Below are 57,671 nucleotides of genomic sequence, written 5' to 3'. Positions count from 1 at the left end.
CAGAGGAAAGCAGTATGAGTACGCCGAGCACGGACAGGCAGCTCGATCTGGCAAGGGCGCTTTTGCGGGAGCTGCGGGATATGGGGGCGTCAAATGCCCGCATGGATGAATACGGCTATGTCTACGCCGCGATCCCCGCGAACCGCCCTGAGCTTGAAAAAGCGCCGGCCCTGGGCTTTATAGCCCACATGGACACAGCGCCCGCCATGTCGGGCAGGCATGTGAAGCCGCGCATCGTAGAAGCGTATGACGGCGGGGACATTGTCCTCAACAGGGAGCTGGGCATCACGATGCGGCGGGCTGATTTCCCCTGTCTCGGGGAATGCGTGGGCCAGGATCTGATCGTGACAGACGGAACCACCCTTTTGGGGGCGGACGACAAGGCGGGGATTGCGGAGATCATGGCCATGGCGGCCCGTCTGCTCTCGAATCCCGGGATCCCGCGCGGGCCGGTCTGCATCGCCTTCACCCCGGATGAGGAGATCGGAAGGGGCGCGGATCACTTTGACGTCACGGGCTTTGGCGCGGCGGCGGCCTATACGGTGGACGGCGGCCCGATTGGCGAACTGGAATATGAAAATTTCAACGCCGCTTCAGGCGCCGTGTCCATAAAAGGCGTCTCTATCCACCCGGGAGATGCAAAAGGGCGGATGAAAAACGCCATTTTGCTGGGAATGGAATTCCAGAGCCTGCTCCCGGCCGCGGAAGCGCCCATGTATACAGAAGGATATGAGGGTTTCTTTCACCTTGATCATTTCACAGGGGACGTGGAAAACGCCAGGATGGAGTATATCATCCGGGATCATGATCGGGAGCGGTTCGAGGGCCGCAAGCGCCTCTTTCAGGCCGCCGCATCGTATCTGAACACGAAATACGGCGGGGGGACGTTAGAGGCGTCGGTAAAGGATTCCTATTATAATATGAAGGAACAGATAAAGCCCCACATGTATCTGATTGAGATGGCCAGCGAGGCCATGAAAGATGCGGGGATCGAGCCGCGGGTCGTGCCGATCCGCGGCGGCACTGACGGGGCCAGGCTTTCTTATATGGGCCTCCCATGCCCCAATCTCTCCACCGGAGGCTATCATTACCACGGGAAATTTGAATACATCCCGGCGCAGTCCATGGAAAAGATGACCGATGTGCTTGTGGGGATTGTAAAACGGGCGGCGGCCGTTCAGGCTGTCTGACCTATGTACTCCCGGAATCTCAAAAGATCAGGTATGGCGGGGCTCCGGGAGTACATACATAAATTTGGAGGTAAAAAGTATGAAAAAAGGCATCGCGATCGTGACATGCGCTGTGAGTATGGCTCTTTACTGCGGCGGGATCGCCTCTGCCGGACCGGCGGCAGAGATAGAAAGCAGGGAAGAGCAAGGCGGGGAGATGTCCGACGGGGCGCAGACAGGGGAAGCGGTTCCGGCAGAGGACGAGATCCTCATCCGCATGGTGGGGGATGATCTCATCCATCAGCCGATCTTCAGCCAGAGCCTCCTTGGAGACGGCGGCTACGATTTTGATCGGATTTTCGAGCCGATGAAGGAGGACTTTGCGTCAGCGGATGTGGCCATCCTCAATCAGGAGACGATTCTCATAAAGGATTACAGCCAAGTGAGCTCCTATCCCATGTTCGGGAGCCCCGACGCGCTGGGGCATGCCATCGCAAAGGCCGGCTTTGACGTGGTGGCCCATGCGACGAACCACACCATGGATAAAGGCGTGACAGGCATTCTCGATACCATCGGCTTCTGGGAGACGAATTATCCGGAGATGGTGTATCTCGGGATCCACAAGGACGCCGCTGATTCCGATATCCGCTATATGGACGTAAAGGGCGTCCGGCTTGGCTTTGTCAATTATACCTACGGCCTAAACGGCCTGGAGGGCCGCCGCCGCGGCAGGGAGTACCTGGTGGATCTGCTGGGCGACGGCGGGATCGAGGGAACGCTTCATGAGGCGAGGGACAACAGTGATTTCCTGATTGCCATCCTGCACGCGGGAAATGAGTACGTCCACACGCCCACCGCGTACCAGAGAAAGCAGATCCAGCGCTTCATCGACAACGGGGCGGACATTGTATTCTGCGCCCACCCGCATGTGCTGGAGCCGTACCAGATGCTGACCACCCCTTCCGGACATACGGGGCTGGTGTATTACAGCCTGGGAAATTATGTGTCTGCGCAGAACGAGTTGGCCTGCGTCCTGGGCGGGATGGCCGAGGTGCGGCTGAAACGCGGAGAGGACGGGACTGTGGCTGTCTCGGATTACGACTTAATTCCACTGGTGACCCATCAGGAATTTAGAAATTTTACGACCTATAAGCTGGCTGATTACCCGGCTGAGCTGGAGGCGCGCCATGAGCTGCGCGGCAAGGGCTTCAGCGCCGGGGCGATGTGGGAGCTGTTCGGGAGGGCGGCGCCGCGGTGGTAAGATCGGAATGCATAGTGAGTAATCTCATGACGTCGGGGTCAAAAGGTCTTTTGACCCCTGATGCCTTCTGTGCTAGAGCGTGTTTGAAAAATGCTTTCTGCCAGATGTGCGTTCCGCTTTGTGGGAGATTTGGGCCAAATGAACGCGGCGCAGCGGGCTGCGTTAAGTGAATTTGGCCCAAATATACCGCGAAGTGGCGCGTGCAGATGCCAGGAATGAATTTTCAAACACGCTCTAGCGCACGCTGCGCCGATCCCCCTGATTCATGTAATACTGCCTCTTATCCTCATACATCCGTTTTTCCGCTGCTTTTACGATATCCGTAACCAGGGCCTTTTTTCCGCCGGACGCCGTTCCCACTGAGACATGGTATCCGGCTGTGGCCGCCTTCTCCTTTGCCTGGCTGGCTTTTTCTCCTGCCGTGCGTTCATCTGCTTCGGAAAAGGCCAGAAATTCATCGCCGCCGATACGGTAGACCGACCCGTCGCCAAAGGCTTCGACCATGGCGTCTGCCACGAACTGCAGCATTTTGTCCCCGGCATGATGGCCCTGGCTGTTGTTCAGCTCGTGAAGGCCGTTCGCATCGGCGTAAACACAGGAGAGGCATTCCGGCCGGTTGCCTGAATACAATTCCAGGGCCTGCTCATAGGCGTTCCTGTTTTTCAGATTCGTAAGCATATCCGTGCTCGCTATATTTTTGATGGCCCGCAGCTCCTTCTGCGTGCGGATGACATCCCACCAGGCGTGTATAAACAGCAAGGCAGCCTCATAAATCCCCAGGCACAGCAATATTTTCCTTATGTAGATCGCCTCGCTGAGGACAATGCGCTCCGGAACCGTCAGCATAACAAACCACTTGTTAATGCCAACGGGTTCATAGGCCGCATACAGGTACTCGCCGGTGCTTTCAGATAAGTAGGCGGATACCCCGCCGCTGCCTTCCGCAAAATCTTTGATGATCTGGTCTCTTTGAAAGCCTTTTTTGATCTCGCGGCCATGGAACGACTCGGAAGTTCCCCGCGTGCTGTGCAGTGTATCCATGATAAACTGTTTATTTTTTATATCGATAATAAAAAGAGAGGCATTGCTATCCAGAGCATTTACTTCAATATAATTGGGTATGTCGTTAAGCTCTGTCACCCCAAACAGGATCCCCTGAGTTTCGCCGTCGATGACAATGGGGACATTGGAAAATAAAACCGGATGCTCCGGATCCAGGTTATCCGGTTCGATATCTGTAATAAAGGCGCCTTTTTCAGCCAGCGCGTCAAAGGTAATCCCATTTACGGGATCGGCCAGGGTTCCGTCCTGCTGGATAATCTGGTTGTCTGGCAAAATGATGCCCAGCCTGGAAATCATATCAATGTTTTCATGGGGCGCCAGGATATTCATCAGATGCGCCGAATCCTCCAGGCCCTCCTGTGCAATGATATCCGCCAGTATCTCCAGATGATCCCGGAGGGAAGAAAACTGCCGGTACACGTTTTTGCCTGACTCCTCGGCTTCCTGCCTCAGTGTCCTCAGACAGCTCTCCACAGAGTGGGAGCGCAGTAATCCGAAGACGACAAAAAAGCCGATTGCGACAAGCAGCTTAAGGGCGGCGGATGCCAGGAGATTTTTTGTGCCCTGACGGGTAAGTTTTTCCATTATATTTTGTGATCTCATCTTAAAGCTCATCTTTTGCTTCCTCACTTTATAAATCCCCGCGCGGGGAAGAATTCCAATATGCTACTCTTAACAATAATCTCCAATCCTATCGTACCATATATTTTAAAGGCTTTCAAGTTGCAGCGGCAATTTGCATGTGTTATAATGCCAAAAGGTTATAACAGATCAGACCGTTATGAGAGGAGGCTGAAATGACAGGGAGGATGAACCAGCCGGAAAAGGCGGCCCGGTTATTTGGCGGATGGCAGGAAACCATGATATGGTCCTGCCTCCAGAGCGTGATGGGGGCGATCTTTGCAAATTCTGAAAAAGAGCCGGATTCCGCTATGGCGCTGTTGGGAGATCGGATGGTGCAGGGACTGGGCCGCGCAGTATGAAGATTTTGCCGCATATCAGAAATACGGTCTGGGAGCGGTTATCTTAAAAGACGGGGAGCCTGTTTCCGGGGCGTCGTCATATTCTGGTTATATCAGGGGCATAGAGGTAGAGATTGACACAAGAGAGGATTACCGGAGACAGGGCCTGGCCCTCGTGTGCGGGGCAAAGCTGATTCTGGAATGCATAAAGCGGGGCTGGTATCCGAGCTGGGACGCGCAGAACCCGTGGTCGGCGGCTCTGGCGGAAAAGCTGGGCTACCATCTGGATCATGCGTATGAGGCATATGAGATCACAAAAGGCGCTGTCTGAAGCACTATAAGGAGGAATAATGATGAGAAGACACAGGCGGTGTGGGGTAAAAAAGAACAGATGGTTTGTTTTAGCGCTTTTTTTAGCAGGCATGATGACCGCGTGCAAAAAGGAGCTGCCCGCGCAGCTTCTGGAAGCGGGGGCGGCCGGTAGTTCGGCAAATGAGGAGGAAACACTGTCCTTAAAAGGGGCGGGTGGGGAGGAAGAGCCGGTCAGCGATCCGGAGGCTCTGCTGCCCGCGGACGAAGCGGCGGCGCAGCCGGGAAACGGGGGCGAAAAGGCGGCCCAGATAACAGGCGCTCCGGCAACCGGGGCGCGGGAGCCGGACGCGGCGCAGGATGAAAGAGCGGACAGCCTGAAAAAACGGTTTGGAGAAAGCTGCATTGCAGAGCAGACATTCGAGACAGAGCTCAGCGAGTATGACGGCCCGGTCTTTTTTGTCCCGCTCGCGCCCTCGGATGAGAATCCGGAGTTCACGGTCCGGCTGATGCAGGGGGAAGAGATCCTGGCCGAGATACCGCCCTTTGTCCCGGACAGCCTTTCCGGGCAGGCATTTAAAAGCCTTGACGCCGTTTCCTTTTATGATGTAAATTATGACGGCAATACAGATGTGGTGTGGATTGCGACCTATGGAACGGCAGGCGCCGCGTCCGTTTACTACGGCTATGGCCGGGATACAGAGGATTCTGCCCCGTATTTCGTAGCCCAGGAGGCGCTGTCGGCTCAGATTTCGTCCCAGGTAACGCCTCTGACAGTCCCGGAGATCCGGAGATCCCTCTCAGGCGGAAAGAAAAACGGCCAGTTTGCCAGCTACCAGGAGGCATACAGGGCGGTGAGCCGGCTCTGCGATCTGGAGGACACAGAAGGGATGATAATGTATGATCTGATCGATTTTGACGGGGACGATATACCAGAGCTGGTCGCCGGAGTCAACGGTTTTTATACAAGCCTGTACACCTACAGCGGCGGAACGGTTTATACTGTGATGGACGGCTGGCGGTACGGCGTGATGGGAAATGCGGGATATGAATACCAGCCGGGAAAAAACCGTCTGAGAAATTATAACAATGATTATGCGGGGGCCATTGTGTACGCCACATACATGGAAATGGACGATTCGCATACAATGAAGACCGTGGCAGAGATAAAAACCGTCAATTTCGACGACGCCAACCAGAACGGCATGCCGGATGAGGATGAGATGAATTCTATTGGCTGTTACGGGATAAGCTATATTAACGGCAGGGAAGCCGCACCGGAAGAATGCGCGGCCCTTGACGCGGGCGAATACGTCTTTATTCAGGGAACCAAACGCTTTGAGGAGCTTAAAGACGCGCTGCGCTGAGGGCTGCCCCGGCGTAAACAGCGCCCGCGATTGAATGTGAGACGGAAACATAAAGAAAGATTATGGAAAGAAGATGTGACAATGAAAAAGACAGATAAGACGGGACTGGTATTAGAAGGCGGCGGGATGCGCGGGATTTATACAGCCGGCGTCCTGGATGTTTTTCTGGAGCATGAAATAGAGTTTGACGGCGTGATCGGCGTATCGGCCGGAGCAATCCACGGCTGTTCCTTTGTCTCCGGGCAAAAGGGGCGCAGCATCCGCTATTATAAAAAATACTGCAACGACAAGCGCTTCGTAAGCTTCCGGAACCTGATCCTCACAGGCGATATCGCAGGCGAGCAGTTCTGCTACCATGAGATTCCGGAGCGCCTTGATCCATACGATTTTGAAGCGTTCAACGCCTCAAAAACAGAATTCTACGTAACCTGCAGCAACGTGGAGACAGGAAAAGCAGAGCATCTCCCGATCACGGACATGAGAGCCCAGGTAGATCTGATGCGCGCCTCCGCCTCCCTTCCGTACGCCTCCCGCATCGTGCGGGCAGAGGGGATGAAGCTTTTGGACGGCGCCTGCACAGACAGCATACCTGTAGGCGCGTTTCACAGGCTGGGCTTTAGGCGGCTCGTCGTCATCATGACGCGCCCCAGGGGCTATGTAAAAAAGCCGGAGCGCAGATGGCTGCCCGGAATCTATTATCGGCGCTACCCGGCCTTTGCGAGAGCCCTGCGCCGCCGTCACGAGAACTATAACCGCACAGTGCGCCAGATCGAACGCCTGGAAGCCGCCGGAAAGCTCTTCGTCATCCGCCCCAGCATGGCGCTGGAGCTGAAACGGACGGAGCATGATGTGAAGAAGCTTGATGCGGCGTATGAGCTCGGGAGGGCGGATGCGCTGCAGAGGATGGAAGGGATTAAGAAGTGGCTTGGGATTTAACCGAAGGTATTGATTTATACCCTGATCTTTAGTATATTATTTTATAGATTTTGGCGGATCGCTTTTACGCGACGCGTCCGCCCCCGGAAGGGGGATATCACAGCAAAGGAGAGTGGTTTCATGATTCAGGTAGCGGTAGATGCGATGGGAGGAGATCATGCGCCGGGCGAGATTGTGGCCGGGGCGGTTATGGCTGTGAATGCCAGGCAGGATATCCGGGTAATGCTTGTCGGAAAGCAGGACGCCGTATCGGCGGCGCTTTCAGGGCATACATATAACAGGGAGCAGATAGAGGTGGTCCACGCGTCGGAGGTGATCGAGACGGAGGAGCCGCCGGTGAACGCCATCCGCAAAAAGAAGGACTCCTCGATTGTCGTGGGTATGAACCTGGTGAAAAAGGGCGGGGCGGACGCCTTTGTGTCAGCCGGAAGCTCCGGGGCGATACTGGTCGGGGGGCAGGTGCTGGTCGGACGCTTAAAGGGCGTGGAGCGTCCGCCTCTGGCCCCGCTGATTCCGACTGAGACAGGCGTTTCCCTTCTGATTGACTGCGGGGCGAATGTGGACGCGAGGCCGTCCCACCTTGTCCAGTTTGCGAGGATGGGATCCATCTATATGGAGCACGTGATGGGCGTCAAAAGACCCAGGGTGGCGATCGTCAATATCGGCGCGGAGGAGGAGAAGGGGAATGCCCTGGTAAAGGAGACGTTCCCGCTTTTAAAGGCATGTGAGGACATCAACTTTACAGGGAGCATTGAGGCGCGGGAGATCCCGCACGGCGGAGCGGATGTGGTGGTGTCCGAGGCGTTTGTGGGGAATGTGATTCTGAAACTGTACGAGGGAGTAGGCGCCACGCTGATCAGTAAGGTGAAGCAGGGCATGATGACCGATCTCCGCTCCAAGCTCGGCGCGCTTCTGGTAAAGCCGGCTTTGAAGGAGACGCTTAAGAGCTTTGATGCCAGCCGCTACGGCGGAGCGCCGCTTCTGGGCCTTAACGGGCTGGTGGTCAAGACTCACGGGAATTCCAAACGCGCGGAGGTGTGCAACTCCATCATCCAGTGCGTCACATTTAAAGAGCAGGAGATTAATGAGAAGATAAAGAAAAGCCTGTTTCCGCAGGAATAGGAGGGCAGAGAGGAAGAAAGGTATGGAATTTGAAAAATTACAGGGTATTATTGCGGAAGTTCTCAACGTAGAGACGGATGAGATTTCAATGAACACCACGTTTGTGGATGATCTGGGGGCGGATTCGCTGGACATTTTCCAGATTATCATGGGAATTGAGGAGGAATTCGACATTGAGATTCCGACCGAGGCGGCGGAGAAGATCGTGACGGTCGGGGACGCGGTAGAGCAGATTAAGGGCGCGTTAAACTGACGCGTGTGAATGGGGGCGACGGTTCAGTCTGGCTGAGCGGTTCGGATGGGAGCAGTTCCGGAGACGGGGCTGCTTTCGCAATCATTACTATTCACGGAACGGATACAAAACAGCCGTTCCGTGAACCGTAACACGCTTCGCGATGCATACAAACCGCAAAAAAACGCGGTTTGGCGCGGCTGCCCGCATTCAGAAAGGACAGGCATGGAAAAGCATTTTAGAGAGCTTGAGAAAAGCGCGGGATATGAGTTTCGCAACAGGAGGCTTCTTGGCCAGGCGCTGACGCACAGCTCGTATCCGAACGAGCATTTTGGGGATAAATCAGAGTGCAATGAGAGGCTGGAATTCCTGGGAGACGCGGTTTTGGAGCTGGTTTCCAGCGAGTTTCTCTTTCGTAAATATCCGGATATGCCGGAGGGGGAGCTGACAAGGACAAGGGCCAGCCTGGTCTGCGAGCCGACGCTTGCCTACTGCGCGGGGGAGCTTGATTTGGGGAGCTATCTGCGGCTCGGGAGGGGCGAGGACGCCACGGGCGGGCGGCTGCGCCACTCCGTTGTCTCGGACGCCATGGAGGCGCTGATCGGGGCCATTTATTTAGACGGCGGTTTTGCCAGCGCGAAAGAGTTTATCCACCGCTTCATCTTGAATGACATGGAGCACAAAAAGCTTTTTTATGACAGCAAGACAATCCTGCAGGAGATCGTGCAGGGAAGCGAGGACAGTGAAGAGCTGAATTACGTGCTTCTGCACGAATCCGGGCCGGATCACAACAAGCGCTTTGAGGTGGCCGCCCGCCTGGGGGACGAGGAGATCGGCCGGGGGATCGGAAGGACGAAAAAGGCGGCGGAGCAGCTTGCCGCGTACCGCGGTATTTTAAAGCTCAGGAAGGACGGCGTTTAACCTTTAGGAAAACGGCGCTTTAAGGCAGCGTCACGGCTGCCCGGGATTTGCGCCAGACGCTCTGCGCACAGACAGGGACAGGTGGGATATGTATTTAAAAAGCATTGAGATACAGGGCTTCAAGTCCTTTGCCAACCGGCTGCTGTTTGAATTCCACAACGGGATTACAGGGATTGTGGGTCCAAACGGGAGCGGAAAGAGTAATGTGGCCGACGCGGTGCGCTGGGTGCTGGGAGAGCAGCGTATCAAGCAGCTCCGCGGCGGCAGCATGCAGGACGTCATATTTTCGGGAACCGAGATGCGCAAGCCCCAGGGCTTTGCCTATGTGGCCATCACGCTGGACAATTCGGATCACAAGCTCCCGATCAGCTATGACGAGGTGACGATTTCCAGGCGGCTTTACCGCTCCGGGGAGAGCGAATACAAGATCAACGGCAGCTCCTGCCGCTTAAAGGATATCAACGAGCTCTTTTATGACACCGGGATCGGCAAGGAAGGCTATTCCATCATCGGCCAGGGCCAGATCGACAAGATTTTAAGCGGAAAGCCGGAGGAACGCCGGGAGCTGTTCGACGAGGCGGCCGGCATCGTCAAATTTAAGCGGCGCAAGGCCGTTGCCCAGAAAAAGCTGGAGGATGAGCAGCAGAACCTCGTGCGCGTGCGCGACATCCTGTCTGAGCTTGAAAAGCAGGCGGGCCCTCTTGAGCGGCAGTCCGCGGCGGCAAAGGAGTATTTAAGGCTGCGGGACAGCCTAAAACGATATGACGCGAACCTGTTCCTGGCCGAGATGGAGGCCATCCGCTCGCAGCGGGAAGAGCTTAAGGAGCGCGAGGCCGTAACGGCAGGCGATCTGGAGGATGTAAAGGAAAAAGCGGCCGGGATCAAGGGGGAGTACGAGGCGCTTATCGCCTCGCTCTCCGCCCTGGAGGAGCAGATAGCCGCGGATCGCGGGGAAGCCGGGCGGCTTGACCTTTTAAAGGAGAGCCTGGAGGGCCGCATCGGGGTCTTAAGGGAACAGATTAACACAGAGCGGATGAATGAGGAGCACATCAAAAGCCGCATGTCCTCCATCGACGGCGAGAAGGCCGCAAAGGACAGCCAGAAGGCCGCCTATACGCTTGAAAAGGAAGCGCTTTCCCGCGAGCTTGACAAAACCGATCAGAAGCTTAGGGAGCTTTCGGCCGCGGCCGAGGCCCTGGATCAGGCGATTGCAGGGGCGCAGGGGCGGATGGAGGAGGCCAAGGCCGCTATCATCGCCGCGCTGAATGACAAGGCGGAGCTGGCGGCCAAAAAGCAGCGCTGTGAGACCATGCTGGAGCAGGCGGATCTGCGCCGGGCGCAGGCGAGCCAGAAGCTCTTAAAATTCAGGAGCGACGAATCGGTTGAGGAGGAGCGGATCCGGGAGGAGAGGGCTGTCCTTGACGGCATCCTTGCGCAGCTTACTTCCCTGACGGAGCGGGAGAAGGGGCTGTCTGAACAGGAAAAGGCGGCGCAAAATGAGGAAAAACGCTTAAACCAGCGGCTGAATTACATGCAGCAGGAGTACCACACCAGCGCCACGCGGCTGGAATCCCTGAGGAACCTTGCGGAGCGCTACGACGGCTACGGGGGCAGCATCCGCCGCGTCATGGAGGTGCGGGACCGGATCTTCGGCATCCACGGCGTGGTGGCGGACATCATTTCCACTACAAAAGAATATGAGACGGCGATCGAGACGGCGCTGGGAGGCAGCATCCAGAATATCGTGACCGATTCAGAGCAGACGGCAAAGCGCCTGATTGAATATTTAAAGAAAAACCGCTATGGGCGGGCGACCTTCCTGCCGCTTAACAGCATGGCGGAGCGCGCCCCGTTCCGGGAGACGGCCGCGCTTAAAGAACCCGGCGTCCTGGGCTTAGCAAGCGCGCTGGTGACGGCAGACGCGCAGTATGGGGCGCTGATCGCATATCTGTTAGGGCGCGTGGTCGTCGTGGATCAGATCGACCACGCCATCGCCCTGGCGAAAAAGTACCGCTATGCGCTTCGGATTGTGACACTCGACGGGGAGCTTTTAAGCCCCGGCGGCTCGATGACCGGCGGCGCGTTTAAAAACAGCAGCAATCTTCTGGGACGCAAGCGGGAGATCGAGGAGCTGCAGGAAAAATGCAAAAAAGCCCTCATATCCGTAGAGCAGGTGCAAACGGAGCTGGCGGCCAATGAGACGCTTCTTGAGGAGACGAAGAAGGCGCTGGCCGGCGTGCGGGAGGAAGAGCAGAAGGCGCGCCTTACACAGAATACGTGCGAGCTGAATATCCGCCGCCTGGAGGGAAAAAAGCAGGAGATCCGGGAGGCTTCGGCGGATCTGGCTGCTGAAAACGAAACGCTGAACGCCCAGGTGCATGAGCTCAAAGAACACACCGCGCGGCTGAGCGAAGAGGAAGCGCGCTTAGAGGAGCTGAGCGGGGACAAGGATCGCCTGGCCAGGGAGGAGAGCGCCCGTCTGGAGAGCCTTACAGAAAAGCGCGGGCAGGCGGCGGGAGCGCTTTCCGGGGCGCGCTTAGAGGTCTCGGGCGTGCGCCAGAAGGCGGAATTTATCGAGGAAAACATCCGGCGCGTGGAGGAGGAGGCGCTAAAGCTTCTTCAGGAAAAAGAAACGCTTGCCCGGGGACAGGATACAAGCGGCCAGGCCATTGCCGGGAAAGAGGCGGAGATCGCCTCCTTAAAGGAGCAGATTGAGGAGGCGGCCGCGGCGGCCCGGGCGCTTTCCGGCTCGTTAGAGGCCAGGGAGCAGGAGAGAGAAGAAAAGACAAGGCGCCAGAAGACCTTTTTCGATCAGCAGGAGGAACTGACCGGGCGGCAGAACCTTCTGGACCGCGATCTGTTCCGCATACAGGGCCAGAAGGAGAAGCTGGACGAGCGCATGGAGCGCGAGGTCAGCTATATGTGGAGCGAATACGAGCTGTCCTACACCGGCGCGGAGGAGCTGAGGGACGGGGAGCTGACTTCGGTCCCGGAGATGAGAAAGGCGGCCCAGGGCTTTAAGGAGGCGATCCGCGCCCTTGGAAATGTCAATGTCAACGCCATCGAGGATTATAAGGAGGTTTCCGGGCGGTATGAATTCATGAAAGGCCAGCACGACGATCTGGTCGCGTCCGAGGCGGCGATTGAGCGGATCATCGGGGAGCTGGACAGCGGGATGCGCCGTCAGTTTGACGAGAAATTCCGCGAGATCAGCCGCGAATTTGACAAGGTCTTTAAGGAACTGTTCGGGGGCGGCCACGGAGTGCTCGAACTTTTGGAGGATGAGGACATCCTGGAAGCAGGCGTGCAGATCATTTCCCAGCCTCCGGGCAAAAAGCTCCAGAACATGATGCAGCTCTCGGGAGGGGAAAAGGCGCTGACCGCGATCGCGATTCTCTTCGCGATCCAGAACCTAAAGCCGTCCCCGTTCTGCCTTCTGGACGAGATCGAGGCGGCGCTGGATGATTCCAATGTAGACCGTTTTGCCGGATACCTGCACAAGCTGACCAGGTACACGCAGTTTATTGTGATCACGCACCGGAGAGGGACCATGGTCTCCTCGGATCGCCTGTACGGTATCACGATGCAGGAAAAGGGCGTGTCCACGCTGGTGTCCGTCAACCTGATTGAAGATGAGCTGACTTAATATAGAAGGAGGAGATGCGATGAGCGAAGGGAAAAAGGGCTTTTTCAGCCGTCTGGTCGAGGGGCTGACGAAGACGAGAAATTCCATTGTGTCAGGGATTGATTCGATTTTCAGCGGCTTTTCGGCCATCGACGATGATTTTTACGAGGAGATCGAGGAAACGCTGATCATGGGGGATCTGGGGATCCGCACCACTACGGCGATCGTCGAGGATCTGCGCCGCAAGGTGAAGGAGAACCATGTAAAGGAGCCGTCGGAGTGCAAGGAGCTTCTGGTAAACAGCATCCGCGAGCAGATGGATCTGGGAGAAAACGCCTACGAGTTTGAGAACAAAAAGTCCGTTGTGCTGGTGATCGGCGTGAACGGCGTGGGAAAGACCACCTCTGTGGGCAAGCTGGCAGGCCAGCTAAAGGCCCAGGGAAAACGGGTGATTCTGGCGGCGGCCGACACCTTCCGCGCGGCGGCCATTGAGCAGCTCACCGAGTGGGCCGGGCGGGCCGGCGTGGAGCTGATAGCCCAGCAGGAGGGCTCGGATCCGGCGGCTGTGATCTACGACGCCATCGCGGCCGCGAAATCGAGAAACGCGGATGTCCTGCTCTGCGATACGGCGGGCCGCCTGCACAATAAAAAGAACCTGATGGAGGAGCTCAGGAAGATCAACCGGATCATTGACAAGGAGTATCCGGACGCGTACCGGGAGACGCTGGTGGTCCTGGACGGGACGACGGGGCAGAACGCCCTCTCTCAGGCCAGGCAGTTCATGGAGGCCGCGCAGATCACGGGGATCATATTGACAAAGCTCGACGGGACGGCCAAGGGCGGCATCGCGGTCGCCATTCAGTCCGAGCTGGGCATCCCGGTCAAATACGTCGGGATCGGCGAAACGATTGATGATCTGCAGAAATTCAACGCAGGCGATTTTGTAAACGCCTTATTTAAACGCACGGACAGCGGGGCGGAATAAGACGGGAGAGGAACGGAGGCAGAGGATATGGACATGACAGAAGAGAGCAGAGAGGAAGCGCTTGCATGCGCAGAGGCGCTTACACTGGAAAAGTTTGAGGAGGCGACCGAGGCAGTCGGCCGCGTGATCTCAGAGACAAAGCTGGTATACAGCGAGCATTTTTCCAATATAACAGGCAACCGGGTCTATTTTAAGCCCGAAAATATGCAGTATACAGGCGCTTACAAGGTGCGGGGCGCATTTTACAAGATCAGCACGCTCTCCGGGGAGGAGAGGAGCCGGGGCCTGATCACGGCCTCTGCGGGAAACCATGCGCAGGGCGTGGCGTATGCGGCCAAGCTGGCGGGCTGTAAGGCTGTGATCGTGATGCCCACCACCACGCCCCTGATGAAGGTGAACCGCACGCGCAGCTATGGGGCGGAGGTGGCGCTCTGCGGCGACGTGTTTGACGAGGCCCTGGCCCGCGCCAATGAGCTGGCGGCTGAGCACGGATATACCTTTATCCATCCCTTTAACGATCTGGATGTGGCGGCCGGGCAGGGGACCATTGCCATGGAGATCATCAAGGAACTGCCTACGGTGGACTATATCCTGGTCCCGATCGGAGGGGGCGGGCTCTGCACCGGCGTTTCCGTGCTGGCAAAGCTCTTAAACCCGAAGATCCGGGTTATCGGCGTGGAACCCGCGGGCGCGAACTGTATGCAGGAATCCCTAAGGGCCGGCAAAGTCGTGACGCTCCCGACGGTCAATACCATTGCCGACGGCACGGCGGTGAAGACCCCCGGGGATCGGCTGTTTCCCTACATTCGGGAAAATGTGGACGATATCATCACCATCGAGGACTCGGAGCTGATTGTGGCTTTCCTGGATATGGTGGAAAACCACAAGATGATCGTGGAGAATTCCGGCCTTCTGACCGTGGCCGCCCTAAAGCATCTGGACGTGCGCAAAAAGAAGATCGTTTCTATCTTAAGCGGCGGAAACATGGATGTGATTACCATGGCGTCCATCGTGCAGCACGGCCTGATTGAGCGCGACCGCGTCTTCACCGTATCCGTCCTCCTGCCGGATAAGCCGGGCGAGCTCGCGAAGGTATCCACCCTTTTGGCGCAGGAGCAGGGCAATGTCATCCGCCTGGAGCACAACCAGTTTGTCAGCATCAACCGCAACGCGGCCGTGGAGCTGCGGATCACGATCGAGGCGTTCGGAACAGATCACAAGAATACGATCATGGATGCGCTCGAACGCGCGGGATACCGGCCCAGGCTTGTAAAATCTAAGGGGATTTACGAGGTCTGAGGGAGAAAAATGTATGGAGATGTTTAACAAAGACGCGCCTCTGATGGAAAACGTCCGCTACTTTGTGAAATGGAGCCTGATTTCCTGCTGCATTGGCCTGATAACCGGGGCTCTGGGCACGGTGTTCGGCCACAGCCTGCTCCGGGCAGGCGCTTTTTTTAAGAGCCATCTGTGGATGCTGTGGCTCCTGCCCCTGGCAGGCGTCCTGATCGTGTGGATTTACCACATTTTGGGCGAGGATAAAAACCGCGGGACGAATATGGTCATTGAATCCATCCGCATGAACGGTCAGGTGAGCTTCATGACAGCGCCGGCCATATTCTGCGGAACGCTTCTGACGCAGATGACAGGCGGATCCGCCGGGAGAGAGGGAGCGGCGCTCCAGATGGGCGCGAGCATCGGGAGCCGGCTGGGGGCGGCGCTGCGCCTGAACGAAAAAGATCAGAAGATCGCGCTGATGTGCGGGATGAGCGGAACCTTTGCCGCCCTGTTTGGGACGCCGATGGCCGCCGCCGTATTCTCCATGGAAGTCGCAAGCATTGGCGTCATGTACTATGCCGCTCTCGCGCCGTGCATTTTCGCATCCTTTATCGGCGCGGCTGTCTCAAAGTATTTTCATCTGAAGCCGGAGGCTTTTGCGATCGGCGCGGTTCCGGATTTTGACTTAAAGATGGCGGCGCTGATCGTGCTTCTGGGGATATTGTGCGCGCTGGTGGCGGAGCTGTTCTGCATATGCCTGCACGGCGCGGGCCATTTCTACAAAAAATGGTTCGCCTCCCCGTACCTGCGGGTTTCGGCCGGAGCTTTGCTTGTGATCGCGCTGACCGTGTTAAGCGGCGGGACGGAGTATAACGGCAGCGGGATCTCCCTGATCGAAAAGAGCATGGAGGGAGAAGCCAGCCATACGGCGTTTCTGTGGAAGATCGTACTGACTGCCGTCACGCTGGAGGCAGGCTTTAAGGGCGGCGAGATTGTGCCGACCCTGTCGATCGGGGCTTCTTTCGGCGCGCTGTTCGGAGGTTTAACAGGACAGCCCCATGGCCTGATGGCCGCCTGCGGGATGCTGGCCCTGTTCGTGGGCGTGACGAACTGCCCGATCTCCACGCTGCTTCTGGGCTTTGAGCTGTTCGGCTATACAGCCATGCCGTATTTTGTCTTTGTGATCGGCGTCAGCTTCACGCTGTCCGGCTATTACAGCCTTTATTCCAGCCAGAAATTCGCCTACTCAAAGATACGCAACGAGTACATAAACCGCATGGCCAATGAGGCCGCCCCGACCGCGCCGTGGCAGGCGCCAAAGGGAGAAGAGACGGAGGAAACGAAATGAAACGGCTGATACAAAACGCCAGGATCCTGACCATGGATGCGCAGATGCGCGCGCTGGATCCGGGATGGATCCTTCTTGAAGATGACAGAATCCGCGATCTGGGAGAGATGCCGGGCGATCCGGCCGCTCTGCCGCCGGCGGACGAGTCGATCGACGCGGAGCGCGGGATTGTGCTGCCCGGGCTTATCAACACGCACTGCCACGTCTCCATGATGCCGTTCCGCGGACTGGGGGACGACTGCCCGGATCGGCTGCGCCGCTTCTTATTTCCCCTGGAAAATGAGGCCATGACCGAGGAGCTTGTGTACCGGGCGGCGCGCTACGGCGCGGGAGAGATGCTTCTGGCAGGGGTGACCACCTTTGTGGACATGTACTATTTTGAACATCAGGTCGCCAGGGCGTGCGATGAGATGGGCATGCGGGCAGTCCTCGGCGAAACCGTGATCGGCCAGCCTACATGCGACAGCCGGACGCCCTACGGCGGCCTGGCCCTGGCAGGGCGCTTTGTGAAAGAATGGAAAGGCCATCCCCGGATCCGCCCGGCCGTCGCGCCCCATGCCACAAACACCAGCAGCCCGGAGATGTTAAAAAAAGCAAAGCGCCTGGCGGATGAGTATGATACGCTCCTGACGCTGCATGCCAGCGAGATGGACTACGAGCTCGCGTATTTCAGGAAGAACTTTGGCAAGACGCCGGTGGAGTTCCTGAAAGCGCTGGATCTTCTCGGCCCCCGCCTGCTGGCGGCGCACTGTATCCACTTAACCGGAAACGATATCCGCCTTTTGGCCGGGAGCGGGACGGCCGTGAGCCACTGTATCGGCTCAAACACCAAAGCCGGAAAAGGCGTGGCCCCAGTTAAAGCGCTCCTTCTGGCCGGCGTAAAAACCGGGCTCGGCACCGACGGGGCTTCCTCCGGGAACACGCTGGATCTCTTTACCCAGTTCCGCCTCTTCGCGTCCTTCCACAAGACAAAGAACCGCGATCGCAGCCTCTTTCCCGCCTCAGAGATCGTGGCGCTCGGCACAAAGGGGGGCGCGCAGGCGCTTGGAATGGAGCGCGAAATCGGCTCCCTGGAGCCGGGAAAGAAGGCGGATCTGATATTGGTGGAGACAAAATCCATGAATATGTTTCCGTGCTATGATCCGTATTCGGCGCTGGTCTACTCCGCGAACGCGTCCAATGTGGAGATGACAGTGGCGGACGGGGAGATACTGGTGAGAGATAAAAAGCTGGTCCGGGCGCAGGAGGGGAAGCTGCGCGCGCAGATGGAGGAGGAGATGGGGGCGTTTGTGCGGGCGGCGGCGAAATATTGAGGCGGTCAGCGATCCCCACATAACCACCGCCAAAATCCTGATTTATACATTGCATTTTAACCAAAACCTGCTATAATGAAAAAGACAATTTAATAATGAGAGAATATTACGAATTCGAGAGGAACAAACTATGAAAAAGAAATCCCTTCTTTCAGGCGTAATCCCCCTGCTGTTATCTGTTGCACTCTGCGCGTGCGGAGGCGACAAGGGTACAGAAGGGGCCGGGACGGCACAGGAGAGCCAGGCCGGCGGAAAGACCGCGCAGGAGCCGTCCTCCGCGGAAGAAAGCAGTAATACTCTTTCAGAAGGAACACCAGTACCAGGCGGGAGCGTCATTTTCGGCATGACGCAGGATCTGGCTAGTCTTGACCCCCATGTAGAAACGGACGCAGGAACTAGAGACGTGGTATTCAATTTGTATGAAGGGCTTGTAAAGCCTGCTTCAACCGGCGATCTCGTGCCGGCAGTCGCAAGCGGTTATACGGTTTCCGATGATGCAAAGGTTTATACCTTCACATTGAGAGACGGGATCACATTCCATGACGGAACGCCTGTGACGATTGAAGACGTCAAATATTCCATTGATCGATATGCGGAGATTCAGGGCGAATCCTCCGCTTTTTCTATTGTTGCGGACGCTTCGGTGAAGGATGAAAAGACGATTGAGGTGACTCTGAAGGAGAGCTATTCGGAATTTCTGCCGATGATGACGCTGGCCATCATTCCGCAGGCCAATGAGGATCCGGTGAAAAGCCCGGTGGGGACCGGCCCCTTTAAGTTCGTCTCCTACACGCCGGGGCAGAACATTGTCATGGAGAAATACGACGGGTACTGGCAGGAAGGCGTGCCGAGCCTTGACACCGTGCAGTTTAAGTTTATCGCGGATGTGGACGCCGCGTACATGGAGCTGCAGGCCGGATCCATTGATATCCTGAAATATTTAACGACCGCTCAGGCGCAGACCATCGGGCCGGATTACAACATCGTTGAGGGCAGCATGAATCTGGTGCATGGGATGTATTTAAACAGCGGCGAGGGCCCCTTGAGCGATACAAGGGTGCGCCAGGCGCTCTGCTACGGCGTGGACCGCGATGCGATCAACGGTTTTATTTTCGGGGGAAAGAGCCATATCATCGGAAGTCATATGATCCCGAATATGAGCAAATATTATGAGCCGGAGGCGGAAACCGTATACAGCTATGACCCGGAGAAGGCGAAATCCCTTCTGGCCGAGGCCGGTTATGCGGACGGCTTTGACCTGGTGATCACCGTGCCGAGCTCCTATTCCCAGCACGTGGATACAGCCCAGATTATTGCGGATCAGCTCTCGCAGATCGGGGTCCGCACAACCTTAAACCAGGTGGACTGGAGCACCTGGCTGGAGGATGTCTATAAAGGCGGGAATTTTGAGGCCACAGTGATTGGATTTGACGGAACCATGGTTCCCAGTGATCTGATTATGAAATACGTCACCGGCAATTCCAAAAACTTCATGCATTATTCCAATGAGGAGTATGACAAGGTGTTTGAGGAGGCGTTCGCTACGATTGATGATGCCAAGAAGACAGAGCTCTATAAAGAGTGCCAGATGATCCTGGCAAGGGACGCGGCGGCTGTCTTTATCGAGGATCCGGCGAACCTGGTGGCGGTGAGAAAGAACCTGGCCGGCTATACCTTCTACCCCACGGCGGCGGAGGATATGGCGGCGCTTTACCGGGTAGCGGAATAAGCAGGCGCCGGCGGCCTTCTCACAAAAACCACAGCCCGCATACATCTTAACGAACCGGCTCGTGCGGACAGCGGCGGGCAACATACTAAAGCGGCGGACCGCAGGAGGGAAATATGAAATTTGCTGTAAAAAAACTGATGACTCTCATTATCACATTGTTGTTAATTTCCTTCCTGTCGTTTACCGCTTTTTCCGTGATCCCGGGCGACGCGGCCCTCTCGAGGCTGGGGAAAGACGCGACGGAGGAGCAGCTTGCGGCCCTGCGGGAGGAGATGGGGTTAAATGACTCCCTGCCGGAGCGCTATGCAGACTGGCTTTTGGGAGCGGTCCGGGGAGAGTTCGGCGAATCCTACCGCTATGCGGGGGTGAGCGTCGCATCGCTTCTCAAGGACCGGCTTCCCGTGACGGTTCTTCTGGCCGTGATTTCGTTTGCCATGATCCTGATCGTATCCATCCCGATCGGCATTCTGAGCGCCTGTTATCAGGGGACATGGCAGGATGCGGCGGTGAATCAGGCGTCGCAGGTCGTGATGGCTGTCCCGCCCTTTTTTCTGGGTATGATCCTGACATATGTCTTTGGGCTTGTCCTGCATGTGTTCCAGCCCGGGAAATTCACGCCGCCGTCCGAGGATCTGGCGGAGGCGGCAACGTATTTAATCTTCCCTGCCATAGCCGTGGCGCTGCCAAAGGCGGCGATGACAGTGAAATTCCTGCGGGGAGCGATTCTGTCCGAGATGAAAAAGGATTATGTGCGGACCGCGTTCAGCAAGGGAAATACGATCGACGGCGTGCTGTGCGACCATGTATTGAAAAACGCCATGATCCCGGTCATCACCTTTCTGGCCATGGCGGCGGCGGAGATCCTGGCGGGCAGTATTGTAGTAGAGCAGGTGTTCGGCGTCCCCGGGGTGGGGGGACTTCTGATCTCCTCGATCTCAAACCGCGATTATCCGGTGGTGCAGGCGATCGTTCTTTATGTGACCGCCGTTGTGGTGCTCGTGAATTTTGTGGTGGATGTCCTGTACCAGGTATTGGATCCCAGGGTAAAAACAGCGTAAACGAGAGAACTATAAGGAGAAGATGATGAAAAAGAAGAATCTGAATCTGGCCATCGGACTTGGCATAACGTCCTTTTTCCTGCTGTTTGCCCTGCTCGGACAGGTGTGGACGCCCTACAACGCGACATCCATGGATCCCATGGCCGTCAATCTGGCGCCCTGCGCCGCGCACCTGATGGGAACCGACAATTTTGGCCGGGATATTTTAAGCCGCGTGATGAACGGGAGCGGAAGCACCTTTTTTGTGGCGGTCTGCACTGTGCTGATCGGCGGCGTGTTCGGAACCATCGTGGGGGCTGTGACAGGATATTTCGGCGGATGGGCGGACAATCTCATCATGCGCTTTAATGATATCCTGCTGTCGTTTCCCAGCATCCTCTTAGCCCTGATTTTCGTAAGCCTCATGGAGCCCGGCAGCTATCACATCATCCTGGCCTTGGGGATCCTCTTTATCCCCAGCTTTGCCAGGATTGTGCGCAGCGAGGTCATCCGCTGCCGGGAGCTGGATTATGTCAAGAGCGCCCGCATCATGGGGGCCGGGAGCCTGCGGATTATCTTTCTGCATATCCTGCCAAACGCCAGGGTGAGCATGCTGACAGCCGCGGCCATAGGCTTTAACAACGCAGTGCTTGCGGAGGCCAGCATGAGCTATCTGGGCCTTGGCATCCAGCCGCCGGAGCCCAGCCTTGGCCGGATGCTCTCCGAGGCCCAGTCTTTTTTGTTTAACGCGCCGTGGTACGCGATCTTTCCGGGCGTGACGATCATATTGATTATACTGGGGTTCAGCATGGTAAGCGAGGGACTGCGCGCGCTGCAGGAATAGGAGGAAGGCCGGTATGTGGTTTTGGAAGCCGAAAAATAAAAAGAACGATCCGCTTTTGGATATCTATAGTCTGAATATCAGCGTGCCAAAGGGAAATAAAGGCTTTGCAGTGGTGTGCAACATGAGATTTAAGCTCGAGGAAGGCGAGATCCTGGGCGTTGTGGGCGAATCAGGTTCCGGTAAATCAATGATTGCCCTGGCCATTATGGGCCTTCTGCCAAAGGAGGCGAAGATCTTAAGCGGCAGGATCCGTTTCCGCGGCGAGGATCTGCTTGAAATGAGCCCGGAAAAGAGAAGAAAGTTTACAGGCAATGAGATCGCCATGGTATTCCAGGAACCGATGACCTCCTTAAATCCCGTCATGCGGATCGGAAAGCAGGTGGAAGAGAGCCTGCTCCTGCACACGGATCTGAACAGGCGGGAAATCCATGAACAGGTGATCTGGGCGCTCACGGAGGCCGAGCTTCCGGATCCGGAGGAGCTGTGTAAAAAATATCCGCATGAGCTCTCCGGCGGCATGCGCCAGCGGGTGATGCTGGCCATGGCGCTGGTCTGCGCGCCATCCCTAATCATCGCGGATGAGCCGACCACCGCGCTGGACGTCATTTTACAGGCGCAGATTATCAAGCTGTTAAAACGGATCCACAAGGAGCATAAAACCTCGATCCTCTTTATTTCCCATGACTTAAACGTAGTCCGGGAGCTGTGCAGCCGCGTGCTGGTGATCTATGAGGGCTGTCTGGTGGAAGAGGGGGATGTGACAGATGTGCTCTATCACCCCAGCCACAGCTACACGCGCCGCCTCGTGGCCTCTGTGCCGGAAGCAAAGCATTTCGAGCCGTCCGGGCGCGAGATTCTGCGCCTTGAGCATCTGGACGTCTTCTACGACGTAAACAGCGGCCTGTTCCGGCAAAAAGGAAAAAAGCATGTGATCCATGATATCAGCCTGACCGCGTATGAGGGGGAAATCCTGGGGATCGTGGGCGAGAGCGGGTGCGGGAAATCAACGCTGTGCAAGACCATACTGGGCCTGCACAGCCAGTACACGGGAACCGTGTGGATGGAAGAGGACAGCCGGCCGCAGATGGTCTTTCAGGATCCGTTCAGCTCCTTAAACCCGGCGAGGAAGATCGGCTGGATCCTGGAGGAGACGTTAAAGCTTCGGGGAATCCGGGATAAGGAAAAGAGAAAAGAGATGGCGGCGCAGATGCTCACAGATATCGGCCTTGCCCCGTCCTTTGCCGGGCGGCGCGTCCGGGAGCTGTCCGGCGGGCAGCGCCAGCGGATCAGCATCGGGGCCGCGCTTCTCATGGAACCGCGCCTTCTGATCGCAGACGAGCCGGTCTCCGCCCTGGATGTAACCGTCCAGTCGCAGATTTTAAACCTGCTGCTGGCGCTGCACGAAAAACACCGCATGACCATGCTTTTCATTTCCCATGATCTGAGCATCATCCGCCGGATCTGCCGCAGGGTGGCGGTCATCTATAAGGGAGAGATCGTGGAAGAGGGCCTTTCCGAAGATATATATAATGCGCCCGCCCATCCATATACAAAGCTGCTGCTCGACGCGATCGTGGAGACCAGGCCGGAGGCGGGAGAGAAAGGGGAAGAGGCGGGAGAAGGGAAAGAAGAGGCAAAGCGTGAACGATTGGCCGACGCCGGTGAAAGACTGCCCGCCGGCTTTTCAGGATGCCCCTTTTATCCCCGCTGTCCCAGGCGCAGCGACGCCTGTATGGCCGGGCGTCCGCAGGTCTCAGATTTCGGAAACGGGCATACGGCGAGGTGTGTGGACGCCTGCCGTTATGCGTAGGGTGGATGGTAATCTCCGCCGTACAGCGCAGATAGTGATTTGTTCCAGGAGGAATTTTTCTAAAATGAGGAAAGGTAATAGAAATATAAGAAATACGCAAATATTTGTAACGTATAACAAAATTACCGTAAGCAATCGATAGCGGAAAGAGAGGCATTTGAATGATACCATTAAAGATAGAAACTTTGCTGGAGGGACGTGTTGTTGAACATGACCGTGTAGAGTATAAAACAGGCTGGAATCCTAATGATATTATTCATTCTATTTGTGCTTTTGCAAATGACTATGATAACCTAATGGCGGATATATCGTCATAGGAGTAAAAGAGAGCGATGGTATGCCGATATTTCCGTTAGAAGGTATTCCGAAGGAAAAGTTAGATTCCATACAACAGGAAATATTTCAGTATTGTAATCAGATTATTCCAAGATACATTCCAAGGATAGAGGTGGTTGATTATAAGAGTGAGGGAACTTATTTAATATATCTGTGGTGTTCAGCAGGTGATAGCGGTCCTTACCAGGCGCCTAAATCAGTCTATGTTGAAAATGGTGAAAAAGCAGACAAAAGTTTGAAATATTGGATTAGACCGGCATCGCTTACTACAGATGCGAAACAAGATGAAATATCTGAACTGTTTGATAAATTTAATTCTGTTCCGTTTGACGACCGTGTAAACAGAAAAGCAAAAATTGATAATATCAGGAGAGGCTATCTTGAAGATTTTATCAGGAAGAGCAACAGTAGTCTGGTTATGGAGTTGAACAGCAGTTCATTAGAAGAACTGCTGCTTGCACAGGAAGTTGCAAATGAGACAGATACAGAATTAGATATCAGAAATATTGGTGTATTGATGTTTGCGGAACATCCGGAGAAGCTGATTCCGGGGGCATATATTGAGCTGATCAGATTTCATTCAAAAGAAGCTGAGGCATCTGATAATTTTACAGAAAAAACATTTACAGGACCAATATGGAAACAAGTTCAGGATGCTTTGGATTATATAAAGACAACAGTGATTGAGCAAAAAGTTGTAAAAGTGCAGGGTCGGGCTGAAGCAGAACGATATTTTAATTATCCATATAATGCATTGGAAGAAACATTGGTAAATGCAGTGTTTCATAAATCTTATCGTGAACCGGAACCGGTGGAAATTCGTATATATGTAGATAGTATTCAGATACTTAATTATCCAGGACTTGCTAAATGGATTAATCTTGAGCGCTTTGCATCAGGCAAAGTGAAAGGAAGGAAATATCGTAACAGAAGAATTGGAGAATTGTTTAAAGAGATTGATTTATCTGAAAAAAAGGGAACAGGTATTCCTAAAATATTAAGAGAACTGAAACAAAATGGTTCGCCAGCGCCTGAGTTTGATATGGATGAGGAAAGAACCTATTTGAATGCGATTATTCGCATAAGAGAAGGTTTTGAAAGAATAGAGAAAATGTCCGAATCAATGTCCGAATCAATGTCTGAATTGGAAAGAGCAAGAATGCAGGTTATTTTGATTTATTTGGAAGCAAATAAAGAAATAAATAGTTCTGTTGCAGCGAAGCTGCTGGAAGTTGAAATAAAGACGGCAAGTCGTTTGTTGTTGAAAGCGGAAAAGCTGGATATCCTTAAAGGCGCTGGAAAAACAAAAAATAAAATATATTTTAGAGAATCATGCAAATAAATGTCATAAGAATGGATAGCGAAAATATCTCCATCATGATGAAATCGGTTGAAGGTTTGTACGTACCAAATTGGAAAGTGATATGGTTATTCAAGATGGTCTTACTTCCCACAGATATTTTGCACCTTTCAGCGGGTCAAAAGTAGATGTCAGCATATAGGTGTATTCAGTCTGCAATTCCTTGATGGATTCCAGAGAAGGGGGTATATCAAAAGTAACGATGCTTGCCGCAATTATACCAAATCCGCCGCCCGTCCATATACGAAGCTGCTGCCCGACGCGGTCGCTCAGGCCGGAGGCGGCGGAGGAAGAGGAAAAGCGGGAACAGTCATATGGCGCTAAAACAGTTCCCTCGTCTACTCTCCTGTGGGGCGGGCCGCCTGCTCAAAAATGATGTTCCACCATTCTTTATACCGCTCCCTGTCATTCGGATCCTCTCGCTTTTCGTTATATAGTATATTCGATTCACTGTCGCAGGCCCGGATACCCGTTATATCCGGCGCGTAATGTTCAAGACTTACAGATCCCCTGAAAGCCAGCTCATTCCCCTCAATCCGGAAAAATCCGGACCAGCAGCCAGTAATATGTACTTCCTGCAGTTCTATAAGCTTTTGCTCAGGGTACAATTCATATTCATTTTCAATCACAACAGGTTCCTCACTGAACCGCTGTCTCTGATTGTCCCACAGGTATACGTATATCCGGCAGTGCAGACTGTGGTATTCAAATACACGGACGCCGGCGGCCCTTTCACAGTATAACTGATAAAATGCGATATTTAAGAATTAAAATATGATTTCCAATATATCAGATTGCCAAAAACGCATTCTCATGATATGATAATAAATACGATATGAACAATTATTTTAAAGGAAACAGGACTGAGGTGAAGAAATGGCAATTAGTTACAAGAAATTGTGGAAATTGTTGATTGATAAAGACATGAGGAAAAAAGATCTGCGTGCGCTGACAGGCGTCAGTACAACAACCATGTCCCGGTTATCAAAAGATGAAAACGTCAGCACAGAGATGATATCAAAGATCTGTTCCGTTTTAAACTGCGATGTCGGAGACATCATGGAGTTTGTTCCTGATAAAAAAGAGGAACCGTAAGGAGGTACGGCGGCATGGATCATTCTTATCCATATATGGCGTCACTGACCAGAGAGCCGTTCCTGTTCTATGAAATGCGCGCGACCGCAAAACGGATGTCAGAAGGCATTTCGGATGATGCGATTGTAAAAGAAATTGTGGAGCAGAATCTTTTCCAGTATCCGACGGAGAAATCCATTGCACGGATGGCAAAAGCCTGTATCAAACGGCTTCATGCCCTGGAAGATGAAACGTTAGTTTCTGCGATTGCATCCCGGCCGGCCGATGCGGCAAAACAGATTTGTCTGTATGCGATGATGAAGCAGAGCCGGCTGCTCCGGGAATTTATGGTGACAGTGATTGGCGAAAAGTACCGCTTAAGGGACGCATCTTTTGGTAAGATAGACATAAATACATTTTTTATGCGCCTGCAGGAGCAGAGTGATACCGTAGCTTCCTGGAGCGATACCACGATAACAAAGTTAAAGCAGATTATTGCCAGAGTGCTTGTCGAAACAGACTATCTCGACAACATCAAGGCAGATCATCTGAATCCGGTATGGCTGCATCCTGTTTTGGAGAATGCCATCAGAAGAAATGGAGATACGGCGGTACTGCCGGCGTTTCATTGCTTTTCGCAGGAGGCGGCCAATGAGTGACAAGGTGAATTTCGGCGCAGCCGAAAGGCAGGGGGAACCTGTTGGGACAGGAAAGCGCCCCGGGGCAGAAGGCGGCCCGGGCCGTATAAAAGAACGCCTGGACAAAGTACGGGCATTGATTCAGAAACCGGAGTTTCTGGAAGGCAGAGGACTGAGCAACGAGGTCAATATCAGAATTTTCTGTTATGAGCCGGAGAACGAAATGATGGTCCGGCATTTTGTAAATCAGTTGGAAACCGATCCGTCCCTGGACGGCCATTTAAAGATCTGTAATTTATATAAAACATTTCTCTCTGTCTGCGGTGATATGGACATCACAGATGCGATTCCCGGTATGGAGGAAGCGGACGGAAGCGCGTATCTTCTGGAACAGTTAAGCTTTGCCATCGGCAACAGAGAGTTCATTGATAAAATCCAGTACGAGCCTCATGAACCGGGCGATGTACTGATGCTGACGGGCGTGGGAGAGGTATTTCCATTTATGAGAATCCATACGTTACTGGAAGCCTTGCAGCCGTATTTTTCAGATGTCCCGATTTTGGTCATGTATCCGGGTGAGTTTGATGGACGTCATCTAAAGCTGTTCAATCGTCTGAAGCCAAATGATTACTACCGGGCATTCAGTGTTATAGAGTGAGTGTTAGCGAGAAAAATATGCTTGCATATTTGGCGAGCGGCGAACGACGATTATGGACGAAGTCCATAATATAAAGGGGGATAAAGCCATGATAATCCGAGATATGTTTGCAGATGACATCAACCGCAAAATCAACGGCGTTATTAAAGTCGATCAGGCGGCCTGTGATGTCATCGAGCAGGAGTTAAATGAATATGTCATCACCAGGGAGCTGAAAAAGCATTTTATTACATTCTTCAACTATTACGGCGATGCCTTTGAACAGCCGACCGCTGATATGGGCGTGTGGATTTCCGGTTTCTTTGGAAGCGGTAAATCGCATTTTCTGAAAATGCTTTCTTATCTTCTGGAGAATAAAGAGGTAAAAGGCATTCGCAGCGTGGAGCGTTTCCGCAAAAAGTTTGAGGACGACCCGGCGACATTTATGCGGATCGACCGCGCCGCCAAAGGGCCGACAGAGACGATTCTGTTCAATATCGACATTGAGGGATTCAGCAACAAGGACAAGACGGCGGTTCTCCGTGTATTTGCAAAAATGTTCTATAATCATCTGGGATATTACGGTGAAAATCTGAAAGTTGCCATGTTGGAGCGTTATATTGACCAGCAGGGCAAGACCGGGGAGTTTCGCAGAGCTTTTGAAGAAAAGAAAGGCAGGTCCTGGCTGGAAATGCGCCGTGCATTTGCGTTCAACGGCAAGTTTATCATCCCGGCTTTAATGGAAGTTCTGGATATGAGCGAGGACGATGCCAGGACCTGGTTTAATGACAAAACCGCAACCGAAATTTCCATCGCACAGCTTGTGGAAGATATGAAAGCCTATGTGGATACAAAGCCGGCGGATTTCCGTCTCTTATTTATGATTGACGAGGTCGGCCAGTATGTCGGCACAGATACCGATATGCTTTTGAACCTCCAGTCCCTGACAGAAAAAATCGGCAGTGAGTGCGGGGGCAGGATTTGGGTGATCTGCACCGGACAGGAAGCGATTGATGAAATCATCAAAGTCCGCGCCGATGAGTTCTCCCGCATTCAGGCGCGTTTCAAAACAAGGCTGAGCTTATCTTCTTCCTCTGTGGATGAAGTCATCCAGAAGCGTATTCTGAAAAAGAAACCGGAAGCTGCCAAAGATTTGGAAGCCGTATACGGGCAGAATGCTTCTGTTCTGCGCAACCTGTTCAGCTTCAGCGGTTCCATTCTGGATATGAAAGGTTACTCCGGCCCGGGGGAGTTCAGCGAAAATTTCCCCTTTGTGCCGTATCAGTTTATCATCATGCAGCAGGTATTTGTAAAAATCCGCAAGCACGGAAATTCCGGCAAGCATCTGTCCGGCGGCGAGCGTTCCATGCTGTCCGGCTTCCAGGAAGCCGCACAGAAGATTCAGGACAAGGACGAGTATGCGCTGGTTCCGTTCTTTAGCTTTTATGATACTGTACATACGTTCCTGGACGGATCGATCCGCCGGGTCATCGAGCGCTGCCAGAGAGCGGCGGACAATGGCGACGGCATCGAACAGCAGGATGTGGATGTGCTGAAACTGCTGTATCTCATTCGTTATATTGATGATATTCCCTCCAACCTGGACAATATCGTTATCCTCATGGCAGACGATATCCGTGCAGATAAGATTATCATGCGTGAAGCGGTCCGCGGATGCCTTGGCCGCTTGATGAGCCAGAACTACATCGGCAGAACAGGCGATACGTATAACTTCCTGACCGATGAGGAACAGGATATCCAGCGTGAGATCAGAGACACCCATGTGGATACCGCTTCAATCGTGGGGCGTATCGCGCAGATGATTTACGGCGATATATTCACGGCCAGGAAGTTCCGCTATGGAACATATGACTTCGCATTTGACCAGATGGTAGACGGCGTTACAGTCGGCATGGCGACAGGCGGTATGCGCCTGCGCTTTCTGACAGTGGCAGCGGATGCCGCCGAAAAAACAGAGTTCCGTCTGATGACAGAATCCAAAGGCAATGAAGCAATCGTCGTTCTGGCCGATACGCCTTACTATGAATCTCTGGAGTCAGCGATGAAGATTCGCAAGTATGTAAAGCAGAGAAATGTAAGCCAGCTTCCAAAGAGCGTACAGAAAATTATCAGTGACCAGCAGGATGAAGCCGGAAAATATGAGCAGAGCGCCATGGCTGAATTGCAGAAAGCCATTGAGGGGGCGCAGTTCTATGCAGACGGCGAGCATCTGGAAATCAAAGCCGGAAATGCCGGGAGCAAGATTGACCAGTCTCTTGACTATCTGGTTGCCCATGTATATAGCAAGCTCGGCCTGATCACAGAACATGCAGGCAGTGACGCGGACATTACTGCCATCCTGACAGGAACCGTGACCATGATCCCGGGCATGGAGCCGAACCGTGGCGCCGCTTCTGCGATGGAAGAATATCTGGAAATGCAGGATGCGAAGAAACTGCCGACCTCCATGGCCGACGTTCAGAGCAGGTACAGCGCCATTCCGTATGGCTGGAAAGAAATCGACATTGCCTCGGTTGCGGCACAACTGATCTACGCTCAGAAAGTAACCGTCAAGTATGCAGGCAATACCATTCAGCCGGACGACCCGAAGCTGCCGGATATGCTCCGCAAAAAGAGCGAGATCGGCAAGACTTCCATCAGCAAGCGTAAGACCATTTCCGTTTCGATGATGCGCGATGTAAAAGAAATGCTCCGTGAGTATTTTGACATCATGGATGTGCCGGATGATGAAGATGGCCTGATCCGCTTTGTGACAGAGAAATTCAGCGAACAGCGTGATTACTATGCTTCTCTCGATAAGCGTTATGAAGGGCATACATATCCGGATCGCGCGCTGGTGCAGGAAGCCATTCGCCTGATGGACGATGTCCTTTCCCAGAAAAAAGACAATATCGCCCTTATCGGGCGTATTCTTAAAAAAGAGGACGATTTGTTTGAAAACAAAGAATCTGTGAGTAACGGCATTGAGAATTTCTTCAAAACACAGGCAGCAGTATTCGACCAGGCAGTGCAGTTTGAGAAATCCCTGCAGGATGATCGGGATCGCATTGCGGAAAACGAGGAAGCGCATAAAGCCCTGAATACCATTCGTCTGATTACCATGGTTCAGACAGGAAGCAGGTTCAATTATAACCGGATTCGGGAACTGAACCCGCTGATGGATACGGTTCGCACCGCCCATGACAGGATGCTGGAAGAAAAACGCGCCGAGGTCCTGGAAACGGTCCGCCAGTGTATGGAGGCGACCCACACGGCGGCAAACGGCGATTCCAGGGCGTCTCATCTTATTGAAAAATCGGATCGATATTTCAGCCAGTGCAGGGAGAAAATCGCAGAATTAAAGAGCCTTGCCCTTTTGGATGCGATGTTCCTGCCCATGTGCCAGTACAAGGATGATACGGTCAGCAATATCGAAACCGTTCTTGCCCCTCCGGCTCCGAAGCCGCAGGTACAGCCGGCACAGCCGGGAAAAGAACCGGCTTTGGCAAAGAAAAAAGTGGTCCGCGCCTATAGCCGGCAGGTTGTATTCCAGGCAAAGACGCTGCAGTCAGAGGCGGACATAGATGCTTATGTGGAGAAGATTCGTTCTCAGTTGAAACAGTTGCTGAAGAATTGCGATGAGATCAGGCTGAATTAAGGAGTATAGAGAGACGAGAATGGATAAGAATGCGATAAAAAAATTTGCTGTCAGGGCAAGAACCGAGCTGATCGCCCGCGTTTCCCTGAAAGGTGTGGAATACGGCATCACAGAGGACGAAATGGAGGATGCCGATGCGGACAGCGTTGGCGGCAAAGTCCTTACCGTGGATGAAAAGAAACAGCGTCAGGCCCTGATTGCCAGGATTCATGATAAAGGGTATAAGGAGGTCATGGAAGAGGCTGCCTATACCTGGTTCAATCGGTTTTCTGCCCTGCGTTTTATGGAGGTCAACGGCTATCTTCCTTCCCATGTGCGTGTGTTTACGGACGAGGAAAATAACTTTAAGCCGCAGATCATAGCCGAAGCCATTCATCTGGATTTGGATGGGCTCAGTATGGAAAAGGTCTATGAGCTGAAAGAAGCAGAGAAAACCGAAGAATTGTATAAATATCTGCTGATCGTGCAGTGCAATGCATTGAATAGGATTCTGCCTGGAATGTTCCAGAAGATTGCGGATTATACCGAGCTTCTTCTGCCGGACAATCTGCTGAGAGAGGGCAGCGTGATTCAGCAGATGATTGAGCTGATACCGGAGGACGACTGGAAAGATGCGATCCAGATAATCGGCTGGCTGTATCAGTATTACAACAGCGAGAAAAAGGACAATGTTTTCGCGGCTCTGAAAAAGAATGTGAAAATCACAAAAGAAAACATTCCGGCGGCAACCCAGCTTTTTACACCGGACTGGATTGTCCGCTACATGGTAGAGAACAGCCTTGGCCGTTTGTGGCTGGAGGGACACCCGGACGCCAAAGAACAGCTCCTGCCGACGGAGGAAGAACAGTCCGCCTATGCCGCCGGTAATCGTGATCCAAAAGATACCAAATGGCACTACTATCTGGAAGAAGCCGAACAGGCGCCGGATGTGCAGGCACAGCTTGTAGAGATTCGGAAAGAATATGCCGCATTGACACCGGATCAGATAACAGTCATTGACCCATGCGCCGGTTCCGGTCATATCCTTGCCTATATGTTTGATGTGCTGATGAAGATCTATGAATCCTACGGTTATACTACCCGTGAAGCGGTGGCAAGTATTGTAGAGAACAATCTTTACGGTCTGGATATCGATGATCGCGCGGCGCAGATGGCTTATTTCGCGGTGATGATGAAAGCCCGTCAGTATGACCGCCGCTTCTTCAGCCGTGGCATTCAGCCTCATGTGTATGCCATTGCGGAGAGCAATCATGTTGATAAGCTTGCTGTGGACTATTTCTGTAACGGCGATGCGAAGCTGAAAGAAGCTATGGATACGATTATCAGTGAACTGCATGATGCAAAGGAATATGGTTCGATTCTGACTGTGACACAGCAGGACTGGGATGCATTGTATCGCCGTTTTGCGGAGATTACGGAAGATATAAATATGTTCCGTGATACGGCGCTGGGAGAGCTTTTGCCGTTGGCGCAGGCAGCGGAGGCATTGTCACAGAAGTATGATGCGGTTGTGACGAATCCGCCGTATATGGGTGCATCTAATATGAATCCGAAATTGAATGATTTTATTAAAAAGAATTATGCGGGCTACAAGAGCGATTTCTTTTCGGCATTTGTGATTCACTGTTCTGAGATGGCTAAAAAATCTGGATATTGCGGATTTTTCACACCTTATGTTTGGATGTTCATTCAGAGCTATGAGAAAATGCGTAATTATCTGTACAATCAAACAACGATTGAGACTTTGATTCAGTTTGAATATTCTGCTTTTGAGGAAGCAACAGTTCCCGTATGTACTTTTGCTTTCCAGAATCGCCATATACAGAAAAAGGGTTGCTATTTGCGTTTAGTGGATTTTCGTGGTGGTATGGAAATTCAGCGTCAGAAAACTCTGGAAGCAATTGAGAACCATGATTGTGGATTCTATTATGAGCATAGTACAGATGACTTTTCTAAAATTCCTGGAAGTCCTGTGGCTTACTGGTTGTCATCAAAGGCAGTCGCAGCTTTTGAAAAAGGAAAAGCACTTGGAAAATTAGAAAATGTATGTGGTGGGTTGACAACTGGAGATAATGATAGATTTTTACGATTATGGTTTGAGGTGAATCTGCCAATAATTTCTTTTGCTACGAATTCAATGCAAGAAACAGAAGAAATACGATATACATGGTATCCGATGACAAAAGGTGGCGATTATCGTAAATGGTATGGCAATAATGAATATGTAGTTAAATGGAGAAATAACGGAGAGGAGATTAAGTATTGGGTTACACACAATCCGAAAGATCCGAATACAAAACATTGGTCAAGGCGGTTGTTCAATACCGAAAGTTATTTTAAAAGTGTAATTACATGGTCTGGAATTTCAAGCGGAGCGCCTTCCATGCGTATTGCAAACCATTCTATTTTTGGCAGTGGTGCTAAGGCAATAGTGCCAAAGGGAAAAGGTGATTTCTATATTGCGTATCTAAATTCCATTGTAGCACTTATGTATTTAGGAGTTTTAAGTCCGACTCTGAATTATGAGTCAGGACATATAGCTTCACTGCCAGTAATTGTATCAGAAGATAGTAATATATCTGACATTGTGCAAAAAAATATAAAATTATCAAAGCAAGATTGGGATTCCTTTGAAACCTCATGGGATTTCCGGCGCCACCCACTGCTTCGCAAAATTCCTACCATTACCGAAGCCTTTGGCCAGTGGCAGACAGAATGTAACGACCGTTTTAATCAGTTAAAAGCCAACGAGGAAGAGCTGAACCGCATTTTCATCGACATTTACGGCTTGCAGGAAGAACTGACCCCGGAGGTTGAGGATAAGGATGTTACCGTCCGCAAGGCTGACCTTGGCAGAGACATTCGTTCGTTCATTTCCTATGCAGTTGGCTGTATGTTTGGCCGTTACTCTCTGGATGTGGACGGACTTGCCTATGCAGGCGGCGAATGGGACAACGGCAAGTATGTTTCTTTCCCGGCTGACAAAGATAACATTATCCCCATCTGCGATGATGAATATTTTAAGGATGATATTGTCGGTCTGTTTACAGAGTTCGTGAAAACAGTCTACGGTGCAGACACGCTTGACGAAAATCTAACATTCATTGCCGATGCACTGGGCGGCAAAGGTCAGCCGAAGGATGTAATTCGTAACTACTTCCTGAATGATTTCTACTCTGACCATTGCAGGATTTATCAGAAACGACCGATTTACTGGCTGTTTGACAGCGGCAGGAAGAACGGCTTCAAAGCCCTGATTTATATGCACCGCTATCAGCCGGACACTATCGCCCGTATCCGTACCGACTATGTTCATGAACAGCAGGCTCGTTACCGTACTGCCATTGGTGATCTGGAACAGCGTATTGCCAATGCTTCCACCAGTGAACGTGTGAAGCTGAATAAAAAGCTGACCGCCTTACAGGCACAGGATACCGAAATCAGAACCTATGAGGAAATGATTCATCACCTTGCGGATCAGATGATTTCAATTGATCTGGACGACGGCGTGAAGAAGAATTATGCAATTTTCCAGGATGTTTTGGCTAAAATAAAGTAAGAAGAATAAAATGTTATATACTGTATTTTGTGATGAAAGCTGTCACCTGCAAAATGACAGTTCTTCGGTTATGGTTCTTGGCGCTATGTACTGTCCGGATGAAAAAAGAAGCAAATTTATTCCGATATCGCGCCATTAAAGAAAAACATGAACCTTGAATTGCGTGATTATTTTTGAAAGAATGATGATTTGCATTATTGAGGACTATTTAGTTAAGTGTATGTGAGCTATGGTTCATTGTGAGGGGGCCGCCGTCGCCAGCTCCTGTATCCAACGGAACCCCGCTTCCGCTCGGAGAAAAGCGCAGCGGACGCTAAGCCCTTTAAAAACCTCGCTAAGCGCCGGCGGCCTTCTCACGACAAACTACGCCCCGTGAAGAGTAACATGTACTCCCGGAATCTCGCCGCGCCTGATTTTGTGAGACTCCGAGAGTACATAATAAAGTAAAGGAGAGTTCGCTTATGATGACGGATGAAAAAATTGAAACTTCCAGTAAGTTGGAAGTTGTCGTATTCTGTATTGAAAATGTTGCGTCAAGGCTGGGTGCAGATGCGAAACATGTCTATCAGGCATTTACCGAAAAAAGCGATATTCTGAACGGCTATATCGTACCGGAATATGAAGCGCTGCATACCCAGAGCCGGGAATATATCGTAGAGGATCTCCTTGATGTGATGGAGGAAAAGGGGGTGAAGTTACACTCTTTAAGCATAGCAAAACATTCTGATATGACAGCGAATCCGATTTTACTTCAGAAAAAATACAGTCGTGTCATAGAGTGCTTTGCAAAGCAGCAGGGAATTTCACTGGATGCGGCATTGGATTTCTTTTATCATTCCGAGGTCTATCCGTTGATCCGTGACGGCGTTTCGGATATGCACTGCATGAGTGATGCGTACTTGGCTGAAGAACTGGGACAGGAGTATGCCAACAAAGCGCCGGATAGTGCTGAGAAAGTTCCGGATACTATTGAAAAAGTGCCGGATACTATTAAAGAAACGCCGGATAATGCGGATAAAGTGCCGTATACTATGGAAAGGCTGCCGGAAAATGAGCAGGAGCAACAGGTTTATAAATATGTATTGGAAACTGGTTCGATTACAACTGCCAGGACAATGGAGCTTTTAGGCGTGAAACAACGCAGGGCAAGGACTGTTTTATCGAATATGATTGAAAGTGATTATCTGAGAAAAGAAGGCGCGGCACGAAGCACGATTTATGTAAAGAACACGGAAGGGAGGTAATTCAGCATGGATACAGACAAAGTCATACAGGACCTAAACCGCAGGTTTGCGGCGCCCCTGCCGGAGTTTTATAAACGTCGTATTATCTTCTGGCGCGATGAAGATAAGGAATTTGCGGATAAGCTTGACGAAGTAGTTCTGGAAAATGCAAAAGTCGTTGCCCTGACCGGAAACAATGCATTTTCCGTGAAAAAACTGCTCTCAGTGGAGGATCTGACCACAAACTATCTGGTTTACAGCCCTTTAACATATAACCGCCCGGATGACAACTGGCTTCTCGATATACAGCTTTACAGCGAGGAGTTCCGGGCAGATCTGATTTCTATCTGGATGGACGAGATGGGACTTGCACCGAATCCGGCCATGAGGAAGCAGGCCAAAAATTACCGCGCCTATTTCAACGCAAAAGACCGCCGCCTGAAAGTCCGCGCGCAGAATAAGGTTCCGGCAACTCCGGCGCAGCTTCACATGGCAGTCATGGCGGCAATCTGCGGACTGAAAGACGCGCAGCCGAACAGGATTCTTCTCAGTGTGTTCCGGGCAGGGCTGGATTTGCATAACAATGCGGTCTGTCAGGATTTCGTAAAATACCATGCGGACGGCGCATTCTGGGCAATGGTTCGCCAGGGATGCGGCTTTGCCGAAGAAGAACCGGATCTTGGGCGGCTGGCCATTCATGTGCTGCTGACCGCCGCCACCCGCACGATGCGGCAGGAATATCTTGCCGGGCTGGACGGATTCATTTCCATGCCGCATCAGGCATATTGCTATGATTTTATTTCTGAATGGCTTCATGGCGGGGATATAGGGCAGCTTTATGATGTGGCGCGGTATGTGGAAGATGAAGCACGCCTGCGTCAGCGTTTTGCGAAGCTCACAGTGGACGATCTGGCGGGAACTGAGTGCTTCCCGTGTATCAACGAGGTAATTCTAACAAAGCTGATGACAGAAATCAGCGACCAGATCATTGATGTGGATGCGATTACTGCGGCTGTGGAAAAACGGAGAACCTGCGCCTGGTATGAGCCGTTTGAAAATTTCTACAACGGTATTTTACAGGCGGCGAATATGCAGCGCTTCTTCAAAAAGCATTCTGCCGGATTCCATGCCGCGGAAGCAAAGGACATCTGGAACGAATACACGGAAAGCTATTATCAGATGGACACCTATTACCGTTTGTTCCACCTGAGTTTCCAAAAGAGCCTGGAGACTTCCAATGCTCTGCTGGATGATTTGTTTAAGCGCGTTGCAGATAAGGTGGAAGGGCTTTATACCCACTGGTTCCTGGGCGAGCTGGGCAGCAACTGGTCGGATGTGTGCGCAGAGGAGCTGGCGGCCTGCGGCAAGGTTCTGGGAGTTCCCCAGCAGGAAGAATTTTACCGTTCCCGCGTTAAAACATTGGATACGAAAGTATTTGTGATTATCTCGGATGCGATGCGTTATGAAGTGGCGGCCGCTATGGCAGACCAGCTTCGCAGAGAGACGCAGAGTAAGGTTTCTGTCAGCAGCATGCAGAGCATCTTTCCCTCTATCACAAAGTTCGGCATGGCGGCATTACTGCCGCATAAAGAACTGACAGCAGAACTTCGGAACAATCTGCTGACGGTTCTGGCAGATGGCCGGCCTACGGCAAGCGGCTATCGGGATAAGATCCTGAAAATGGAAGATCCGGCGAGCGCAGCCTTAAAATACAACGATATGATTGCCATGAAGCGCGCCGAGCGAAGCGCGCTGGTAAAGGGGATGAATGTGGTCTATATCTACCACGATACCATTGATGAAGCGAGCCATACGTCTGACACGGCAGTTTTCGCCGCCTGCGATAAAGCAATTTCTGAATTGAAGAACCTTGTGCGCATTATTGTAAATGAATTTGGCGGCGCCAATATTTTAATTACGGCTGACCATGGATTCCTTTATACATACAGTCCGCTGACAGAGGATGACAAGGTTGGCAGAAATGAATTTTATGATGTGGATAAGGAAAATGCCGGCGCTCTGAAAAGAGAAAGCGCCAGACGATGCGTGGAATACGGCAGACGCTACGTAATCATGCAGAAAGGCGCGCAGCCAAACTATCTATTGCCGGTAAAGTTCCTGGATGGCAAAACAGAGTTCGCCGGGTTTGCGCCGAGAGAAAGCATCCGTATCAAGATGAACGGCGGCGGCATGAACTTTGTGCATGGCGGTATCAGCCTGCAGGAAATGGTGGTTCCGGTGATTGAGTATCACTATCTCCGCAATGATTCTATGGAATATAAGCGTAACAAGCAGAAGTATGATACAAAGCCTGTGACGGTTCATCTGCTGTCAGCAAGCCGCAAGATCAGCAATATGATTTTCTCCCTGAACTTTTATCAGAAGGATGCGGTGGGAGCAAACCGTGAAGCGGCTGCCTATCAGGTTTATTTTACGGATGAAAACGGCAGGCAGATCAGTGATGTTCAGAAGATTATTGCAGATAAGACCAGCGGCAACGGCGCAGAGCGTACGTTCCGCTGCCAGTTCAATCTGAAATCGCTGAAATACAGCAATACGGCTGCGTATTATCTGGTAATTGCAGATGAACAGGGACTGCAGGCGCCGCAGCGCGAGCTGTTCCAGATAGACATCGCCTTTGCGGCGGATGAGTTTGATTTCTTTAGGTAAAAATCGAAAGGGACGGAAAAACGGAGCAATTTACAGAGGGAGAAAGCAAATCAAGGTTTCACAAATTCTTCACAAAAAAATTAGCACTCACCGCTTGACAGTGCTAATAACATGTGTTATATTACATGTATAGCAAAGGAAAAGAAATGAAACCAGGGCGATTGCATCCAGGTTTTCATGAGCCCTTTGTTTCCCACAAAAATCAAAACCATTCAAAGAAAAGGAGAGATGATATATGTTAATGCCGAGTATTTTCAGAGAAAATTTATTAGACGACTTTTTTGGTTCCCCGTTCCGCACCCACAGCTATGAGACAAGCGTGAATGAGATGATGAAAACGGATGTGAAGGAAAACGGCCAGGGATATGAGATGATCATGAACCTTCCGGGAATTAAGAAGGAGGATGTGAAGGCGGAATTAAAGGACGGCTATCTGACCATCCAGGCGTCCTCCAATTCAGAGAAGAATGAGAAGGACAGCGAGGGGCGCTATATCCGCCGGGAGCGCTACAGCGGCTCGTGCAGCAGAAGTTTTTATATAGGAGAAGCCGTCAGGCAGGAGGATATTAAGGCCAGATTTGAGGATGGGACATTGAAGCTCCTGATCCCCAAAAAGGAGGAGAGGCCCGCGGCAGAGGAGAAGCGGTATATTGCCATCGAGGGCTGAGGCAGAGGCTTGCTGCCGCCGCGTAATCGTATGGTCTGCGCATCTGTTTGCGCAGACCTGTCTGAACGGTTACTATTCCGGTAACCGTTCAGACGGGGCATCTTCTTGCCCGTCTGCGCCGGACAAGAAGCATCGGATGTCCATCCGATGTGGAATCTGACAGAAATTTGGGCTTATAAGCAAGCTTAACGCCTAAATTCCCGCCGGATTCCCCGCCGTCTAACTGTTACCCGGAATATGCAATATATCCTGATAAAATTCCGGAAACACTTGTAACCCTATATTTTTTCTAGTATAATAATTAATGTAATGTATTGGAACATAAAAATATGGGAGGGAGCGTGTATGCATGGATAGGGATATCAGCCGTTTAAAAGACATTCTGAACAGGAGCAATTATACGGTTGCAGTGTGCGGTTCAGGCATGGCGGCAGAGAGTGGTTTTCTGGGGTTTAAGATGGCGGAGCGGGCCTATGAGATAGAGAGGGCCTATGGGGCGTCGCCGGAAGAGATTTTTACGGGCGGTTATTACAACACGCGGACGGTGCAGTTCTTTAATTTTTATAAAAAGGAGATGCTTGAGAAGGTTCCGGAGCCGGGAGCCGGAAGCCGTGTTCTGGCTGCGATGGAGAAGGCGGGGCGTCTGCAGTGCATCATTACGGCAAACGTCTTTGAGCAGGAGCAGAGAGCGGGCTGTGAAAATGTGATTAACCTGCACGGCAGCGTTTTTGCCAACCGCTGCCCGCATTGCGGCGAGAATTATGCGATGGAAGAGATAAGGGACGCCAAAGGCGTGCCGCATTGCAGGAAGTGCAACAGCGTGGTGCGCCCGCTGGTTTCATTATATGGAGAGATGATCGACAGCCGCGTAATGACGAGAACCACAGAGGAGATCGGAAGGGCGGATGTGCTGCTCCTCTTAGGGACCACGATGCAGTCTGAGGTATTTTCCAATTATATCCGCTATTTTAACGGAAAAGCTCTGGTGATTATCCACAAGGAAAGCCATTTCTCTGACAAGGGTGCGGATCTGGTGATTCTGGACGAGCCGGGCCGTGTGCTGGATCAGCTTGGATATACGAATGGATAACAGAGGATAAAAGGCTTGCTGTGTTCAGGCCCGTTGGGCGGCACAGTGACGAAAAGGGGCTGAATAGCTGTGATTCAGCCTTTTTTCTATAATGTACTCTCGGAATCTCGCTGTGCCTGATTTTGTGAGATGATTTTTTGTCAGATGTGCACAAATTTATGAGGCGTACGTGGAGCGTACGTTGATTAAATTTGGGTGCATCTGGCGGAAAATCAGCCGCAAAAGCAGGCGCAGAGAGATTCCGAGAGTACATTATACATACCCGTAACGGAAAATATGCTGCGAATGCGGCGCGCGGGCCGCGCGGAGGGCAGGGAGAAACCTCCTCCCGGCCCGCTTTGCAGCGACTAATATCAAGGAGAGTCAATGGAATGAGAAAAAGAAAGAAACTGGTGTTTGCGCTGCTCTTATCCGGCGTTCTGTGCCTGGGAGGCTGCGCGGCCGCAAAGGGGGAACCGGATACCTCCGGAGAGACAGGGACAGAGACGCAGGAGAGCGCGGTAAAAGGCGCGGCGGATGAGGCGGACGAAGGGGCAAAAGCCGCGGCGGATAAGCAGGGCGGGGAGTCGGGAAGCACCGGGGACGAGCCGGAGAAAGCGCCTGAAAGCGCCGGTGGAGAGCCGGGCGCGCAGGAAGCGCGGGGGTTGTTTGAGGAGTTTGAAGCTGCCGATTTAGAGGGAAACGCAGTTACGCAGGATCTGTTTGCGGAGCATGATCTGACGATGATCAATATCTGGGCCACCTTCTGCGGGCCGTGTATTTCCGAGATGCCGGAGCTTGGAGTCCTCTCTGAGGAATATAAGGACCAGGGGGTTCAGATTGTTGGCCTGTGCATCGACGCAGCGGGGGTTGACGGAGCAGTGAATGAATCCCAGCTTGAGGAGGCAAAGCGGATCGTGGAAGAGACAGGAGCTTCCTATCTCCATATCATTCCCGGCGAAACACTGGCTACATCCCTTATGATGCAGGTTCAGGCGGTGCCCACCACCATTTTTGTGGATAAAGAGGGAAAACAGGTCGGGATGGGCGTGATGGGCGCGCGGGATAAGGACGCCTGGAGCGCGATGATACAGGAGCTATTAGATTCTGTCCGGACGGTTCAGGCGGACTGAAACGCCGCGGCCGCAAAAGGAAAACCATAAGGAGGAACTACAGATGTCCTATCACTATTTGCTGGATTTAGCTTTGATTTTATTGAGTACCAAGCTGCTGGGCATTGCCACAGGAAGATTCCAAATGCCGCGTGTAGTGGGCGCGCTGCTGGCCGGGCTGATACTGGGGCCCGCTGTACTGAACATACTTACAGAGACAGAATTCCTTTCCCGGCTGAGTGAGCTGGGTGTGATTGTAATTCTTTTCACCGCCGGAATGGGCACGGATTTAAGAGAACTGCGCAACGCCGGAAAGGCGGGCTTTTTGGTGGCCTTGTGCGGCGTGCTCGTCCCCATGCTTATGGGCGCGGGCTTTGGCTGGATGGCTGGCAGGCTGGGCTGGCTGCCGGATAATACCCTGCTGGAGAACATTTTCCTGGGTACCGTGCTTACCGCTACTTCTGTGAGCATCACGGTAGAGACACTTAAAGAACTGGGACATTTAGATACCAGCGTGGGCAGCACGATCCTGGCCGCCGCCCTCATTGACGATGTGCTGGGCCTGGTGGCCCTTACGGTGGTGGCCAGCATGGCTGGAAACGGAAGCGGCCTGGCGCTGGTACTGCTGAAAATCACTCTGTTCTTTGTCTTTGCCATTGCCGCCGCCTGCGGGGGTATCTGGCTGTTTCGCCGGATGATCGCGCATGCCCATCAGAAAAATCTCCGCCGGTATCCGGTTTTCGCTTTTGTGCTTTGCCTGCTGCTGGCCTACTGTGCGGAGGAGTTTTTCGGAGTGGCTGATATTATCGGGGCTTTTACCGCCGGGCTGGTGGTGGCCTGTACGCCAAAAGCCGATTACATCCGCTCAAAATTTGAGCCCCTGAGCTATCTGCTGCTGACGCCTGTGTTTTTTTCAGGGATCGGCATCAAGGTAGAGCTGCCCCAGATGAACGGAAGCCTGATCGCGTTTTCCCTGCTGCTTCTGGCTGTGGCAATTCTGTCGAAAGTGATTGGCTGCGGCCTGGGAGCCAGGCTGTGCGGCTTTGATGGGGCAGAATGCGTTCAGGTAGGCGCAGGAATGGCCTGCCGGGGCGAGGTGGCGCTGATCGTGGCCAACCGCGGCCTGTCTATGGGGGTGCTCAGCCAGGCCATGATGACCCCTATTGTCATTACCGTGGTGGGCTGCGCAGTGCTGACGCCAATTCTGCTGAAGCTGTGTTTCAGCGGTCAGGCCAGGAAACCGGCCGTCAGCAGTTCCCTTGCCGACCGCTATCGCAAGGCTGAGCAACTGGAGCTCATGTCTGATGAAATGCTGGGCAAAAAGCCTCAGTAATTTTTTGCCCGGGGTATATGGCATTGTTATCTGTGAGTGACGGTTCAGAGGTTGTCTGAACTGTTACATCTGTGAAGAAAGCCGGCGTAAAAATACCTTTTACGCCGGCTTTCTGCCGTTGCGATCGCCCATAAGCTGTATTTGAATTATGTTTTCAAACGGCTTCCTTATATGACGTCAGCTTTTATGCTCAGTTCCCTTTAAATTCCGGCTTGCGTTTTTCCATAAATGCGCAGACGCCTTCCTTGAAATCTTCGGAAGAGATGCAGACGCGCTGCGTGGGCGCCTCGCCCTCGGTCAGATAGCGCTCATAGTCGCGGAAATTGGCCTCAAAGAACTGCTGCTTGAGGCTCTTATAGGCAACCAGGGGCCCGGCGGCCAGTTTTTTTGCCAGCTTCATGGTCTGCTCGTCAAGCTCTTCTTTTGGGCAGACCTGATAAACGAGGCCGAGCTCTTTTGCCTCTTCGGCTCCCATGGGGCGGCCGGTGGCGCACAGCTCCATCGCGCGGGCAAAGCCCACGGACTTACTTAAGAGGTAGGTCCCGCCCGTGTCGGGCACGAGCCCCAGGTTTATAAATGCCTGGATGAATTTTACATTATCAGCGGCCACAACAAAGTCGCCGGAGAGCGCTAAGTTCGCCCCGGCCCCGGCCGCCGCGCCGTTTACGGAAGTGATGACCATCTTGCTCATCTTCTTCATCTTCAGGGATACCTTTCCCGCATTTTCAATCAGATCATCCATGTTGATCTCGCCGCCTGCGTGGATATTATTGTAGAAATACCCGATATCCCCGCCAGCGGAAAAGGATTTGGCCGCGCTTTTGATGACCACGACCTTTACGGCGGGATCCGATTCGCAGCTATCGAGAAGGCTTAAAAGCTCATTAACCATATCCATATCGATGGCGTTTAGATTTTTCGGCCAGTTCATGGTTATGGAGGCAATGCCGTCGTTTACTTCATATATATTTTTACGGTACTCCATAAAAACTCCTTCCTATCAGCGCCTGTTGCTTGCCCTCCAGATGTGCATCTTTTCCGCCTCTGCGATCAGCTCGTCGCGGAAATCCGGGTGGGCGATGGAGATGATCTTCTCCGCTCTCTGCCAGGTGCTGGTTCCCTTTAAGTTCACGAGTCCATACTCCGTAACAAGGTAATGGATATTCGCGCGGGTGGCGGTGATGATGCCGCCCGGTGTCACGTAGGGGGTCAGGCGGCTCTTTACGCTGCCGTCTTTTCCTTTGACCGTGGAGGAGCAGCAGATAAAGCTCTTTCCGCCTTTGGAGAGGTATGCGCCGAGCACAAAGTCAAGCTGTCCGCCGGCGCCGCTGATGTGGCGGGTTCCGGAGGATTCGGAGGCAACCTGCCCGAAGAGATCCACCTCTACGGCGTTGTTGATGGAGATAAAGTTGTCAAGGCTGGATATCACGCGGATATCGTTTACATAGTCAACCGGGGCGGCCATAATGGTCGGGTTCGCATTGACATAGTCGTAGAGCTTCTGTGTGCCTGCGGCAAAGGTAAATACCTGGCGTCCCTTGTCAATGGATTTGTTCCGGCCCGTGATCTTGCCCTTTGCGGCGATGTCAACGAACGCGTCCACGTACATCTCCGTATGTACGCCCAGATCCGTCAGATCGCTCTCCGCGATCAGGGAGCCGACCGCATTCGGCATGCCGCCGATTCCGAGCTGTAAGCATGCGCCGTTCGGGATCTCCGGAAGAATCAGGCGCGCAACGGCCTGATCGACCTCGGAAGCGGCTCCGGAAGGCATCTGCGCCACTGGCGGGTTGTCGCCCTCAACAACCATGGTAACGTCGTCGATGTGGATGCTGACCTCATGGCCGCCGAAGCAGACAGGCATGTTCTGGTTTACCTCCACGATCACCGTGTCGGAAACCTCGCACAGGGCCGCAAGCTGGGAGGCGTTTAAGCCGAAATTGAAATATCCGTGCGCGTCCATGGGCGTAACCTGAATCATGGCCACATCCACGTGACGGATGCTTTCCCTGTAATAGCGCGGCATCTCGGAATAGCGGAGCGGATTGTAGAAGCCGATCCCTTTGTCAACGAGTTTGCGCTCGATCCCGCTGGTGTGCCAGGAGTTCCAGGTGATGCGTGTTTCCACATCCGGAATCTTCGTAACCTCCGGCTGCCAGAGCGCGATGCCGCCGCGGAAATTGATGCCGGTTAAGCCGGCGTCCGCGCTCATGCGGTCTGCCAGGGCCTTATCCAGGGCTACCGGATGATTGGCGCAAAACCCGTAATCCACCCAGTCGCCGGATTTAACCACCTTGACCGCGTCCGCTGCGGCAGTCAGTTTTTTCTGATACTCTGCTCTGTAATCCATATGTATAGATCCTCCTTATATGTAAATAGTTTGTTTGTACGAAATTTTGCGACGGTTTTCCGCAATGATGCCCAAAACGTTCTTTGGGGAAGATTTTTTCATGCTTTTATTGTACCACATTCTCAATTTGAGGTCAATTTATTTCATTGAGGAAAACGTTTTATGCCGGGGCGTGTTTAAAAATAACGGAAAACGCCCGCTCCCCTGCAGCCGTATCGGGAAGCGGGCGCTTTTCTTTAATCCGCGCTTAAGCCATTCCGGAATACTGGTTCTTCACCTTCTGAATCTGCATGGAATCCGCCTGCTCCATGTTATACCAGCCCTTGGAGGACATCTTTTTATAGAGCTCGTCCTGCATCTCCAGGCTGCTGTTTAAAGCCTGATCAAAGGCGTCCCGCACATTGGATGTGGAGGACTCAATCGTGCCGTGAAGATACAGATCACATACGCCCTTTGTGGTCAGAAGCATATTTTCCATAATACATCTGTCATCCATTGGGTTCGCCTCCTTACGTTAAATGATAGAAATTGTCGAAAAGCTGCTTGTGTTTTTCCTCAATCTGCCGGGAAAAGGCAGAGAGCTCCGGATCCTGCAAATTGCGGGCCGCTTCCTGGCACTGGGTTTTTAAAAATGACTCATGCCCCAGGGCGTCGTCGATATAGCTCAGTTCCTTTGGACTCATACGCTCACCTCCTGTGCGGTTGTTCATCGAAGCTTCCGGAAAATCGAAGAGATGCGGTTTCGGAAAGCTTTTTCGGTTCGGTTATAGTATGAGGAGTTTGGAAGGAAATATAGGTGGGGATTTTTTCCGTATTAAAATGGTTGCATGTGTTTAAAAGAGATCAGAGTGCGTTCCGGTGCGAAGGCGAAGCACAATGGATTTGGCGGATTTTTTTATATACCGGCGCGATCAGCAGAACCGCGAGGACGGAAAACAGGAAAAACAGGGCGTAAGCCGGAAGATAGCTTCCGGTTATGTCAGCCGTCATGCCGGGAAATGCGCTGGATATAAGGCCGCCGAGCGCGTATGTAACCTGGTATGTTTTCAGCAGCGTCGTATAGCGCCCGGCGGAGCAGAAATCGGAGGCTATGACGGAGAGGGCCACGGTGGAGAGAGCCAGGCCGGTTCCGAGAAAAATGAGGCCGCAGACGATCAGGGACATGGGAGCGCTTCCCGCAAAGCAGCACATGAGCTGGCCGAAGCTTAAGAAGGCGCCGAAGACAGAGACGGCGGCGAAGCTCCCAAGGCGGTCTGAAAGCCAGCCCATGAGGCATTTTCCTGCGATCAGGACAAAGCCCAGGAAGGAGAGCAGGAGGGATACAGTTTCTACGGGGCGCCCGGAAGTCGTGTAAAGCAGGGAAAGCCCGGAAAAGCTGGTCAGGCCGAGCGTCCCGATCAGGAATACGCCCAGGATAACGCGCAGGTGCTCAGCGCGCGTAAGCTCCCGGCGCGGGGAGGCGGTTTCCCGGAGATCCTGCGATTGCCCTGACGCCTGGGCCTGGGGCAGTTCGGGCTCGTTTTTAATGAGCAGAACCAGGGGCAGGGCGCATATGGCCATCAGCGCGGATTCCGCCAGAAAAGCGGCGGAAAGGCCAAAGCGCCGGATCAGGGATGTGATGAGCACAGGGCCTATGATCGAAGCGACGCCGCTTCCGGAGGCCGCGATGCCCATGGCTGTCGCTGTGTGGGCCGGAAACCAGCGCCGGATCAGGACAGAGGCCGGGATCATGCCGCCCAGGCCGTAGCCGAGCCCGGAGATCAGGGCCGCAAGGTAGTAGAGGGCCGGGGAGGAGGAACAGCCGTAGATCGCATAGCTAAAGACAGAGGCGCACAGCGCCAGGGCGATTCCCTTTTTTAAGTTCAGCCGATTGTAGTACCGATCCGAGACAAACATGGAAAACAGAGCGGTTATGCTGCGCATGGTGGTCAGAAGCGACACCTGCGTGTTGGAGAAGCCGCGAATTTCCATAATAAAGGGAAAGTAAATGGGAAATACATTGCTTAAAAGTCCGACAGAAATAAAGATCAGGGCCGTGCCGCAGGCACAGATGACATAGCGGTAAGGGCTTGGCTTCATGGAAGTAACCTCCTTATGATAACGCTTTTGTATATGTATTTATCATAAATACAGCATATACAGCAACTAATAATTCTGTGATTGGCATTGCAAACCATATGGAATTTGCCCCGGCCACAAGCGGTAACAGCATAATTAAAATTCCACTGACAATGCAGCCTCTGAAAACAGATACACAAAAAGCGGCTCCTGGTTTCATCAGCACTTGAAAATAATAAGCGGAGAAAATATTCAGCGGCAGCAATATAAACGAAATGCTATAACAACGGATTATTGCGGGCGCAATATCCAATATTGTTTTTGTCGGCTTCATAAAAATGTAAATGTACAAATTAGGGAAAATCAAACTGAGGGCAGTCCAAAATATACTGAACGCTCCAACAGTATAAAGGGCATACCGCAGAGTTTTTTTAATACGCCGCCATTTCTTTGCGCCAAAATTGATAGAAATAATGGGCTGTGCAGCCTGCCCCACACTATAAGCGCAGCACTGAACAATCGTGCTTACATTGATAACCGGGCCATAAACAGCAAGTGCATTACTGCCTGAATATTTCATAATCTGACGGTTGAAAAGCACTGTCAGTATCCCCATTGCAATATCAATAAAAAATGTTGGGAAGCCGGTAACCGATATTTCCCTCAATTTTCCCACAATTCCAGTCGGTTTTCGGAGAAGCAGCGTATTTTTCTCAGACCAGAAATGGGAAAGCATAACCGCAAACGAAATCCCGGATCCAACTGCCGTTGCAAGCCCCGCGCCCAAAATCCCCATATCAAAAATAAATACGAAAACGTAATCGCCGACAACATTGAACAATCCCCCGGCTAATACGCCGGCAGTTGCAAGTTCGGGGTGATTGTCGTTTCGCAGAAACGCCGCCAGCATCTGATTAAGCAGGAACAGCGGAATAGCTGCTTTTACTGGCGTTAAATAAGATTCAGCCAATGAAAGCAAGCTGCTGTCCGCACCAAAAAACAATAGGATTGGCTTGTCAAAAAATAGAATTGCCGCCCATGACACGAAAGCAAGAATGACAGAGCCTATAACCGCAACAGTAAAATACTCATTTTCGTTTCCGTTTTTCTGTGTTTCCTGTCCTCTGACTGTGCTGAAAATTACAGAACCGCCAATTCCCATGAGCAGCCCCAGACTGTAAATAATATTCCATACAGGGGCAACAACAGCTAATGCCGCCGTTCCGTCCGGCCCCTGATATTGTCCGGCCATTGCCATATCCACAAGTGAATATACCGAAGTAATAATTGCACTTCCAAAGGCAGCAGAAAAATACTTGAAATAGATGGGCCTGATGTTTCCATTTAGCAAATTCATTGCCTTTTCCTCCTTATTTTGCAAATAAAAACCAGATAAGAAAAACGGACAGGAACGGTTTTCTTATCCGGCGCTCTCATACGCAAGAGTAACCCTCCGACAAACCGCATATCCGCTATCTTATCCGGTCTTATACTTACGTTTATAAGTCCTCCGATAACTATTGTATAAGCTAACAGAAATAAATTGGTTTGTCAAGCCCTATATAAATTTTCATAAGGACAGAAAGGAACGGGTGGTAACAGTTCAGATAGGTCTGCGCACCTGTTGCGCTGACCGTACGAAAACATAGCGGCAGCAGGCATCTGCCCCATCGCGAAGTGATTTTCATGGGCGGATGCCGTAGCAGTTCAGGTTGTCTGAACTGTTACAACGGGTGATGTACCTATTGCTGAGAGAATGCGGGGATTGTGGGGAAGAATTGAAATATTTACTGCATATTTTGAAAGATTATATAACAGAATGCAATATTCCGTGGCTGTGAAACAGGGGGCTTACAGGGGGAAACGAAAGAGATGTGCAACCGCTCAGAAGGGTGTAAATGGCAGGCGCGTTTGAAACATCATGGCCTCTTCTGTACACCCCGCTTTGCGGTATATCCGGGCTGTATTCGCGTAACGCAGCCTGCTGCGCCGCGCTCATTCAGCCCGGATCGCGCGCAGGGCAAACGCACATGCGGCAGAACACGTGTTTCTGACACGCTCTGAAGCGCTTTGCCATGCGGTTCCTGTGCGGTCAGCCTTCGGCGGGGACGAACACGTCTTTTCCGAGTCCGCATACGGGGCATACCCAGTCATCCGGCAGATCCTCAAATGCCGTTCCGGGCGCAATGCCGTTGTCCGGATCTCCGGCCGCGGGATCGTACTCATAGCCGCAGGGTTCACAGATATACTTTTTCATGATGTGATTCCTCCATTTTTAATTTTTCAGGCGGCGGCGGGCGCCGCGCCGGCCGCTTACCCACTGTCTATTGTAGCATTTCGCCGTCTTCTGATCAAGGGGGTGGATTTTTTTGCGGATTCTGTTATAATGTTAGTTACTGTTCACACCCCTGCCAGGATGTGCCCAGTAACACGCTTCGCGTTGACTGGCGGGCGTGCGAGCCGTAACAAATGTTACTGTTTACAGGCCGGCGGCCGGCAGGGCCGGAGAAAAGGAGAAGAGGACGGATGAGAGTGAAGACGCGCTCCATGGAGGAGACAGTATTGTGCGGGATGTTTACGGCGCTGATTGCCGCGGGGGCTTTTATAAAGATCAGTATCCCGGTTCAGCCGTTTCCGATGCATTTTACCATGCAGTTCTTTTTTGTGCTTCTGTCCGGTTTCCTTCTGGGAAAAAGGATGGGGGCCTTAAGCGTGCTGTGCTATCTTGCGATCGGGCTCTCCGGAGTGCCTGTTTTCGCCGCGGGCGGCGGGATGGCGTATCTGATCCGGCCGACCTTCGGTTTCCTTCTGGGCTTTGTCTTTGCCGCTTTTGTCACGGGCCTTGTCAGCGAACGCATGCGGGGCGGCTCGTTTGCCGCGCTTCTGACCGCGGCCTTCTGCGGCCTTCTGGCGATGTATGCGTCAGGGATGATTTATTTTTATGTGATCAGCAACTTTGTGATCCGCATGCCTGTCACATGGGGGATTGTGTTTGTGAATTGCTTCCTCCTGACCGTGGGAGGCGATTTGCTGCTGTGTGTGCTGGCAGCCCTGGCAGCGGCCAGGATTGCCCCTGTGCTTCGGCAGATACGCTGAAACGGCGGCTTTACGCGCAGATAACAGCCCGGCGCATCCGGCGTCCGGGCCCGGGAGAGGCAGCTTGAGTGTAAATGATGGTGAGAGGCAGCCGTTTGGCCTTTGCGCACGGCTGCGGTCAAAGGAGATTGAGGTTAAAGGATGAGGAAAAAAACAGTAATTCAGACATTGGGAGCCGTATCGGCGCTGTCCATGGCGCTCCATTTTTCCGCACTGGCAGATGACCCCTCGCGTTTTGTAGAGGGAACGGATATAAACGGAATCGAGATCGGAGGCCTGACCGAGGCGCAGGCCAGAGAGACGCTGGAAAACGCCCTGGCGGCAGGATATCAGCTCACCGTAAAGGAAAAGGGCGGTAAGAGCGAGGTGATAAGCGGCGCTGCGATCGGCTGCCGCGTTTCGGTTCCGGAACATTTAAATGAGCTGCTCAGCAGCCAGAATGCGGGCGGCCGCCAGTCCGGCCCGTCCGCGGCGAACTCCTATTCCATTTCTGTCCATATCTCGTATGACGAGGCGGCCCTGGCGGCGCAGATCCGTTCGCTGGCGTGCATCAGCGGAGCGGATATCGTGCAGACAAGGGACGCGTCCATTTCCCCTTACCGGGAGGGAGCGCCGTTTTCCATCCTTGCGGAGGTTCAGGGCAACAGCCTGAATCTGGAGCGGACCGAGGCCGCTGTCCGGGCCGCTGTCGCGTCCGGGGCTTCGGAGCTTGATCTGGAGGCGGCCGGCTGTTATGAGCAGGTGCGCGTCACAAAGGAGGATGCCTCCCTGGCGGCGCTTCTGGAGCGGATGAATGCGTGCCGGGACATGACGATTACCTATACCTTCGGCGGGCAGGCGCAGGAGCTCACAGGGGGCGAGATAGCAGGGTGGATGACGGGATCGGAAAACGGGCAGATATCCATTGACCGTGAAAAGGCGGCCGCGTATATTGCCTGGCTGGCCGGTACATACGACACGGCCGGGACGGCCAGGAGCTTCCATACCACAGCCGGAGCGGAAGCGGTCCTCAGCGGCCCGTATGGCTGGAGCATGGATCAGGCGGCCGAGACGGAGGCTCTGCTGGCCATGATCCAGACCGGACAGAGCCAGGAAAGGCAGCCGCAGTACGCAAAAGAAGCAGCCAGCCGCACCGCGCCTGACTGGGGGAATACGTATGTGGAGGTCGATTTGGGAGGCCAGCACGTATATTTCTACCGCGACGGGGCCTGCGTCTGGGACGCGCCGTGCGTGACCGGAAATGTGGAAAAGGGCCATACCACGCCGGAGGGGATCTACAGCCTTACATACAAACAGGAGGATCGCATCCTGCGCGGCCAGAAGCAGGCGGACGGCAGCTATGAGTATGAGAGCCATGTGAATTACTGGATGCCGTTTAACGGCGGGATCGGGCTGCACGACGCGGACTGGCGGGAAAAATTCGGCGGGACGATCTACCAGTACGCCGGAAGCCATGGCTGCATCAACCTGCCCCCGAACCGTACCAGGGAATTATATGACCAGCTTTATGCGGGGATCCCGGTGATCTGCCATAATTAGGCCAGATCACCGGGGCGGATCGGCGCTGCGCATCCGACGCCTGCCGGCGAAGGAGATATGCATGTGCCGGTTCACCTCCGCCCCCAGAAAGAGGATGCAGATGCAGAAATACAGCCACAGCATCAGGAACACGACAGCCGCAAGGCTTCCGTACATGGAGGAGAAGCGGCTGAAACGGTTGAAATAAATGGAAAAGCCAAAGGAGCACACGATCCATCCGGCAGTGGAGAACAGCGCGCCCGGAAGCTGTTTTCGCAGGATCTGCCGCTCATAGGGCAGCCAGGTGTAGAGCGCCATGAAAAAGACGATCAGGATTGCCAGGGCGGAGATCGTCTGCAGGCTTATCAGATGCCGGGCGATGAAGCTTAAAAGCGGGATGTATTTCAGCAGAAGCTGCTGCAGGGCAAAGCCGAACACCATGAGGATCAGCGAGGCGATGCAGACTGCCAGAAACACAATCGTATAAATGGAATTAATCAGGCGGCTGAGCACAAAGTTCGGCCGCTTTTTGCAGCCTGCGATGCGGTTTAAGCCGCGCTCAATGCCCAGCATTCCGCGCGCGGCGGACCAGAGCGTCGCGATCGTGGTCACAGACAGAATCGCGCCCGGGGAGGCTGTGTGCAGATCCAGGACAATGGACTCCAGGAGCGGATAGATCCGCTCCGGAACGAGCTTTGCAATCACCAGAAGCAGATCCGCCCGCGTCACAGAGGGGATCATCTGAATCAGGCTTAGCAGGATCATGAGAAACGGAAAACATGAGAGAACGACGAAAAAGGAGGCCTGCGCGGCGTAAACCGTGACCTCATCCCTGACAAACGCTTCTTGTACTTTTTTGCACTGCAGAAGAAATCCAATCATGTATTAACCTCCAGTCAGCTCCGGGCAGGAAGGAAAACAGCGCGGCTCTATATCTAATAATATTACCATGTTGAAGGAAAAATAGCAATGCGGGCGAAAAATTGCGGAATATTTAGTAACCGTTCAGCCCCCGGCGCAGCGGTTTTGTTGTGAGCAAGGGTCACAGACTGCGGTCCTCCTTGGGTCAAACCCGGGAGCAGCAGGCACAATTTCTGTACATCATTCATATGGATTGGTAAAAATGTACAAATAGTCCCCGCCCTAATCTGGGCAATAATCACGAAAATAAAAAAAACCTTATATAAATTTGGGAAAAGGTGGTATTCTATTATCAGAATGTGAAATGCTAATAAAGACAAGGAAATATCACGGTTCGGCCCGCGGCCCGGCGCTGTAACGCCGGAGGGCGGATCAGAACAGAAGTCCGCAGGGAGTATGTTGACGTGTCTGCACAGAAAAAGGAGGCTGAATACGCATGAATAAAGGAGATTATACGGTACACTGGAGCGGGAAGGTGTGCAGGGTGGATGAAATTGCGGAGATGGATTTCACGGGAGCAAAGCGGCAGTACCTTGTGCTTTTGCCGATTCGGGACAAGTCGGAGAAAATCTATGTGCCGATAGAGAAGACAGAGGGCGTGCTGCGTCCCGTGCTTTCAAGGGAAGCGGCTGAGGCCCTGATCGCAGGCTTCGGGGAGATCGAGCCGCTGCAGATTCAGGATGAGAAGCAGCGCGCGCAGGAATACAAGGAGGCGTTTTACTCGCAGGACTACATCAATTTGGTGCGGATTGCCAAGGAGCTCTACCAGAGAAGGGAGCGCCGCAGCCGCGCCGGGAAGAAGCTGCCTTCCCGCGATATGCAGATGATGAGCTTGGTGGAAAAGACATTGGAGGAAGAGATGGCCGTCGCGCTCGGCGTGCCGGCGGGGGAGGTAAGGGAGATTCTTGAGGAGAGAAGCCGTTCGGCGGCTGAGGAGGCCGGGACTGATTTTTAGGATACAGGAAGAGAAACGCACAGATTTGCAGAATCAATTTGAAGAATCAGCGGAAAGTCCTTTACTGTTGTGGAAAATATGCGTATAATGAAAAGAGATAAACGAAAATAGGCCGGCGGCCGGGGAGGCCGGGCGCGGCTGGAAGGAACCGAATAAGGAGGTTTTTATGAAATTTTTTATTTGCGGGCATTGCGGCAATATCATTACCATGGTTCAGGACAACCATGTCCCGGTGATGTGCTGCGGAGAGAAGATGAAGGAGCTGCTGCCGGGAATTACGGACGGCGCGTTTGAAAAGCATGTCCCGGTTGTAAAAGTGGAAGGGACAAAGGTGACGGTCAATGTGGGAGAGGCCGAGCATCCGATGATGGAAAAGCACTATATCCAGTGGGTGGCTCTCGAAACAAAGGAAGGCGTCCAGATCAAATATTTAAAGCCGGATACAAAGCCGGAGGCGGTGTTTGCCCTGGCAGACAGCGACAGCGCGGTCGCTGCATATGAGTATTGCAACCTTCACGGGATCTGGAAAAAGGAGCTGTAGGGACGGCTGACATTTTTGCGCTGCGGGTTCAGAGGGATATTCCGGACGGGCCCGCAGCTTTTCGTTTTTTATATACGTTTCTGACTCCAAATCGGATTTCGCATTTCCTGCTCATATAAAGATTCCTGCCTCTGACAGAACGTCCCGCCCCCTTTCATCCCGCCATGGAGAGATTTTCACAGACAGATTGCATAAGCATTGGGAACGCCTGAATTTTTACCTGTTCAACAATGGGATCTGTGGTATAGTATGGATATGGGAAATTACGAAAAGGAGATAAGAGGCGATGAAGGAACCGATGGATGAAAACAGGTTATTGGGAACCGATGAGGTCGAGAGGTACAGGCGGTATTTAAAACAGGAGGAACGCGCGCCTGCGACGATTTCAAAATATCTTCATGATATCCGGCTTTTTCTGGAATACCGAGGCGGGACAGGAAAGAAGACAAAAGAGCGCGCAGCAAAGCGATTAAACCTGCAGGCTTCAGCGGGGCCGGAGCCGCGTCCGGTATCCAGGGAGGAGGTACTGGCGTTTAAGGAACAGTTAGTGCAGTGCTACCAGCCGCGGAGTGTGAATTCCATGCTGGCGGCGCTCAACAGCTTTTTCACATTTGGCATCTGTTTGCCAGGACATTTTATGCGGCCCAGAAGGACGTCGTGCGGCTGGCAGATATCATGGGGCACAGCAGCATTGAGACCACAAGGATCTATACGGCTTCATCGGGGAAGGAGTGCAGGAGGAAGATTGAAGAACTGGGGCTGGTGCTCTGAGAGCGGAGGGGGCGTTTCGGAAGGCTTGCCGGCCCGGATAAAACGGGAAAAATCGGACAGGGCATAAGGAATTTCCCGGCAGAAACACATCATACGGCAGAAATGGGATGTCCCGTGCGTCCCTGTGCATAAAAAATACAACATAATACGCATTATGTTGTACAAATACCACATCGATTCTATGGCTGTAACCATCTTACCACATGTTTTCAGGGCTTTCAACCGGAATTTTCTGCACAGAAAAATGTCATTATCCTCTGCGACAGCTGGTATGCCAAAAAAGACCTGGTGTGTGTTGTGGACGAGTATTCCAACCTGGATGTTATCTGCAATGCCCGCAATGACTCCGTCATTTATGATCTTGCACCGCAGCCCACAGGCAAAAGGGGCCGGCCTGCCAAACATGGGAGACGCCTTTCAACGGAAACCGATTTTACCTTTTCCGATGAAAAAATTGGAGATTATTATTTTGGTGTGCGCCGGGTCCTCACCAACCTTTTTGGACAGAGAGAAGTCCTTGCCTATGTGACAGCATCCGAAAAAAAACAGAGTGCCCGGCGTTTATTTTTCAGCACAGTTTTCCCCTGTCAGATGGAAATATTCTGCGCCTGGCAGGAAAAGGCGCCATTGAACCAGACTGGGAGCAGCCGCATGCAGTATATTCCGCTGCTGTGTTACTATTTCAGGTGGAACATAGAGGTCAGTTACTACGAACAGAAAACGTTCTGATCCTTATGCAGTTACATGGTTCGCAGCAGTAAAGGAATTGAAACACTGGTCAACCTAATCAATGTCGCATACTGCGCAATGAAAATACTGCCTTATCAGGATGAAGTTTTTTCAAAATACCGCGGTGAAAGCGTACAGGAATTTTGGTTCGTCCTAAGCGAGGAGATCCGCCGGCAGGTATTTTATGCCACTTTCCTGCAAAATGTCGAAACAGGCATAAAATCAAGTGTCTTTACAAAGGTACTGAAACAGCAGCTTCGGTATCAATGTAGCTTCTAACATAAGTTGTAAAGTGGTGTTTCAAAAACTGTATCGCTTATTATTTATGTTTTTATGGGTTCTTATTCCTGCGACAAAAATATTCGTCTGGCTGGTTATGGGGAAAAACTATAAAATTGCAAGTGACTATATTCCTTTTTATTATCTTGGAGCGGTATTTCAGGCGTTTTGTTCTTTTTATGGGGTTGGATATTTAAGAGCAAAAAATACGAAAGGAGCTTTTTCGTCCAGTATTTTCGGCGCTGTTATAAATGCAGCAATTAATATTGGAACAATAAAATTGCTAGGTTTGCATGCAGCGGCTGTTTCGACGTTTATTTCCTTTCTGGGAATGTGGATGATAAGAGAGAAACAGAATCGATCGGAACTTGGAATTACTATTAGTTGGAAGGAGTTTTGGCTGTTATTGGAAACCGATCTGTTGATTTGCATATTCTCAATTTTGGGAAATATTTGGTTTAATTTAATTTTTTTAATTCTTGGAACGATATCATTTTTGATCGTTAATCGAAAAGATTTTATAACTATACTGAATACATTTAAGAAAAAGAGGGATAAAAAACAATGATGGCGCTAACATAGTATGAAAAAACAGGATCCCATGTGCTCAGAGAGAACAAGTATAAATTAAAGCGTCAAAACTGACTCTGTCAGAAATCATCTTGCATCCCCCCCTCTTTTCTAATATAATTAAGTAAGGAGATAAACGGTTATCTGTATGGTCTGGCAGTTCCTGCAACACTCCGCCTGACCGGATCGTAACTGTATAAATGCAGATTGATGAAAGGCGCAGATGAACGAGATAGGAAATACAATCATAAGCACAGAAGAAGGAAAAGCAAAATATGACGCGGCGCTGAAGGAACTGTTGGCCAACAGGCAGTTCCTGGCGCGGATTATGAAGCGCTTTGTCCCGGAATTCGCGGAATATCCGCTGGAAGATATAGAAAACAAATACATTGAGCCAGGCAGCGTGACGGTATCGAAGGTTGGAGTGGAGAAAAACCTGACGAATATAGAGGGCCTTGCGAATGAGGACAGTTCCTTAAATGAAGGCCGGATTTTCTATGATATTCTTTTTTGCGCCTGCTATCCGGGAGACGCGGGGACATTGATCGGGATGTACATTATAGTGGAGGCGCAGAATGCATACTATAAGGGATATCCGATCGAAATGCGGGGCGTATACTATGCGGCGCGCCGTCTGAGCTCGCAGCTAAAAAGCATCAATAATAAGACGAACTATGGATGCCTTCAGAAGGTATATTCGATTTGGATCTGTATGGGAGAGGTACCTGACCGTGAAGCGGGGACGGCCAGCCTGTACCGCATGGAAAAGCATGATATCATCGGGAGCGTGAAGCGTGGGCGGGAGGCATACGATCTGCTGAATGTTATCGTGCTGCGCATCAACGACCGTATCAGGGCTGAGGACGAAGTATTATCCCTGCTGCAGACGATATGCAGCAACGTAATCGGAAGGAATGAGAAGCTTGAGCGGTTGAGAGAATATGGCATTCGTGTAGATGACGGCATTAAGAAGGGGGTAAGAGATTTGTGTAATTTATCAGAATTAATTGAGGCGCGGGGAGAAGCGCGGGGAGAAGCGCGGGGAGAGGCGCGCGGCGAAATGCGGGCCAAGAAACAGATGGTGCTCCGTATGCTGAAAAACGGCCTCTCCTGTGAGGAAGCTGCGGATTATGCGGAGCTTTCGGTGGCTCTTATCCGGCAGTGGGAAAAGGAACAAAACTGCGCTGTTTAGAGTGTTTTTCTGACACGCTCCGGGGGAGGGCCGGCCAGGCGTACA

At 52.3% G+C, this 57,671-nt stretch carries 48 protein-coding genes and 2 pseudogenes (1 of these 50 only partly in view); 39 read left to right on the top strand and 11 right to left on the bottom strand.

Annotation, left to right across the window (positions count from 1 at the left end):
* Both pepT and NFS31_RS00515 read left to right on the top strand, forming a co-directional pair.
* A protein-coding gene (pepT, locus tag NFS31_RS00520; protein WP_251490444.1) for a peptidase T crosses the window boundary here: on the top strand, positions 1 to 1,190 show its 3' portion. 52 nt of this gene lie to the left of the window's left edge; the window shows 1,190 of its 1,242 coding nt (coding positions 53-1,242); the start codon falls outside the window, past its left edge; the stop codon is at positions 1,188 to 1,190.
* Between the two features lie 79 nt (positions 1,191 to 1,269).
* Positions 1,270 to 2,430: a CapA family protein gene (locus NFS31_RS00515; protein ID WP_251490442.1), complete on the top strand. Its 1,161-nt coding sequence runs from the start codon at positions 1,270 to 1,272 to the stop codon at positions 2,428 to 2,430.
* A 38-nt stretch (positions 2,431 to 2,468) separates the two neighbouring features.
* Here NFS31_RS00515 and NFS31_RS27280 read toward each other — a convergent pair whose 3' ends face one another.
* A complete protein-coding gene (locus NFS31_RS27280; protein ID WP_416389410.1) occupies positions 2,469 to 2,657 on the bottom strand; it encodes a DUF6783 domain-containing protein in 189 nt (62 codons plus the stop codon).
* A gap of 7 nt (positions 2,658 to 2,664) precedes the next feature.
* Positions 2,665 to 4,107, bottom strand: a complete 1,443-nt coding sequence (locus NFS31_RS28135) for a sensor domain-containing diguanylate cyclase (RefSeq protein WP_251490440.1) — start codon at positions 4,105 to 4,107, stop codon at positions 2,665 to 2,667.
* A gap of 182 nt (positions 4,108 to 4,289) precedes the next feature.
* Here NFS31_RS28135 and NFS31_RS26980 point away from each other — a divergent pair, with 182 nt between their 5' ends.
* The 18 genes from NFS31_RS26980 (at position 4,290) to NFS31_RS00425 (ending at position 24,988) form a co-directional block, all read left to right on the top strand.
* A complete protein-coding gene (locus NFS31_RS26980; protein ID WP_331482394.1) occupies positions 4,290 to 4,475 on the top strand; it encodes a GNAT family N-acetyltransferase in 186 nt (61 codons plus the stop codon).
* Positions 4,393 to 4,785 (top strand): GNAT family N-acetyltransferase, encoded by a 393-nt coding sequence (locus NFS31_RS00505; RefSeq protein WP_331482393.1) that lies wholly within the window; start codon positions 4,393 to 4,395, stop codon positions 4,783 to 4,785. Before NFS31_RS26980 ends, NFS31_RS00505 begins: the two co-directional genes overlap by 83 nt.
* Before the next feature lie 19 nt (positions 4,786 to 4,804).
* On the top strand, positions 4,805 to 6,130 hold the full coding sequence (locus NFS31_RS00500; protein WP_251490437.1) for a hypothetical protein: 1,326 nt from the start codon (positions 4,805 to 4,807) through the stop codon (positions 6,128 to 6,130).
* Between the two features lie 81 nt (positions 6,131 to 6,211).
* Complete coding sequence (locus NFS31_RS00495) at positions 6,212 to 7,066, top strand: patatin-like phospholipase family protein (protein ID WP_251490434.1); 855 nt, start codon at positions 6,212 to 6,214, stop codon at positions 7,064 to 7,066.
* A gap of 120 nt (positions 7,067 to 7,186) precedes the next feature.
* Positions 7,187 to 8,188 carry a phosphate acyltransferase PlsX gene (gene plsX, locus NFS31_RS00490; RefSeq protein ID WP_251490431.1) on the top strand — a complete coding sequence of 334 codons (1,002 nt, stop codon included), beginning with the start codon at positions 7,187 to 7,189 and terminating at the stop codon, positions 8,186 to 8,188.
* A 22-nt stretch (positions 8,189 to 8,210) separates the two neighbouring features.
* Positions 8,211 to 8,441: an acyl carrier protein gene (gene acpP / locus NFS31_RS00485; protein WP_251490428.1), complete on the top strand. Its 231-nt coding sequence runs from the start codon at positions 8,211 to 8,213 to the stop codon at positions 8,439 to 8,441.
* 204 nt (positions 8,442 to 8,645) lie between these two features.
* Positions 8,646 to 9,341 carry a ribonuclease III gene (gene rnc / locus NFS31_RS00480; RefSeq protein ID WP_251490425.1) on the top strand — a complete coding sequence of 232 codons (696 nt, stop codon included), beginning with the start codon at positions 8,646 to 8,648 and terminating at the stop codon, positions 9,339 to 9,341.
* 88 nt (positions 9,342 to 9,429) lie between these two features.
* Positions 9,430 to 12,987, top strand: a complete 3,558-nt coding sequence (gene smc / locus NFS31_RS00475; protein ID WP_251490422.1) for a chromosome segregation protein SMC — start codon at positions 9,430 to 9,432, stop codon at positions 12,985 to 12,987.
* A 19-nt stretch (positions 12,988 to 13,006) separates the two neighbouring features.
* Complete coding sequence (ftsY, locus tag NFS31_RS00470) at positions 13,007 to 13,951, top strand: signal recognition particle-docking protein FtsY (protein WP_251490419.1); 945 nt, start codon at positions 13,007 to 13,009, stop codon at positions 13,949 to 13,951.
* 33 nt (positions 13,952 to 13,984) lie between these two features.
* Positions 13,985 to 15,250, top strand: coding sequence for a threonine ammonia-lyase (gene ilvA / locus NFS31_RS00465; RefSeq protein WP_251490974.1), 1,266 nt, complete (start codon positions 13,985 to 13,987; stop codon positions 15,248 to 15,250).
* Positions 15,251 to 15,263: 13 nt separating this feature from the next.
* Entirely contained in the window at positions 15,264 to 16,577 is a 1,314-nt protein-coding gene (locus NFS31_RS00460; RefSeq protein ID WP_251490416.1) for a chloride channel protein, read from the top strand.
* The gene (locus tag NFS31_RS00455) at positions 16,574 to 17,890 is read left to right on the top strand and encodes an amidohydrolase (RefSeq protein WP_251490413.1); all 1,317 of its coding nucleotides are present in this window, start codon (positions 16,574 to 16,576) and stop codon (positions 17,888 to 17,890) included. Before NFS31_RS00460 ends, NFS31_RS00455 begins: the two co-directional genes overlap by 4 nt.
* 130 nt (positions 17,891 to 18,020) lie before the next feature.
* Positions 18,021 to 19,619 (top strand): ABC transporter substrate-binding protein, encoded by a 1,599-nt coding sequence (locus tag NFS31_RS00450; RefSeq protein WP_251490410.1) that lies wholly within the window; start codon positions 18,021 to 18,023, stop codon positions 19,617 to 19,619.
* 113 nt (positions 19,620 to 19,732) lie between these two features.
* Positions 19,733 to 20,677 (top strand): ABC transporter permease, encoded by a 945-nt coding sequence (locus tag NFS31_RS00445; RefSeq protein WP_251490407.1) that lies wholly within the window; start codon positions 19,733 to 19,735, stop codon positions 20,675 to 20,677.
* 25 nt (positions 20,678 to 20,702) lie between these two features.
* Complete coding sequence (locus tag NFS31_RS00440) at positions 20,703 to 21,500, top strand: ABC transporter permease (RefSeq protein WP_251490972.1); 798 nt, start codon at positions 20,703 to 20,705, stop codon at positions 21,498 to 21,500.
* A 13-nt stretch (positions 21,501 to 21,513) separates the two neighbouring features.
* A complete protein-coding gene (locus NFS31_RS00435) occupies positions 21,514 to 23,310 on the top strand; it encodes a dipeptide ABC transporter ATP-binding protein (protein WP_251490405.1) in 1,797 nt (598 codons plus the stop codon).
* 161 nt (positions 23,311 to 23,471) lie between these two features.
* Positions 23,472 to 23,627 (top strand): hypothetical protein, encoded by a 156-nt coding sequence (locus tag NFS31_RS00430; protein WP_251490402.1) that lies wholly within the window; start codon positions 23,472 to 23,474, stop codon positions 23,625 to 23,627.
* 20 nt (positions 23,628 to 23,647) lie between these two features.
* Positions 23,648 to 24,988: an ATP-binding protein gene (locus NFS31_RS00425; RefSeq protein ID WP_251490399.1), complete on the top strand. Its 1,341-nt coding sequence runs from the start codon at positions 23,648 to 23,650 to the stop codon at positions 24,986 to 24,988.
* 356 nt (positions 24,989 to 25,344) lie between these two features.
* On the opposite strand, the gene NFS31_RS00420 is transcribed toward NFS31_RS00425, so the two are convergent.
* Positions 25,345 to 25,635 carry a hypothetical protein gene (locus NFS31_RS00420; protein ID WP_251490397.1) on the bottom strand — a complete coding sequence of 97 codons (291 nt, stop codon included), beginning with the start codon at positions 25,633 to 25,635 and terminating at the stop codon, positions 25,345 to 25,347.
* 247 nt (positions 25,636 to 25,882) lie between these two features.
* Between NFS31_RS00420 and NFS31_RS00415 the strand changes: the two genes are divergently transcribed.
* The 12 genes and pseudogenes from NFS31_RS00415 (at position 25,883) to NFS31_RS00360 (ending at position 42,646) form a co-directional block, all read left to right on the top strand.
* A complete protein-coding gene (locus tag NFS31_RS00415; protein ID WP_251490394.1) occupies positions 25,883 to 26,101 on the top strand; it encodes a helix-turn-helix domain-containing protein in 219 nt (72 codons plus the stop codon).
* A gap of 14 nt (positions 26,102 to 26,115) precedes the next feature.
* Positions 26,116 to 26,739 (top strand): DUF1819 family protein, encoded by a 624-nt coding sequence (locus NFS31_RS00410; protein WP_251490391.1) that lies wholly within the window; start codon positions 26,116 to 26,118, stop codon positions 26,737 to 26,739.
* Positions 26,732 to 27,376: a DUF1788 domain-containing protein gene (locus tag NFS31_RS00405; protein ID WP_251490388.1), complete on the top strand. Its 645-nt coding sequence runs from the start codon at positions 26,732 to 26,734 to the stop codon at positions 27,374 to 27,376. The genes NFS31_RS00410 and NFS31_RS00405 overlap by 8 nt, the downstream gene beginning before the upstream one ends.
* 88 nt (positions 27,377 to 27,464) lie before the next feature.
* Positions 27,465 to 31,013 (top strand): BREX system P-loop protein BrxC, encoded by a 3,549-nt coding sequence (gene brxC / locus NFS31_RS00400; protein WP_251490385.1) that lies wholly within the window; start codon positions 27,465 to 27,467, stop codon positions 31,011 to 31,013.
* A 19-nt stretch (positions 31,014 to 31,032) separates the two neighbouring features.
* Entirely contained in the window at positions 31,033 to 34,572 is a 3,540-nt protein-coding gene (pglX, locus tag NFS31_RS00395; protein ID WP_251490382.1) for a BREX-1 system adenine-specific DNA-methyltransferase PglX, read from the top strand.
* A gap of 461 nt (positions 34,573 to 35,033) precedes the next feature.
* A pseudogene (locus NFS31_RS27265) lies at positions 35,034 to 35,246 on the top strand (DUF3791 domain-containing protein); the annotation flags it as partial.
* Positions 35,247 to 35,300: 54 nt separating this feature from the next.
* Positions 35,301 to 35,513: pseudogene (locus tag NFS31_RS27260) on the top strand (DUF3791 domain-containing protein); the annotation flags it as partial.
* 309 nt (positions 35,514 to 35,822) lie between these two features.
* The gene (gene pglZ, locus NFS31_RS00380; RefSeq protein ID WP_251490378.1) at positions 35,823 to 38,465 is read left to right on the top strand and encodes a BREX-1 system phosphatase PglZ type A; all 2,643 of its coding nucleotides are present in this window, start codon (positions 35,823 to 35,825) and stop codon (positions 38,463 to 38,465) included.
* Positions 38,466 to 38,700: 235 nt separating this feature from the next.
* Positions 38,701 to 39,132: an Hsp20/alpha crystallin family protein gene (locus NFS31_RS00375; RefSeq protein ID WP_251490375.1), complete on the top strand. Its 432-nt coding sequence runs from the start codon at positions 38,701 to 38,703 to the stop codon at positions 39,130 to 39,132.
* 349 nt (positions 39,133 to 39,481) lie between these two features.
* Entirely contained in the window at positions 39,482 to 40,222 is a 741-nt protein-coding gene (locus tag NFS31_RS00370) for an SIR2 family NAD-dependent protein deacylase (RefSeq protein ID WP_251490372.1), read from the top strand.
* Positions 40,223 to 40,593: 371 nt separating this feature from the next.
* The gene (locus NFS31_RS00365; protein WP_251490369.1) at positions 40,594 to 41,334 is read left to right on the top strand and encodes a TlpA family protein disulfide reductase; all 741 of its coding nucleotides are present in this window, start codon (positions 40,594 to 40,596) and stop codon (positions 41,332 to 41,334) included.
* Between the two features lie 43 nt (positions 41,335 to 41,377).
* Positions 41,378 to 42,646, top strand: a complete 1,269-nt coding sequence (locus tag NFS31_RS00360; RefSeq protein ID WP_251490366.1) for a cation:proton antiporter — start codon at positions 41,378 to 41,380, stop codon at positions 42,644 to 42,646.
* Between the two features lie 190 nt (positions 42,647 to 42,836).
* On the opposite strand, the gene NFS31_RS00355 is transcribed toward NFS31_RS00360, so the two are convergent.
* The 7 genes from NFS31_RS00355 to rd all read right to left on the bottom strand — a co-directional run bounded on the left by NFS31_RS00355 (position 42,837) and on the right by rd (position 49,311).
* Positions 42,837 to 43,631 (bottom strand): enoyl-CoA hydratase/isomerase family protein, encoded by a 795-nt coding sequence (locus NFS31_RS00355; RefSeq protein WP_251490363.1) that lies wholly within the window; start codon positions 43,629 to 43,631, stop codon positions 42,837 to 42,839.
* A gap of 15 nt (positions 43,632 to 43,646) precedes the next feature.
* Complete coding sequence (locus tag NFS31_RS00350) at positions 43,647 to 44,996, bottom strand: butyryl-CoA:acetate CoA-transferase (RefSeq protein ID WP_251490361.1); 1,350 nt, start codon at positions 44,994 to 44,996, stop codon at positions 43,647 to 43,649.
* A gap of 247 nt (positions 44,997 to 45,243) precedes the next feature.
* The gene (locus tag NFS31_RS00345) at positions 45,244 to 45,492 is read right to left on the bottom strand and encodes a spore coat protein (RefSeq protein WP_251490359.1); all 249 of its coding nucleotides are present in this window, start codon (positions 45,490 to 45,492) and stop codon (positions 45,244 to 45,246) included.
* Between the two features lie 13 nt (positions 45,493 to 45,505).
* Positions 45,506 to 45,679, bottom strand: coding sequence for a hypothetical protein (locus NFS31_RS00340; RefSeq protein ID WP_251490355.1), 174 nt, complete (start codon positions 45,677 to 45,679; stop codon positions 45,506 to 45,508).
* 160 nt (positions 45,680 to 45,839) lie between these two features.
* Entirely contained in the window at positions 45,840 to 47,075 is a 1,236-nt protein-coding gene (locus NFS31_RS00335; RefSeq protein ID WP_251490354.1) for an MFS transporter, read from the bottom strand.
* Positions 47,076 to 47,088: 13 nt separating this feature from the next.
* On the bottom strand, positions 47,089 to 48,411 hold the full coding sequence (locus NFS31_RS00330) for an MATE family efflux transporter (protein WP_251490351.1): 1,323 nt from the start codon (positions 48,409 to 48,411) through the stop codon (positions 47,089 to 47,091).
* Positions 48,412 to 49,146: 735 nt separating this feature from the next.
* Positions 49,147 to 49,311, bottom strand: coding sequence for a rubredoxin (rd, locus tag NFS31_RS00325; RefSeq protein ID WP_160226959.1), 165 nt, complete (start codon positions 49,309 to 49,311; stop codon positions 49,147 to 49,149).
* A 269-nt stretch (positions 49,312 to 49,580) separates the two neighbouring features.
* Here rd and NFS31_RS00320 point away from each other — a divergent pair, with 269 nt between their 5' ends.
* Both NFS31_RS00320 and NFS31_RS00315 read left to right on the top strand, forming a co-directional pair.
* On the top strand, positions 49,581 to 50,150 hold the full coding sequence (locus NFS31_RS00320; protein WP_251490349.1) for a biotin transporter BioY: 570 nt from the start codon (positions 49,581 to 49,583) through the stop codon (positions 50,148 to 50,150).
* Positions 50,151 to 50,291: 141 nt separating this feature from the next.
* Positions 50,292 to 51,689 carry a L,D-transpeptidase family protein gene (locus NFS31_RS00315; protein ID WP_251490346.1) on the top strand — a complete coding sequence of 466 codons (1,398 nt, stop codon included), beginning with the start codon at positions 50,292 to 50,294 and terminating at the stop codon, positions 51,687 to 51,689.
* 6 nt (positions 51,690 to 51,695) lie between these two features.
* Here NFS31_RS00315 and NFS31_RS00310 read toward each other — a convergent pair whose 3' ends face one another.
* A complete protein-coding gene (locus NFS31_RS00310) occupies positions 51,696 to 52,550 on the bottom strand; it encodes a YihY/virulence factor BrkB family protein (RefSeq protein WP_160302781.1) in 855 nt (284 codons plus the stop codon).
* Positions 52,551 to 53,025: 475 nt separating this feature from the next.
* On the opposite strand from NFS31_RS00310, the gene NFS31_RS00305 reads away from it, so the two are divergent.
* From NFS31_RS00305 to NFS31_RS00275, 5 genes are all read left to right on the top strand, one after another.
* Positions 53,026 to 53,544 carry a CarD family transcriptional regulator gene (locus NFS31_RS00305; protein WP_251490344.1) on the top strand — a complete coding sequence of 173 codons (519 nt, stop codon included), beginning with the start codon at positions 53,026 to 53,028 and terminating at the stop codon, positions 53,542 to 53,544.
* A gap of 166 nt (positions 53,545 to 53,710) precedes the next feature.
* Positions 53,711 to 54,085, top strand: a complete 375-nt coding sequence (locus NFS31_RS00300) for a desulfoferrodoxin family protein (RefSeq protein WP_251490342.1) — start codon at positions 53,711 to 53,713, stop codon at positions 54,083 to 54,085.
* Positions 54,086 to 54,371: 286 nt separating this feature from the next.
* Positions 54,372 to 54,923 carry a hypothetical protein gene (locus tag NFS31_RS26820; protein ID WP_331482386.1) on the top strand — a complete coding sequence of 184 codons (552 nt, stop codon included), beginning with the start codon at positions 54,372 to 54,374 and terminating at the stop codon, positions 54,921 to 54,923.
* A gap of 957 nt (positions 54,924 to 55,880) precedes the next feature.
* Positions 55,881 to 56,432, top strand: a complete 552-nt coding sequence (locus NFS31_RS00280) for a polysaccharide biosynthesis protein (RefSeq protein ID WP_251490340.1) — start codon at positions 55,881 to 55,883, stop codon at positions 56,430 to 56,432.
* A gap of 225 nt (positions 56,433 to 56,657) precedes the next feature.
* Positions 56,658 to 57,626: a hypothetical protein gene (locus NFS31_RS00275; protein WP_251490338.1), complete on the top strand. Its 969-nt coding sequence runs from the start codon at positions 56,658 to 56,660 to the stop codon at positions 57,624 to 57,626.
* The last annotated feature ends 45 nt before the right edge of the window (positions 57,627 to 57,671 follow it).

Origin of the sequence: Otoolea muris (assembly GCF_943193115.1) — a bacterium.
Taxonomy (GTDB): domain Bacteria; phylum Bacillota; class Clostridia; order Lachnospirales; family Lachnospiraceae; genus Otoolea; species Otoolea muris.
This window is presented reverse-complemented; position numbering and strand designations above follow the sequence as displayed.

What these genes read in the sequence shown, in the direction of transcription:
- acpP (WP_251490428.1), top strand. Translation starts at nt 8,211, where the DNA reads ATGGAATTTGAAAAATTACAGGGTATTATTGCGGAAGTTCTCAACGTA.
- NFS31_RS00365 (WP_251490369.1), top strand. Translation starts at nt 40,594, where the DNA reads ATGAGAAAAAGAAAGAAACTGGTGTTTGCGCTGCTCTTATCCGGCGTT.
- ilvA (WP_251490974.1), top strand. Translation starts at nt 13,985, where the DNA reads ATGACAGAAGAGAGCAGAGAGGAAGCGCTTGCATGCGCAGAGGCGCTT.
- NFS31_RS00275 (WP_251490338.1), top strand. Translation starts at nt 56,658, where the DNA reads ATGAACGAGATAGGAAATACAATCATAAGCACAGAAGAAGGAAAAGCA.
- NFS31_RS00375 (WP_251490375.1), top strand. Translation starts at nt 38,701, where the DNA reads ATGTTAATGCCGAGTATTTTCAGAGAAAATTTATTAGACGACTTTTTT.
- smc (WP_251490422.1), top strand. Translation starts at nt 9,430, where the DNA reads ATGTATTTAAAAAGCATTGAGATACAGGGCTTCAAGTCCTTTGCCAAC.
- plsX (WP_251490431.1), top strand. Translation starts at nt 7,187, where the DNA reads ATGATTCAGGTAGCGGTAGATGCGATGGGAGGAGATCATGCGCCGGGC.
- NFS31_RS00450 (WP_251490410.1), top strand. Translation starts at nt 18,021, where the DNA reads ATGAAAAAGAAATCCCTTCTTTCAGGCGTAATCCCCCTGCTGTTATCT.
- NFS31_RS00425 (WP_251490399.1), top strand. Translation starts at nt 23,648, where the DNA reads ATGCCGATATTTCCGTTAGAAGGTATTCCGAAGGAAAAGTTAGATTCC.
- NFS31_RS00445 (WP_251490407.1), top strand. Translation starts at nt 19,733, where the DNA reads ATGAAATTTGCTGTAAAAAAACTGATGACTCTCATTATCACATTGTTG.
- NFS31_RS28135 (WP_251490440.1), bottom strand. Translation starts at nt 4,107, where the DNA reads ATGAGCTTTAAGATGAGATCACAAAATATAATGGAAAAACTTACCCGT.
- NFS31_RS00410 (WP_251490391.1), top strand. Translation starts at nt 26,116, where the DNA reads ATGGATCATTCTTATCCATATATGGCGTCACTGACCAGAGAGCCGTTC.
- NFS31_RS00460 (WP_251490416.1), top strand. Translation starts at nt 15,264, where the DNA reads ATGGAGATGTTTAACAAAGACGCGCCTCTGATGGAAAACGTCCGCTAC.
- NFS31_RS00435 (WP_251490405.1), top strand. Translation starts at nt 21,514, where the DNA reads ATGTGGTTTTGGAAGCCGAAAAATAAAAAGAACGATCCGCTTTTGGAT.
- NFS31_RS00455 (WP_251490413.1), top strand. Translation starts at nt 16,574, where the DNA reads ATGAAACGGCTGATACAAAACGCCAGGATCCTGACCATGGATGCGCAG.
- pglZ (WP_251490378.1), top strand. Translation starts at nt 35,823, where the DNA reads ATGGATACAGACAAAGTCATACAGGACCTAAACCGCAGGTTTGCGGCG.
- NFS31_RS00500 (WP_251490437.1), top strand. Translation starts at nt 4,805, where the DNA reads ATGATGAGAAGACACAGGCGGTGTGGGGTAAAAAAGAACAGATGGTTT.
- rd (WP_160226959.1), bottom strand. Translation starts at nt 49,311, where the DNA reads ATGAAAAAGTATATCTGTGAACCCTGCGGCTATGAGTACGATCCCGCG.
- NFS31_RS00430 (WP_251490402.1), top strand. Translation starts at nt 23,472, where the DNA reads ATGATACCATTAAAGATAGAAACTTTGCTGGAGGGACGTGTTGTTGAA.
- NFS31_RS00345 (WP_251490359.1), bottom strand. Translation starts at nt 45,492, where the DNA reads ATGGATGACAGATGTATTATGGAAAATATGCTTCTGACCACAAAGGGC.
- NFS31_RS00340 (WP_251490355.1), bottom strand. Translation starts at nt 45,679, where the DNA reads ATGAGTCCAAAGGAACTGAGCTATATCGACGACGCCCTGGGGCATGAG.
- NFS31_RS00495 (WP_251490434.1), top strand. Translation starts at nt 6,212, where the DNA reads ATGAAAAAGACAGATAAGACGGGACTGGTATTAGAAGGCGGCGGGATG.
- NFS31_RS00440 (WP_251490972.1), top strand. Translation starts at nt 20,703, where the DNA reads ATGAAAAAGAAGAATCTGAATCTGGCCATCGGACTTGGCATAACGTCC.
- NFS31_RS00300 (WP_251490342.1), top strand. Translation starts at nt 53,711, where the DNA reads ATGAAATTTTTTATTTGCGGGCATTGCGGCAATATCATTACCATGGTT.
- NFS31_RS00355 (WP_251490363.1), bottom strand. Translation starts at nt 43,631, where the DNA reads ATGGAGTACCGTAAAAATATATATGAAGTAAACGACGGCATTGCCTCC.
- rnc (WP_251490425.1), top strand. Translation starts at nt 8,646, where the DNA reads ATGGAAAAGCATTTTAGAGAGCTTGAGAAAAGCGCGGGATATGAGTTT.
- brxC (WP_251490385.1), top strand. Translation starts at nt 27,465, where the DNA reads ATGATAATCCGAGATATGTTTGCAGATGACATCAACCGCAAAATCAAC.
- NFS31_RS00515 (WP_251490442.1), top strand. Translation starts at nt 1,270, where the DNA reads ATGAAAAAAGGCATCGCGATCGTGACATGCGCTGTGAGTATGGCTCTT.
- NFS31_RS26820 (WP_331482386.1), top strand. Translation starts at nt 54,372, where the DNA reads ATGAAGGAACCGATGGATGAAAACAGGTTATTGGGAACCGATGAGGTC.
- NFS31_RS00315 (WP_251490346.1), top strand. Translation starts at nt 50,292, where the DNA reads ATGAGGAAAAAAACAGTAATTCAGACATTGGGAGCCGTATCGGCGCTG.
- NFS31_RS00370 (WP_251490372.1), top strand. Translation starts at nt 39,482, where the DNA reads ATGGATAGGGATATCAGCCGTTTAAAAGACATTCTGAACAGGAGCAAT.
- NFS31_RS00405 (WP_251490388.1), top strand. Translation starts at nt 26,732, where the DNA reads ATGAGTGACAAGGTGAATTTCGGCGCAGCCGAAAGGCAGGGGGAACCT.
- pglX (WP_251490382.1), top strand. Translation starts at nt 31,033, where the DNA reads ATGGATAAGAATGCGATAAAAAAATTTGCTGTCAGGGCAAGAACCGAG.
- NFS31_RS00330 (WP_251490351.1), bottom strand. Translation starts at nt 48,411, where the DNA reads ATGAATTTGCTAAATGGAAACATCAGGCCCATCTATTTCAAGTATTTT.
- NFS31_RS00305 (WP_251490344.1), top strand. Translation starts at nt 53,026, where the DNA reads ATGAATAAAGGAGATTATACGGTACACTGGAGCGGGAAGGTGTGCAGG.
- NFS31_RS00320 (WP_251490349.1), top strand. Translation starts at nt 49,581, where the DNA reads ATGAGAGTGAAGACGCGCTCCATGGAGGAGACAGTATTGTGCGGGATG.
- NFS31_RS00360 (WP_251490366.1), top strand. Translation starts at nt 41,378, where the DNA reads ATGTCCTATCACTATTTGCTGGATTTAGCTTTGATTTTATTGAGTACC.
- NFS31_RS00415 (WP_251490394.1), top strand. Translation starts at nt 25,883, where the DNA reads ATGGCAATTAGTTACAAGAAATTGTGGAAATTGTTGATTGATAAAGAC.
- NFS31_RS26980 (WP_331482394.1), top strand. Translation starts at nt 4,290, where the DNA reads ATGACAGGGAGGATGAACCAGCCGGAAAAGGCGGCCCGGTTATTTGGC.
- NFS31_RS00350 (WP_251490361.1), bottom strand. Translation starts at nt 44,996, where the DNA reads ATGGATTACAGAGCAGAGTATCAGAAAAAACTGACTGCCGCAGCGGAC.
- ftsY (WP_251490419.1), top strand. Translation starts at nt 13,007, where the DNA reads ATGAGCGAAGGGAAAAAGGGCTTTTTCAGCCGTCTGGTCGAGGGGCTG.
- NFS31_RS00335 (WP_251490354.1), bottom strand. Translation starts at nt 47,075, where the DNA reads ATGAAGCCAAGCCCTTACCGCTATGTCATCTGTGCCTGCGGCACGGCC.
- NFS31_RS00310 (WP_160302781.1), bottom strand. Translation starts at nt 52,550, where the DNA reads ATGATTGGATTTCTTCTGCAGTGCAAAAAAGTACAAGAAGCGTTTGTC.